Here is a 56,614-nt window from a genome sequence, read left to right on the forward strand (position 1 = left end):
GGTGTCTACAATACTAGGGGCTTGCCATTTAGCCATCCCAAATGAGTTATCTAGGGAAGGTCAAATAGCTGTATCTCGTCAAATCGCGAAGCACATTTCTGATCAAATTGGGGTGGCTTGCGACATCAATATTCATGATGAAAATGACGAAACAGAAACAGCCAATATTCATTGTCATTTGATGATGATTACACGAGTTGTTGAAGATGATGGACTTGGTGCCAAAACTCGCTTTCTAGATAATAAAAACACATCTAAAGAATACGTTTCTAATTGGCGAAATGAATGGAAACAAATGGTGAATAGTCAGTTTGCTTATGAAGGCATTGACGACTCAATTTGTATGGATTCCTAACAAAAACAAGGTATTAGTAAGCTACCTTTGAATAATATAGATGTTGAAACTTACTACACAAAAAAGGAAGAAATTCTTGCATTGCATGACGCAACAGCAAGTAGGAATGCTAAAGCCGAGGCATTCGAAAACCATCTCATAAACGAGATAAATTTAACTAATAAACAAATCGAGGAGCTAAAGAAAAATATGGCTAGAACAGATAATGAAAACAAACAAAAGAAATATGATGAAGACAAAGTACCCGCCCAAACTGGATACGTTTCTAAATCTAAAAAACCACAAACAAATAAGAAGAAGTCTTCAAAATATAGTGATGAAGAAAAGCAAAATTGGAAAGCTAATCTAGTATCTGATTATTTCGATACTGACATGCAACATCATGCTTCACATATCAAGCAATTCAGAGCAGATAAACCAGTAGCTAGATTACAGCTACAGGACAATTCTTGGTTAAAAGATCATACAGACAAGGATAAAATTGCACTGCATGGAAATGTATCTGATCAATCAATGAATATGCTTGCTGATATGATCCAAGCTAAAGGTTGGGAGCCAGTGACCCTTGAAGGTACAGACGAATTTAAAGCAAGGGCATGGTTAGAATTAGGGCAGCGGGATATTCAAGTAGATGACAGCTACAAGCCATCTAAAGAGATGGTTAAGGCATTAGAAGCCGTTGGAGCTATCAAGGAGTCCAAAGCGGAGGGAAACGACCCGAAGCCGGAACCCCCTTTGCCTTCCAATGACAATGATAAGGATAAAGAAGTCGAAATTCCTGCACCAGCGATGGGAATGTAAGCTATGCCCAATATCTTAAAATCTAAAACTTACAACGGAAAATCCGCCTGTATCATTAAAGACAAAGTGCCTTTGAGGATTCAATTAGATTGTTTACGTGTGATCAAAGATAAAGAGATATCAGAAGGAAGACGCAATCGCATTGCGTCTTTCAATTCTGACTTAATCGAATTCTTTGAACACAAAGTTGAAGCACAAAAGTCATTTGAAAATGCTCTAGATCATGCGTCAGAAGAAAACCCTATTGATTTATCTGATGAACCTTGGATTGACTTTGAACGTGTATCACGTTGGGGAATTGATGATAAAATCCCGCAATGGATAGCAGAGATTAGATTGATAAAAACAATCTATACCGCTTCTGATAGGGGTATTCTTCACGAACCAATCCTAACCTCTGAAAATGATCAAAATGAGTCCTCAGAGCCATCTGTAGGGCTTCATCAAGCTGATGGTTTTGGCGATATAGAACTATCTGATTTTGATGAAGATGATTTTGATTTTGGGGGTAGTAATGATGACAGCATTCATTAATTCAATAAATATCTATCACCAAGGGGAATGGATTGAGCAATCTATATATGCACATTCATTTAAAAATGTTGAATGGCAACCTTCAAATTCTGCCTATTTTCCATTTGCAGAAATGTTAAGAAATCAGATTGAAACTTTAATAGATACTATCAATCCTTCTGCGGTTGTTAGGTTTGGTCCCCGCCTAAAATTTCAGGGTCAAATAATGGGCGGTGGTTGCATCAATAGAGGGCAAATTTGTGTCTCTCTTTGCAGTTCATTTCATCCACTAGAAACACTAAGACACGAGCTATTTCATAGTGTCTTTGATTTGCTTACAGATGAAGAAAAAAGCATCTTAAATGACGATGAAGAAACCTTAGCTAAAGCCTTCGAGTCGAGGGAATCCGTAGCTTACAGCGATAATTTAGAATTCTTTTTGATGGTAGAAAGTGGTGATATTTTTAAAAGAGATAGAGACTTCTTATCATAATCTTCTTCGACACATTGCCCGTCATTTACCGTGTCTACCCCTTTCGCTACAAAAATAAATATATCCTCCGCACCACTTCGATAAATCGAACCGTGAGGAATATTGATTTTCTTCACTGCAAGGTCTTTATCAACACTATGACGGGCAACGCGACGAAGAAGATTAAAAACTGACAGCCCATATAATGCCCCTAGACGGGGCATTTTTTCTTTCTTCGGGGCTTAGCTCAAAAGAAGTCCTTTTGATAGAGAGCTATTTACTAAAATGACCTATTAGCAATTCACGCCGTTGAGGTTTGTTTGTTGTCTGCGGGCTAGGCCTTCGGGTTCTTCGTATTTCCCGTGGACTCCTACAAAGGACCCTTTGGGGTGATATTTTCCATCATTGCCAAGGAAAGAACCTTCAATATGGTACCTACCATCTGTACCTAGAAATGATCCAGCATAATGGTACTTTCCATCATTTCCTAAAAAACAACCCTTAGGGTGATATTTTCCATCATTCCCTAGGAAGGAACCTTCGGGATGATATTTACCATCATTGCCAAGAAGAGAACCCTTTGATTGATATTGTCCGTTATTACCTAAGAATGACCCTTTGGGATGGTATTTACCGTCATTACCTAGAACTGACCCTTGCTTATGGTATTTGCCATCGTTTCCTAAGAAAGAACCTTTAGGGTGATATTTTCCATCATTACCTAAGAAAGAACCTTTAGGGTGATATTTTCCATCATTACCTAAGAAGGAACCCTGAGAATGATATTTACCGTCATTACCTAAAAACTTACCAGCCATTTTAGTCCTCTATTTTACACATACTGATGATAGTATTCGTGTTTCATAATGTTGATTTATCTCATGTTTCGCATTTGTAAAGGTCAAAGCCATAATTTTTTTAAGGGTAAAGTCAGTCAAGTAAAATTGAAAAGAGAATCAATAGTTTTTGTCTTGGTAAGTAAATGTTTTCATATGCTTTGAATAAGCAATCCCCAAAATAGTAAGCATGTAACTATCAGGTGTGTTATCAGGTTTCATTAAATTATTTCTCAAGAAAAATGATCTCCATTGAATGTAGTCAAAATTAATAAATTGGGCTGGGTATATGCTTCTAGCCTCATTGTAGAAACGTAATAGATTTTGATCATTAATCCGACTGCCATTAGTGAATGAAAACATGATAGCTCTATGTTGACTGCCATATATATCTCTGTAAATTCTTTCAATATTTAGTAGGAAAGTATATTCCTGAACCGCATATTTAAGAGTCTCAATGTCGCTTTCATTCTTTAGTTTTTCGTTGGTATTTAATTCAGCTTCTACTTCATCATGTAAGATTTGACTTTTATAACCATTCTCAGCGTTCTGATTATTTTTAGGTTCAAAATCCAGTTCGATATTCCCTTGAGATGATTGAGGGTTTAAATCAACTGTTGTTTTGCCATGAGAGATTTTAGATATACTTTTTTACCAGCTCTCCAAATGGTTCTTTAAACCTCCAAAACCCAACAAGAACAACTAATGGCCATAAAGACACATCTAATATTTTTACCCAATCCATAACCATATCCCCAAAACTAAATAATTAATGGTGAATACAATATAAAATTGAGCTTATTTCTACCAGATAAATGTAATATTGAAATGTGGAAAAGCTGCCTGACAAAACATGCAGAAGGTAATTAGATATTATTTCAATTACCTGACAAAATACCTGACACAAAAAAATCCCCATTTAAAATAAATGGAGACTGGCTTGCAACCTCTTGAATTTTAAGAGGAAAATGGTGCCCGATCCCGGACTTGAACCAGGGACACGCGGATTTTCAAGGCGATGCTCTTTGTTTATTTTCAATGACTTAAATTGTCTAACTTTTGATTTAAGCTCATAGTTGTTCATTATGGGTTCTCAAAAATGTCTAACTTTTTTCAGGATGATAAATTAAGACAAATGTATTTCTTGTCCAAAAAAAAATCCCATGAGATAGGTAGCTACTCAATGAAATGGACATTATATTGTAAATTATTTTTATGCTAAAATATGTGATGAATTGACCCTGTAAAGGGTTGTTTATAGCAAAAGCATATACGCAAACACAATTTATTTGAAATGACGCATGAATATCTTTAAATGTATTAACTCTATATATTTAATCTAAAGGTGATTCTTGAAATTTCTACTGATCCTGAGTTTTGCTATATTGCTGAGCGCATGTGCAGCTCCGCAATTTAATGCGTCTCCACTTAAGTATTCTGGTTCCCAGATTGTCGTTATAAAAGACAATGATACACGTGAGGGTTTTTTACAGTCTATGAAAAGTTGGTTGGCCCAAAATAAGTATGATTTTGCAGTCTCAGAAGATGGAAGCAAACATGATCATAAAAAAGTTACTTTAGAATATGAGGGGCATTGGGGTTGGGATTTAGCTTTATACCTAAAGGATGCTGAGATTAAAGCATACAGTGATGGTCAAAGAATTGGCGAAGCATCATACAAAGTTCCTTATACGGCCAACCCAAATAAATTTAGCGTCGCAAGTGAACGTATTGCTAGTATGATGGACCTCCTCTTCGGGAAGAAGAGTGTTCAGGAAGCAAATTCAGAAATTAGAAGTTCAAAAAAATAGTCTATCTTTAGACAAAGGGGCTAATCATTACTGCTCCTTTGTCTAGTTCTCTTAATGTTCAAGCGTTAGCTAGGGCAGCTTTGATTTCTGGGTCATCTAAAATGACCTGAAGTCGTTTTGTATATATTTCAGTAAACATATCGAAGACATTATATGTGGAGCTTAATGGAATTTCTTTATCCCATTTTGCAAAAGTTTTTCGAACTTTGATGCGCCCTTCAATATCAACAATCGCAACTTCGAAGTCATATTGATAATCTGCACTTAACCAAAATGCATATCTGGATTTTTTCATTATTACGATTATTCCAGATGATCCTTTGTCTGTAAGTGTTTGAATTGAGGCCTCGAGACTTTCCCCTTTGGGCAATTCAACAATTGTCACATTACTTCCTGCCTTGGACAATGACGTTTGGATCATAGTCGATAGATAATATGCAAAAGGGCGCCCTTCAGTTGGTCCATTTCTTTTTAATGACGCAGGGATACCGAAAGCACCATGCATAATTCCCTCAAACCAAGGTTCTTTATCGCCATTTAATATGAAATCACGATGATCAGTTACAGCAACAGACAGATCAGCAGTTAATGGGTTACTAAATTTTGGATAACGTGCTTCTTCTGGTAATTTCTGGGCGCAGGCTCCTAAATAAGCGATACATAGAATAAGGGAAAAATAACGGAAAAACTGTTTCAATTTAAACTCCTATGAGAAAGGCTATCTGCTCCTGAAGACTATGCCCTTTATCAATCGGATAAAGCAATATCAATAGTTGTAAAAAAGTAATAATTCATAATTTAAAGTGACTTGTCAGGAAAGCTCTATAAAATACCCTGACCTTCAAATGCCAGTTGGTTCATTTAAACCTGTTAAGTTCAGAAAAAGGAAAAGTTGATGACGCGTGGATGTCCAGTTCTATCAACAACAATAATTGTTATATCTATGTTGATTACAACGATTTCTTTAGCGGCAGAGCCTTTGCCTTCATATAAAGTAGACCTTAAAGAAACATCTGTATCGGGGCTATCTTCCGGTGCCTATATGGCTGATCAGTTTCATGTCGCTTTTTCAAGCACGATTAAGGGGGCTGGCATTATCGCAGGTGGCCCTTATAATTGTGCTGATGCTTCACTTATGACGGCTTTGGGTCGGTGCATGAAACCATCGTTCTTTTCAGGTTCTCCTGATGGCAAAGAATTGGCGGCCAAAGCAAATAAAATTGCTGCAAATAAGATGATTGATGATCTGTCAAACCTAAAAGGTAACAAGGTCTATATCTTCAGTGGCACCAAGGATGAAACAGTAGATCAAAAAGTTGGTGATCAAGTTAAAGAATTCTACCAAGCTGCTGGTCTGGAAAAAGATGACATTCGATATGTAAACGATATTGCAGCAGGTCATGCAATGATCACTCAAAATTATGGCAATGGTTGTTCAACCGCATCAAAGTCTCCATACATCAGCAAATGTGATCGTGATGAGGCAGGGAATTTACTCAAACATATTTATGATGGCGCTTTAAATACCCCATCTGAAAAACCGGGAGGCAAGGTGATTGGTTTTGCCCAAGGAGAATTCCTAGCAAACCCGACGAGCCATTCTCTTGCTGATGAAGGCTATGCCTTCATCCCAGAAGCTTGTGAAAAAGGAGAGATGTGTAAAGTCCATATTGTTTTTCACGGTTGCCAACAAAATGTAGCAACTATTGGCAAGGAATATATCGAAAATGCTGGATATAACCGCTGGGCTGATTCAAATAAAATAATTGTTCTCTATCCTCAAACCTCTTCAAATTTATCCGGTAATCCAAAAGGCTGCTGGGATTGGTGGGGCTATGACAGTGATCATTATTACACCAAGAAAGGCAATCAAATGGCAGCCGTCAAAGCCATGTTAAGCCGTCTGTCAGGATCAGAGTAGAAAATGTTATAAAAGCTTGTCCCAAAGGGGACCGGTCAAACCTGCTTTATGCATATCATCTATGGAGTTCAGGCTGTCAGAGACGGGGAATATTTTTGTTGGCTCAGGTGACCAAGCTTCTTTGATTTTGCCCTCCATGAGCGAGCGTTCAATCTTTGGAGAGAAATAGAATACAGGTTCTAACAGGTCATCTTTATTTTGGATGATACCTTCGTTAATTGCCCGTTTCTGGATAGGTGCGTTTGGTAAAATTCGAATGCCGCTAAAACCAAAAATAGCAGCGCCTTCCAATTTCTTTAGATTGCCTAAACCTTCTTGGAGGGTGTCTGGTGTTTCTTCAGGTCCGCCAAAAATGATAAAATGTGCTGAAGGCACATCAAAGTCTCGAACCAGTTGATGCGTTTGATATACATCTTCCATCTGGAAGGCTTTATGCATCCCTCTTAAGGTGGCATCACTGCTGGCGTCGGTGCCGAATTCCATGGCATGAAGGCCGGAACGTTTCATAATGCTCATGGCATCGATGTTTAAATGTGACGGGCGAAAATAAGCGCACCAAGGTGTTTTGTTTTCTCTTCGGATGAGTTCTTCACAAATCTCCAAATAACGTTCCTTATGATCGTTAAAAACGGAGTCTGTAAAAAATAGGTATTTGCAGCCATAGTCTTTTTTTAATCGTTCGACTTCATCGACAACTTCTTTTGGATCGCGATAGCGAAATTTATTTCCTTCAAGAGTTGGATAAGAACAATAATCACATTTAAAGGGGCAGCCCCGCTTTGTTTGAACATTAAGCATGCCACCACGCTTGCGATAATACCCTGTAATGCGTTCATCATATGAAACAGGTAACCACTTATCTGTTAAAGCTGCTGTGCCTTGAAGGATTGTCCCTTTTGCAGGTGCGCACCCTTGTTCAATCTGATTAACTAGATTACAGACCGTCTGTTCACCTTCACCAGTTATGCCGTAATCAGCATCAAGCTTTTCCATGATCAATTTTGGGAATAGTGTGAAAGCCCCGCCGCCAAGAATGATTGGGACAGCAGAGAATTGTTTTATTTCATTTATGGTTTTAATCGCTGCTTTTATGAAAAATTGAGGGTCAGCACTATCGACAGTATCTATATTCCGAATAGATATGCCGATTACGTCAGTTTTGTGTTTTTCAAAGACAGGAGGGAGGCCTTCAATGCCATCTTCAACAAGAACATCATATTGTTTTACATGGTGTCCATCTTGTTTCAGAGCTCCTGCAATATGAGCCATTCCAAGAGGGTGGACCACATAAGGCGTTTTTACTGTATTTATGGAGATTAAAAGACAGTTTAGAGCCATTTAATCAATAGTCTTTTTGAAGATCAAGGACGTGTTGATGCCCCCAAAAGCAAAGTTATTAGACATCATATATTCCATGTCCAGATTTCTGCCTTCATTAACGATGTAATCTAGTTCCGCACATTCCGGGTCAAGGTTGTCCAGATTAGCTGTATGGGTTAACCAACCTTCATGCATCATTTCAAGTCCAAGCCAGGCTTCGATAACACCGCATGCCCCTAAACTATGACCAAAATAACTTTTTAAGGAATGAATGGGTGTTTGATTACCAACAACGGCTAGGGTTGCATGACTTTCAGCAACATCACCTCTATCTGTTGCTGTGCCATGAGCATTTACATAATCAATGGCACCGGCATCAAGGTTTGCATCTTTCAAGGAAGAACGCAGTGCCAGCTCCATGGTTGCTTTTGTTGGTTGTGTGATATGCGCACCATCAGAATTTGTTCCAAAGCCAACAATCTCAGCATAAATTTTGGCTCCGCGCGCGATCGCACGGTCATAGTCTTCCAAAATTAAACTACCGGCACCTTCACCAATTACAAGGCCATCACGGTCTTTATCAAAGGGACGTGGCGATAATTCAGGGGTTTCGTTCTTAACCGATGTTGCATAAAGCGTATCAAAAACAGCTGCCATGGATGGGCAAAGCTCTTCAGCACCACCTGCAACCATCACATCCTGCATGCCATACTTGATGGCTTCATAAGCATAGCCAATACCTTGAGAGCCTGAGGTACATGCACTTGATGTTGGAATAACACGCCCTTTTAAGCCAAAAAAGACGCCGATATTTACCGCAGCTGAATGGCTCATCATTTTCACATAACTCGTGGCAGTCAAGTTACGCATAGTGCCTTCGCTCATGAGTTCTGCAAAAGCCACGACGGGTTTCGTGCTGCCAAATGAAGATCCGTAGGATACGCCCATACGGCCACTATCAAAGAGCTTCTGGTCTTCAATCAGTCCCGCATTAGTCAACGCCATTTCTGTCGCATAGACAGCCATGCGTGAGACAGGTCCCATGCTGCGTAATTTTTTTCGTGGATAGCGCTTATCGACATTAAAGTCCTGAACGGGTCCAGCTAGGCGTGTATTGAGATCAATATAACGATCCCAATCAGCCATATGTTTAATGCCCGTGCGTCCTTCTTTAAAAGCTTCACGGATGGTTGGCCAGTCATTACCAAGGGCTGTTACCCCGCTCATGCCTGTGACAACAACTCTACGCATTAGAACATTCCCCCGTTAATTGAGATCACTTGTCTGGTGATGTAGCTGGCATCATCAGAACAAAGGAATGAGACCGTTCCTGCAACTTCTTCTGGTGTTCCAACGCGACGCATAGGAATGGCCTTTTTAATTTCGTCCATGGGCAAGTCATCTAGCATCTGTGTGCCGATCAACCCTGGTGCAACGCTGTTTACAGTAATTTTTCGCTTAGCTAATTCAATGGCCAAGGATTTTGCAGCGCCGATTAATCCCGCTTTAGAGGCTGCATAATTTGTTTGGCCTCGGTTCCCCATGACACCAGAAACAGAAGACATAACAACAATACGCCCCCCCTTTCTTGCTGAGACCATAGGCATGGTGCAGGGGCGTAATACATTATAAAAACCATCCAAGTTGGTGTGAATGACCCCGTCCCAATCTTCATCTGTCATAGCTGGAAAAGCCGTGTCACTTGTCACGCCTGCATTCAGAACCACGCCATAATAAGCCCCATGTTCTTCTATATCGGCTTCTAAGGTAGATTTACATTGCTCACGATCTGAAATATCAAATGAAATGATCCGACCAGAGGCACCTAACTCATTAATTTTAGTTAGTGTTTCTTCAGCGCCATTTTGATCTCGTCCATAATGAACAAGAATATCAAAACCATCTTTAGCAAGACGTAACGCGACAGCCTGACCAATACCCTTGCTGGCCCCTGTGACTAAAACCGTTCTACCCATCGGCTTTTGTCTCCATTTTTAAATTATCGTTACTTGGTTGATATACATTTAAACGTGCTTTTGCGACTATTTTTTCGCCTTTTTTAGTTACGCAATCAAATGAGGCCATTTCCCCATCATTATAGAGTGCTTTTGCCTCTATATTAAGGTGATCCCCAATGAGAAAACCATCACCTAACAATTCAAGTCTGCGCGTCCCAAGTAGAAAACCAATACGGACGGCTTCGCCTTTTTCTCTTGCAATGATCCCGCTATAGGCCGCAATGGATTGCGCCATATATTCAACGGCGACATAGCAAGGGACTTTACCGTCAAACATGAATTGTGTGTCTTCCTTGATGGTAAGGGAGGTTTCAATCATTTCATCACTATGAGAGACAACATGGTCAATTAAGATCATCGGGTGGCCATGTGCGATTAAGTCTTCAATGGCAAAATTCATAACGGGCTCGCTTTTTTCACTGCCAGACAGATGTTGTTTCCACCAAACGCAAATGAATTGCTTAAAAGTACCTTATTGTCTGTTTCTAACTTATCATCAGGCTTTACAAATTTTAATTGGGCTAAGGCATCGTCTGATTTTCCATCCCAAATATGGGGGGGAAGTTTTTGATGAATTAGAGACAACCATAAAAAACCGAGTTCATTGGCACCTGCTGCCCCAAGCATATGTCCTGTAAGAGACTTTGTTGAGCTGCATGGGACATGATCGCCCAAAAGCTCATTTACGGCTTTTGCTTCCATGGCATCGTTTAATTGGGTGGCAGTGCCATGAAGGTTAATATAGGCAACTTCATGATCTCCTTTTGCCAATTTCATGGCTTTGATCGCTCCAAGCCCTTCAGGGGATGGAGCACTGATATGATAGGCATCAGATGTTTCACCATAACCGCAGAATTCAACAAGGCCGGGTTGGCGACTTAAGACGAATAAAGCTGCCCCTTCACCAATATTTATGCCATCACGGTTGTCACTAAAGGGTAAGCACTTCCCTTTGGAAAGTGAGTCCAGTGCGTTGAACCCGTTTAGCGTTAGGCCACATAAACTGTCTACACCTCCAACGATGGCTGCATCACAGATGCCTGCCTCAATCCACCTAGCTGCTGAGGCAACTGCCTTGGCTCCTGAGGTGCAAGCGGTTGAAACCGTCATTGCTGGGCCGCTTATATCCAGATAGTTCTGAATGAATTGGGAAAGATCCGAAGTGGCTTGACGTTGGTAATCGTAATCAGGTGGAAATGTTCCATTAATTACTTTTTCTGCAATAGCGGGTTCATTTGATCCAATTCCAGATGTGCTTGTTCCGACAACAACGGCAATGCGCTCATTACCATATTCAGAGATGAGGTTTTGAATATCAGCCTCAATCTCTTGTAAAGCCATCATGGCCAGTTGATTATTTCGACTTTTATGTAAAGAATGCTTTTCTGGGATAACTGGCAAGTCAGTATCAACTGTCCCGACATACACAGATTGGTCCGGGATATAAGTGTCGTTTTGTATCAGACCATCTTGAGATCCTGCGAACAAATTTTCAGCAACTTGATCTTTTCCACATCCAAGCGGATTCACAATCCCAAGGACGTTCAAATATAAAGTCATTTTGGCCCCTTTATTTTCTGAGATTGAACCTCAATACGATAGGACCTGTGATGGTTCTCAATAATCAAGCGCCCCTGCCATCTGTCATGTACATCCAGTCTTGAAATTGTGACACGGTTTTCTCCATCGCGTGTCACAAGGCGTTTATATTCCCCCTCAATAATAATATCTGAGGGTCTGTTTAGGGATTCAAGCGGCCAATAAGCCAGCATCAGGTCATAGAGGATATGTTCCCCTTTTAGCTGATCAGGCATCCAAGGTGCTTTTTCACCATGCACCCCATCCTTATCCCATTTCACTGTAAAAGCTCTACGTCCCATGGCATCTAATCCGATGAGGGATAGACGTTCTTCCTGCAGACTAAGGGCGACTTGAAAGACAAAATCTTTGTCCCCATGCTTGCCTTTTAAAAGCTGGACTACTTCCACCGGGGCAAAGGGCAATTGCCATTTTCCAAAATCATTACCTTCAGGTTTAAACTTGGTTGCACAGCTAGAAAGGATAATAACAGCACAACAGATGATAAGGTTTTTTATGGACATTGGGCTGCCACCATTTCTAGATATTTCTTAGGCTGGGTAACAAACGGATTTTTTTCATCCCACGCATAACCCGCCAAGATAGAAATAATCATATCCCGGATGGAATTATCTCCTTCAGGTGGATTGAAAATGATCTTTTGTAGCGATCCTTCATACCAGCTTTCCACAAATGTTTTAAAACATGTAACGCCAATTTTTAACGGGTCTGCATACTCTTTTTCCCAGTCAACTTTTTCTCCATTGAGCTGCTTGAGTAAGGGGGGGACCACCAAATCAGCAGACTTTAAGGCTATGGTTACGCCTGAAGAAAAGACTGGGTCCAGAAATTCTCCAGCATTTCCCAACAAAGCATATTTATCTGAACATAAGCTTGAGACATCACAGGAATACCCGGAGAGCTGGCCCACAGGGCGTATTTCTTCGGCACCATCAAGTAAAGCGCCAAGTTCTTTTGCTTCTCTTAATAATGTCCAGAGCTTTTCGGAATTATCACCTTTGTATTTATCTAATACTTCGGGGCGGACCACAACACCGACTGACGACGTTCCATCTGAGAACGGGATAAGCCAATACCAGATATCATGTTGTTCTGGATGAACGGTTATAAGAATTTTGTTGCGGTCAAATTCCTTAATGCAAAGCTGGTCTTCCATATGTGTAAACAAGGCATTGCGTACAGGAAAACTGGAAGGGCGTTCAAGGTCTAACAATCGAGGCAGCACCCGCCCATACCCGCTGGCATCTAAGATGAATTTACATTTTATTTCGCTCTCATTGCCTTGTGCGTCCTTGACTTTCAGGCGTGATATATCTTGTGACAGGTCAATGTCGATCACTTCATGATTATACCGGATATCAGTTCCTTTAGCCGCCGCTTCCTTTGCTAACAGGTGGTCAAAAGAAGCGCGCTGGACTTGATAAGTTGTTCCCCAACCTTCAGAGTACTTCAGGCGGAAGTCAATCAAGCTGCTTTGATCTGCACACCCAAAAGCCGCACCATTCTTAAACTGAAACCCATGTTCAATAACGCCTTTGAGTAAGTCTGCTTTTTCAAGAAATTCCATTGATTGGGGTAACAGGCTTTCCCCAATAATAAAACGAGGGAAGTCCAGTTTTTCAAGCATAAGAACTCGAACATCATGCTTTGCCAATAGGCTTGCGGCAACGCTTCCGCTTGGCCCTGCACCAATAATCACAACATCAAACATATCATTCATAACTTTTATCTTCTTGTTTTTTTATGTGAGTTAAAGGGGCAAGAGCATAGGCAATGGAAATGCCGATCAGTATGGTCATGCCAAATGCATGAATGGCATACATGTCACTTAACGCTAACAGGCCAAATGCCATGATTGTTGAGGCAGCTGATAGACCATTGGCAATCATAACGCCTGAGTATTTCTCAGAACTCGCTTCATGACTGAAAAGGGCATAATCCAATCCGATTGCCAAAACGAGAAGGAGGGCCATGGCATTGAAGAAAGTAAAGCTTTCTCCGAAAATAGACGCAATGAAGGGTGTTAGAACAACAGCACTTATGGGAACGCTCAAGATAATACTTGCGTTTTTAAAGCCATAATTTTTCACTAAAAATGCCCAGATAATTAGGCAAGAAAAACCAATGAGAAGTATGGCGCGTTCACGGTATTTACCAAGTGTTTCACTAATGTTTTTTACTTGATCCACCAGTCGAACATTTTCATGGTTTGAGGCAAGGTCTATGAGAGCCTCTGTGTTTGTCACACCACTTAGTCGAATAAGATGAACTGATGGGGCAAGTCTAAATTCGGGAAGAAAGCCTTCAGGGTCTAAATATAGGGCTTCACCATAAATATTATTCTTCCTCGTCATGCCAATATGGCTGAGATGTTTATCAAGCTTTTCACCGAGAAGGGTATTTTGGACAAGATCACGGTTTTCTTTTTGTTTTTTGATAGAAGGGATGAGCTGTGCCATAGCTTGAAAGCCAATGATGTCACCCTTGCCTTGGATATTAGATAATTTGGGCAGCAGGTTTTCTTCTAACTGCAAAACGTCTTGTTCATTTTTCCCATGAACAAGAAGAATGCGTGTGGCGTTATCCAGCCCCGTTATGTTGCGAATTTGATCTTCTTCAGCTTTTAGATCAAGCGGCAGGCTTTGCAAGCGACGCACATCGTCATCTATATGAAATAGCGTTGCCCCGGCCAGTGCCCCGAGAATAGATACACCAGCGATAATCAAGCTCCAGTTACGATCAAAACCCCACAAGCGTTTAAAATGCATAACGCCAGTGCTTTTATCAATTAGGGGATAGATACACATCACCGTCAGGTAGGCCATAATAAGACCTGCTGTTGCAAAGATTGCAATCTGCTGCAAGCCTGGAAAAGGCGCGGTTGCAAGAATGAGAAAACCTAATGAGGAACTTATGACACCAAATGTCAGCGGACGTGCAATGTTTTGTGTTCGCAAAACACTGTTAGACTTTTCTTCGCCCAGACCATCGCAGCAATAATGAAAGGTATAATCAACCGCTATGCCAATAAGGCCCGCACCGAAAATAAAGGCCATTAGATGAAGCTTGCCAAATAGAAGGAGGCAAACCCCAAGGCCACCGATGATGCCAGAAGAAATTGCCAACAGGCTTAACAGAATAGGGCGGATACTCCTTAAGAAAATAATATTTAGTAAGATAATTCCAGAGAGTGAGATAGCCCCAATCAAAGTAGCTTCGCTTTGTGCTTGTTCAATCCCTCTTTGTCCATAAAAGACAGCCCCTGTCTTTAAGATCTCAACCCCGTTTGGAGTTTTCAAACTTTCGTAGGCTGAAACAAATTCATCTTGGAAGTTTTGGTTAAACGCTTGGCCTCTTAATTTGAAAACAAGGACAATATGATCCCCAATAAGATCCCATCCATCCTTTATTTTGAAGTTCTTTTTCAGTTTTGGGCGTGAAGCTAAATAAGCAGGTAATAGAAGATAAGGGTCTTCTTTAATCAATTTCCCATCACTAAGCCCAAACGGTGACATGATTTGTGCTAAGGCGCGTTTTGAGACCTTTTCACCTTGTCCATTTCCCAGCCACTTCCGGTCCTGATCAGATAGAAGGTTTGCGCGATATTTGAACAATGTTTTTCCAAAGTCTTGAATTTGATCTTGCTGTTTATTTAAATCAGCATACGGTGCCAATTGCTTAACAATCTCATTTGCAAATGATTTGGCGGTTTCAAACTCTTTAGCTTTTACGAGAATGACAACGCGCTGGGTGACTTCCTCTTTCATAAGTGAGTTTGCTTGTCGTACCCACTCGCTTTGTTCCTCATCTGGTAACAAGGACAAGAAGTCTGTTTCAATAGGAAGCGTGTTCTGAAACCGTAGACCTATTATAAAAAGACAGAGCAAGAGAACCAGTGCCCATGTGATTGTCCCTAGCCGTCTCATTATTCCACCTGTAAGACGGTTTGGTTATTAAAGTTAATCACATCCTTGTCACCTTCCGGCTTAACAATGATCAGTTTTTTTAGATGTTTCGCGCCTTTAAGGTAAATTGATTTGAAGGGGGCATCTTTTGGCGCTTGAAATGATAAGGACCAACCTGTTTCAAGAGGTGTGAGCTTTGCCTCGAATTTTTCTTCCAGAAGACCCCATTGGCCTTGCATGGATAGGGACAGAACATCGTGTAATGTTTTCAAAGCCGGGAATTGGCTTGTTGAAACCTCTATTGTTGCCTGTCCGCCAACACTTTGGCTCATACCTGTTTTGTTAATTCGTAATTCTGTCTCAAAAGGGCTGGAGGTCTTCCAGATAAGTCCTTTGGTTTTCTCAAAATAAAACTCACCCTCAGATGTAATGGGGTGATCAAAGCCGGACAAAAATCTCTTTTGAGAAAAGGTCCCACTTAATGCTTCGTTTTCTTTCAGCTTGATGGGGCGTTCTTGAGCTTGAGTCATTGAAGACATAAAAAGAAAAGCAATGATTATGAGGAAGCGCATGTTGCCTCCTTAATCTTTTTAAAGAGGATGGCTGGGCTTTCATAAAGCATTTCTTGAGTTTCACCATCAACAGCGACCTGAATGGTAAAGCCTTTTGTTATTTTCCCACCTGTTTCAACGTCTGTGATCAGATAATTGATTTTGAGGCGGTTTTCATATTCCGCGATGGTGGCTTCCACATTGATGTTCTGTGCGAAGGTGACAGGACGTACAAATTTCACCCGCATATCAACAACAGGCCACATATAGCCACTGTCGCGCATCTGAGGATAGTTGTAGTCAATCTTATCCAATAGTGCACAGCGTGCTTGTTCAAAAAAGCGAACGTAATTGCCATGCCAGACTACTTCCATAGGGTCTAGATGGTAAAATTGTGCTTGGATTTGAACAGATGCAGAAATCATATGCTTACTCGTATAAGGACCAATGTTGGTTTGAAATACGGTTTAATAAAAGCTTTAAGACATCTTCTAAAGGTTCATCCTCATTAACAAACGGGATATCGGCTTCTAAAGATTTCTGGAAGTCAGCCACCTCATTTGTAAGTTTGTCAAAACTGAAATCACCTTGGCGCACACGAAGACGAAGGGCCTGGCAACACGCCAGCATATGCCCAACAACAGCCTGTTCTGTTAATTCGAGAACACGCAAGCAATCGCGCGCAGCAATAGTACCCATACTCACTTTATCTTGGTTGTGACATTCTGTTGAACGCGAGAACACACTGGCGGGCATTGTGTTTTTTAATGCTTCTGCAGTCCATGCTGATACACCAATTTGCAAGGCTTTCAAACCATGGTTAATCGGGGCCCGTTCACCTTCAGCACCAGATAGATTAGAAGGCAGGCCGTTATTGAATTTCACATCCACCAGCGATGCCATTTGGCGATCAACCAAATCAGCAAGATTTGCCACAAGGTTCTTTAGGCTATCCATGACAAAACCGATATGTCCGCCATAGAAATGCCCGCCATGAAGGACACGTTCATTTTCCACATCAATGATAGGATTGTCATTGGCGCTGTTGATCTCGGTCTCAATGATTTGCCTGAATGTTGGTAACATGTCTTGCAACACGCCTATCACATGTGGGGCGCAGCGAACAGAATATCTATCTTGTAGGCGATGAAGTGGCTCTTCACTCACACCGCCATCTAAATCTTCGCGCACACGTTTGGCAATTTCGGCCTGACCAGGGTGTGGTTTGGCAGAGAATAGAACTTCATCAAAATGCTCTGGATTTCCAAGCAAGCCGATTGAGGTCAAGGTTGTTAGGCGAGAACATAGTCGCGCAAGATAGTCCGCACGTTGAAAAGCAAAAACAGCCATGGCTGTCATGACTGCTGTGCCATTCATAATAGCCAAGGCTTCTTTGGGGCGCATCACTAACGGTTTGATGTTAAGTTCTTCATAAACATCTTTTGTGCTGCGGCGCTCCCCCTTATAGAAAACGTCACGCTCACCAATAAGAACAGCAGCTACATATGAGAGAGGTGTTAAATCACCACTGGCACCAACAGAACCTTCTTCCGGGATGACTGGGGCGATGTCATGTTCTAATAACAGTTCAAGCTGCCTCATGAGGTCCATGGAGACACCAGACATACCTTTTGTCAGGGATGCCAAGCGAACGGCAACGACCGCGCGCGATTGTTCAGGGCTTAGGTTTTTACCAAGTCCAACACCGTGAAAGCGAGACAGGTGAATAGGTAGTTCATGCACAAGTTCTTCTGGAACGCCACGTGTGCAACTGTCGCCATAGCCCGTTGTAATACCGTAAAGAACACCTGTTTTTTCAAGAACACCACTTAGGAAGTCTGCACCGGCTGAGATTTTATTTATAAAAGCTGGATCATCAGAAACCTGACTTTGGGCGCGCCCCATTGCTAAGGCATGGATGTCTTCAATAGAAACTGGCGTTTCGCCAAACGTAATAACAGGCATATGGAGCATTATATTCTCTTAAAAAATTATTCGCTGTTAGGTTTATTGATCTTCAGCCCAAAAGTCAAAAAAGTTGTACCACTGTAGAGGATATTCTCTACAGTTGCGTTCCAAAATATGTACATACTTGGTGATCTCTGTGGTTAATGCTTCGTCACGGGTCTTGCGGGGGAGTATGATTTGATCAGAGATTTTTTCAAAAATGATACGGAACTTATCCCTTTCTTTCATGCAATGAAGGGAAAAAACCGGACATTTCAAAAGGGATGCTAAAATCATTGGGCCTTGAGAAAAAGGGGCCTCTTTGCCAAGAAACGGGATGTATGACAGGCGTTTTTGTCCTTCAACAGGTGTTCGATCTCCTGCAATCACGACCCATTCACCCCGATCAAGGCGTTCTTGAAGCTCTATGGCGGTTGCGGGCCCCATGTCATTGACCTGAACAACATCCAAAGTGGCATCTGGATTATAGTCCGCAAGGATTTGATTGAACTTCACCGCATGTTGGGTATGGGCAAAGACTGTAATCTTAATTTTGCTGCGCCTTTTTGAAAGTGCACGACAAATTTCGACATTGCCAAGATGAGAGGTGAAAACCAATACGCCTTTGTCTGATTTAATCACCTGATCAAACTCTTTTTCATTCGGGATGATCAAATCTTTGATTTCTACCTTACCCATCCATGCTGAAAATTTATCCAAGGCCATTCGCCCAAAAGATCTGGTGTGTGACCATAATTGAAGCAACCCGGGTTTATCTTTCCTGCCTTGTAGGGCGTATATCTTCTCAAAATACCGTTTAGAGGCTTGGCGCTGTACGCCACCTGTTAGGAAGAAATATAATAAAATTGGCTGCATGATCCACCAACAAACGTTATAGCCCAAGGCCTTATAAGTGGTGGCGAGGAATTTTAGCCCCCATGTCATACCACGCTCATCTATGGTCGCCCATTTGGAGGCGATTTGAGGTTTCTTGGGGCGATTTTTCAATACGCTTGGAAGGCGATAGAGCATATTGAAAACAAGACGGGTGTGCATTTTTGTAATGCGGATATTATCGGCGACAATATCAAAGTTTGAGGTGTTGTTTTCAGGGTAGGTGACTTTCACTGGCGTCATGATGGTGGGGATGCCACGCCAAAACAGGCGCACCATGATTTCTGTATCAAAATCCATGCGCTGGCCAATGGTTTCTTCATCACTAACTGCAAGGCTTTGTTTAAGGGGATAAACACGATAACCGCACATACTGTCTTTAATCTGAAATGAAAGTGTCTCAATCCACACCCAGACATGAGTGAACCATCTGGCGATTTTGCGTGATTTCGGGATGGTTTCATCATAGATGGGTTGACCAGATATCAGTGCCTCAGGGTGGTCCTTTGCAAGGCCTAACAGTGTGGGAAGGGCTGAGGCATCATGTTGCCCGTCTGCATCCACCTGAACGGCGTGGCTGTAGCCTGCCTCAAAAGCGATACGAAACCCTTCAATGACGGCACAGCCCTTGCCTTGGTTTTCATCAAACCGTTTAACGATAATATTTTCATCAGGGTTATGCAGGGCTGCAATGGTTGATTTGGTGGGCTCAGTACTTCCATCATCAATGATAAAAACGGGTAGGCCTTTTTCGCGCAAACCGTTTGCAACATTTTCTATGACAAGATAATGATTGTGGCTAGGGATAATGGCGCAGAATTTAACACTCATTGGTCGGATAGCTTAATAATGCCGGAGGAGAAGGTCTTCTCACCAGAGGTATAGGAAAATACAACCCTGTTCTTTTCTTTCTGGAGATCGAGTTTCAAAGTGATTTGAACTTCTGGCAACATGAGATCTCGGAATTTCAGTTGAGAAATTTCAGCAATGGTTTGTGTTAGAGAAAAACGATCTGTGGCAAAGCGAACAGCCCAATCCAATTGCCCCACACCCGGTAAGATTGGTTGTTCTGGGAAATGGCCCTGGAACTGGAAAAGGTCAGATTGCGGGCATAGGTCTAGCTCAATAAGCGTGCCTTGGTGGCGCTCTGCCAGAATATCCGGTTCTTGTTTGCTTTCTTTCCACATTTGCATGAAGCCTAATATAAAGAAAGCAGGTCAGCCATCAAGCGTTTACCTTGAGAATTCACAGGTATTTTTGCAACAAACCGCCAGCGTCTGGGTAAGGCGACTTGGTCTAGGTCATTGCGCATCTCTGTTCGTAACAGACGCCCCATCCGAAACTCACCGATTTCATCCAGTTGAACTTGACCTTCAGGCGTTAGGACAATGACACAAGATAAAGACTGTCTTGCATCATCCGAAATTAAAGCAGCAGCTTCTTTAACATAGGGAGATTGTAAGGCAACGGCTTCCACCTCGGGCAAGGAAACACGTTTACCTTCGACTTTAACGATCCGGTCAATACGTCCTTTTAATAGGAATTTATCATTTTCTAGGAATTCAACCTTATCACTCATCTCATACCAATGATCATCTCCAAGGTAGGGTGAACGGATGGATAAAACACCATAATCATCGCTTCGAACATCAATGGCACTAAAGGGTGTCCATGGGGTGGCTTCATCGGTTTGTTGTCGATAAGCAATTCCACCAGTTTCCGTACTGCCGAAGACTTCCATGGGTGTTTTTGAGAGAAGGTTTTGTGTCTCAATGGCTGCATCAATGGGGAGCGGACCACCGGATGAAAAGATCATCTTTGGTGATGCTTCAATGTCTAATACAGGATAACGGGTCAGATGTGCGGGGCTAGAGATAATGAAGCTGTCTTCACAAATTTTTGGAACAAGATTTTCCCAATACTCAAACATCTCATCATAAAATGGGCGCCCTGCAGATAAGGGCCATAAGACTTTAAATAACATCCCGTAGATATGTTGGTGAGAAACTGTCGCGAGTGCGATTGAGCTCCCTAACTGCTCCCCGAAAGTATCTTCCAGCACTGTTATCTCATTCTCAATTTGTCGTAATGTTTTGCGGATACATTTGGCTTCCCCTGTTGAACCTGATGTGAAAAAATCAAGGATGCAGTTGTTTATATCAAGGGGCTGAAAGTCAAAATCAGTCTGTTGTCCTAATTCAAGAACAAGGCGATGTCCGTCCAGTTTTTCTAATGTTCCGGGCTGTGCATTTGGCGGCAGAGAAACCCTGCACCCTGCATGTAAAGCAGCCATAAGGCCCACAGCAAAGGTATAGCTGCTATCTTCGAATAAGATAACGCTCTGGCCTGAAAGCTGGGAGGCGTTATGGGCAACATCGTTCTTAAATTGTACGAAGGTGATGTCATTGGTGATCTGGTTTTCAAGATCATTGAGGAGAAGTTGAGACAGAGAAATCATGAATGTGTTCCCACATGTTTTTTCTTCACAAATTGGCGCACAACAAACTCAACTGCAAAAAGGCAGCCCATGAAGATGTAAGATAAAAACCCGTTGTAAAATGTCCATGTTTCTAAACCTGTATATAAAGCCGTCCAAAGTGAGATGCAGGCATTTAGGATAAAGAAAATGATCCAGATAATTGTGACGTTTCGGGTGTAGCGTACACCACTTTCGTTTAGGTCAGGCTCCATCATTCGGGCAAAACGCTCAATGATGGTTGGAGAATGAATAAGGGAATATCCAAAGACAGCTGCCAAGCTTAAACATAAGGCGATGGGGTAGGATTTTACAGCCAGCATGCTGTCAACAAAGGCGAGTATGCCAACAACACAAATGGTCAGGCCTAAGGAAACAAGATGTATGGTTTCTTTTTTATCATGCCATTGCAGCACAATGCGAAACCCTAGGAAAACCATTAATCCCATAGAAATGGCTAAAGGGGTAAAAACCTGAAGCCCAAAATAAACCGCAAACGGGTAGGCCACACCAATAACACTGGCGAGAACCATGAGCGGTTTAAATTTGATGGGTGGTTTCATTCGGCCTTATTCGGACACAAGACTGTGTACACGCTCAATAATATCATTAACGGTGCGAACGGTTTTGAATTCTTCCGGTGGGATTTTCTTACCTGTGAGTTCTTGAAGCTTCACTACAAGGTCAACGGCGTCGATACTATCAAGATCCAAATCTTCAAAGAGTTTTGCATCAGGGGTGATGTCTTCAGCAGGGACTTCAAAAAGATCCTGTAAATATTCATTCAACTTATCTGAAATTTCTTCACGGCTTAACATGGTTTTAGCCCTCCTTCTCAGATGAAATGAATTTTGCAAGATTTGCAACTGAGGCAAAATGCGTCTTTATATTCTCAGTCTCAGAATTGATTTTGATGCCGTATTTTTTCTGAATTTCCATGCCCAATTCAAGGGCATCAATGGAATCCAGGCCGAGGCCTTCTACGAACAGGCGTTCGCTACTTTCAATCTCTTCTGGTTCAAGGTCTTCGAGGTTTAAAGCTTCTATGATGAGCTTTTTAAGTTCGAGTTCTAATTCATCCATGAGAGACTTTTCCGCTGAAATGTTGTTCTAAATCTCGGGTCAGTTTTCTGACCACTTTTGATCTCGGTTGATGGCCTATATATGCCTGAATGTCTAGTTGTTCTTCAACCCAAAAGTTGAATTGCATTTTTTTTGGTGGGATTTCATACCATTTTTGTCCTTTAGCCAAGCTAGGGGGCAAGCAAGAGATTGTAATGGGTTGAATATCACAGGGCACAAGGGCTGCAATATTGGCAAAACCTCTCTGGAATTTCAGGTCTTTTCCGGGGACACTACGTGTTCCTTCAGGGAATATCACAATGTCATGGCCTTGTTCGATGGCTTGCTTACATTGTTCAAATAAGGCTTCGGGGTTTCCATCATTGCGAATATATCCTGCAGCTCTCATCACACCACCAAGATATTTACTATCCCATAATTCATGTTTCACAATGCATTGGGCTTTTGGCAGCATGGAAATTAAAAAAACAACGTCCAGAAGTGTCGGATGGTTTGCAACAATAAGTCGCCCCTTATCGTCTTTTAAGCGTTCTCTATCATAAACATCACAGTTAAGAATTCCTGTTATGCGCAGCATAAAGACAAAGAACCTAAAACAGAAGTGAACCATTCTTCGGGTACGATTAATACGTTTTTCTTCAGTTTTTGAAAAAATGGAAATCGCAGGGAAAACAGTTAATGTTAATAATAACCCACCAAGGCTAAATGAGGCGAAGGCAAGACCTGTGAATACTAAGCGCTGGAAATAATTGAGTTTATTTAACATGTTGAAAATTCCATTGAGTACGCCCATCACTCCAAAACCAGTTTCTCTTTTTCTTTAAGAAGCCGTCCATAAAATTTAAAGCCGCATCCTCTTTGTTTCCATTTCCATCAGCTTTAGATACGGAATATGAAATTTGTTCTGAATCGCTCTGTTGTATAACTAAAGCCATAGCCATTGGTTTGACTGTCTCATCACAGAATCCCTCATAAAAATCTGGTAGGGGTTCATCATAATGGACCAACAAGACGGGTGTTTCTGGATTAAGCTGCAACATGGTGCCAGCTTCTAATAAAGCATTGCAGAAGCTAGCGGGCCCGGCAGAAACAGCCGTATGGGGTTGTATATTTTTTGATGTAATTGAAAATAGGCCAGCTAATCCATTATGGACTGACATACTGAAGTTTGCGGGGGACAAAGGTTCTTTTTGTGATAAGGACCTAAGCATTTTTACAGTTTGCGCACTTTCTCCATAACGTGATGAAAAAACCATAGGAATGCTTTCCACGGCATCTAAATCATGTGTTACGCGCATGACCATGCGTCCAAGACGGCTCAAACGTCTGCGCAGCATCATGGGGAGGTCTTTCACATCCGGTACGTCGTCGTTTTTTTTCAGTGTTTCTGAAATATCCTGTGACGACATCCATTTTTGGCAGGTTTCAAGACTTGGCCCCCAAGCAGACCAGTTTGAAACGTTAAATGCAGCTGACATTTGTTATCGATTCATCGCAGATTTTTGCAAATTCATTTCAATGTCTTTTTCTAAATTTGCAACCCATCGATTATAATTTCGATGGATACGGCTGCCGTTATATAAGAGATCGACACTATTCAAATACTTAATTGAATAACTTGATTGGTCAAACGTAACTTCAATAACAGCTACATGTGTTTTTTTGCGGAATGTTAGCTTTAACAAGCCGGGGTATTGCTCTTCTACAAGCCATTTACGGTTCATGGCTGAAAGCTCAATGACTTCACTAATTTCTCTTAGAGACATAAATTCAGCAGAGGAAGGTACAGGATGACTAAACACTGAATAAACAGGTTGAACACGCCCAAAGCAACCACTGAGAATTAAACAGGCTACAACGACCAGCCCACTGCGTTTAATGAAATTAGCCATAATAAAGAATGTTCCCCCAATAATATCCATAGTCTTCACAATAAACCTGTTTAAGCTGTATTGGTCAAGCCAGATATCGTTTATGTTTTGGTATATTTAAGCAGCATGTTAAAAAGTCACCATGCTAAAAATGTCATACTTATCTCTCTCTGACCCGACGACCCATGAGTTTATTGAGAAATGGTGCGCACAGGAAGATTATGATTACGCATTGAAATTTAAGAAAAAGCAGCGCCAAGAACAAAGCCTTGCAGGACGGTGCCTTGTCAGGATGCTTTATTCTTGTTTTTGGGCAACGACTGAATGTGATCTAAAAATCATAGTTGGTGAAAATGGAGAGCCATTAATTCGTAGTCACCTGCAATCAATGCCATTATGGGTATCTATCAGCCATTCAAATGATTTCGTTTGTGCGGTTTTAAGTGATCATTGCCCTGTAGGTGTTGATTCAGAATATATAAAAGCCAATAGAGATATAACAACATTGGTTCATAAGCTTTATTCAAGCTTTAAAGGCAGTGAAATAAGTGCATATAAATTTTGGACTTTGAACGAGGCCTATGGAAAAGCAAAAGGGGTCGGTGTTGATTTTTCACAAGCTGATTCGATTTATCAAGCAATCTCACTGGCATATGATTCTGGTAACAGTTACAGCTTTAGGACGATCATGATTGGGGATTACGTCACTTCAGTATATTGCTTGTAAAAGATGTGAAAGAACACTTCGAACAAAGGGGCAAGATTGAAAAGGTTTATTTTGGTTCTGTGAATGAACAATGAAGAAATGTTGTAAACGTAGAGTTTTGATATCAGTATCGAACTTATTATAGCCATTTAGTGCAGGCATAATGTTAGTTTTTAAACAACACGTGATGCCGATTCAGTTGAAAGCCTAAAATTATACAAAGCATTAAAAAATAAGAAAAAAGGAAAACAAACGGTAATACCTGCGTTTGTTAGTGCCCAAGCCACACTATTGACGATTTCCTATATGTTTTATTCAAATGATCGAACAAAACACAAAACCCCAGTTGGGGTTAAATACGGAAACTTTCCATCCGTCCAAAACTAATCTGTCCACCCTGATATCCATCTTCATGACCCCGATCTTCATGCGGATCGGGTTAACGCCTTTTAAACATCACATTCTCATATAGAGCATCAAGACTGAAGAAAAAGTGATCGCAGTCATAATTAGTCATTTTGAATTATGACCGCGATTTATGAATAAGAAATCAGTCATAAATGGCAGTTTTCCTAGTGCTATAGGGAATTTGCCAAAAAAACATTTCAAACAAAAGCATAAATGAAGAAAAGGATTTAAATATGCTGAATATCGTAGAAATTGATGATGTGAAAATTGAGAATTTGATTGAAAGTATCTCCGCGCAAGAACGTTCTGCTGTGAACTGCGTGCTAACCAATTTGGGCATAGCAAGTGGTAAAAAAGGGGATGAAAGTCACTATCATGTAACAATTCCAGATGAACTGATTGTTGCAGCAAAATCTGAAGAAGAAGCCCGAGACCATTTCAAAAGCCTTGTGCCTTCCAAGTACCATAAGAACTATCCAACTTTACTGCTTAGGGTTCGTTTACAACTTATCGAAGCTACAGCAGGCATTTTGCATAGTGACCATGATATACAAACCTTTTGTGGAGGGCTCCATATCGCCATGGAACGTATTTTTGGCCAGAATTATGTTTCTAAAATGAGAGTGAGATATGGGCATACAGTATATAACTGGTTACGAGGCCTTCGTTCACCAAGAGGGACAGAAGTAAATAGAAACAAACTGTCCCAAATAGCTATGGATGCTGGCTTGCAGGCGGAAATCCTGACCAAGCACTTACCTGTACAACGTAAACTTCTAAAGAGAACTTCTGGTCGCGGTAATGCGAGCAACGAGGAGTATGGCATAACGAAATATGGTTATGCTCGGCCCTTCATTACTGAGAGCATGTTAAGTAAATATAATACTGAACGTGTACGAGTTAAAAAGGGTAAGGCACAATTATTGTCAACCCCATTGAATGCTGAGTTTGCGGACTACTATTTCTATAAAACTGCGAGACAGTCTGTTTTACGATTAAAGGACCTGAAAAGAAATTCCAGGCAGAGTTGGAAGGACCCTATTAATGACAGGGGCAATCTGGCCGGTCGGGCCAATGCCTGTTCCTATGCATTATCCAAGTATTATGGATTTCTTTTATCTGCTGGCATCCCTGTGGAAGAACTCAGGTTGTATATGATTGCTGACCCTGAATTGCTAAATGATTATTGGAACTTTACAACCCGTCGTAATAACGGGAATGAAGCGAATTCAGTAATTGAAGCGATGTTTCATATTGCATCAACATTAGTTACTGTCGCAGGTCGTGAGGCAGAAGAAGGTTACTTACGTCAAAAGCCTGCACTTGTACCTGTAAATATACCAATGAAATGGATTGAAGAGGCATACGAGAACCTATGCCAGATGAAAACAGATTGGCTAGCTGCAAAAGCTAAACTCCCTAAAGATCCGAAATTAGATCCGTTGATGCGCATTGAACCAATTCTAAGGTTGGATAATCCAATGCAGTATCTATATGACATGCTCGATAATATGATCCAACGACGTAAATCATATGCAACTGGAACAGGTCAGCGGTTGATACTTGAATATGATATCGCACTTCTTGCACTTCATATACAGAGGCCATTTCGTTGTGCCACAACAGCTCGCTTGACAGTGGATAATCTCATTCTTGATCCGGTATCAGGAAAACTACGTTTCAATACTCCTGCTAATTATTTGAAGAATGAAAGGTATTTGCCTCAAAATATTTTGTTGAGCGGTATTACGACGGAATTTTCTGAGCCTTACAATACGATTATACGCGAATGGCTAGAAGTCTGGCGACCAAAGGTACATGGAGCGCAAAAGGGGTCACACGCATTGTTTCCTATTCGTCTTGAGCACAGAGAAGGTGATGCATTAAAGCAGCCTCTTACGAACACCATACGAAATCATTTGTTTAAACTGACCCAAATATATGCACCGCAAGGAGTATTTCTTGATCAAGACGCTGCTCAGTGGCAAGGAGAATACGGTCATTGGATTAGGAAAGTACAAGCTGTTGCGATTATTAAAGCAACAGGTCGTTATGATTTAGCAGCAGCTCAGTTGTTAGATAGTGAAAAGATGGTTCGAAGGGCATATCACCGTTTCAATCCTCACGATCACGATCAGCAGATATCCAATTTAATCACTCCGTCCACACAACAGTGATTTTTTGATTAGTGAAGATTAAAGGCTCGTTATCAAACGGGCCTTTTTCTTTTTACTTCCTTCCTTTCGTTGTTCACGGGGCTAGGTCGATCTCAAACAAATGAGATCAACAGAATGAATAAAACGAATATCAATGTGTCAAAACTAATTAATGAACTTGATGGCCCATACAAGGCGCATTTGAAATTGAAAAAATGCGGTTATGACATCTCTGAAAGTGGGGTGCGAAAATGGGTTAAGAGGAATTCAATTCCTGCACATCGCCTGATTGAAGTTATCGATACTTTACAGCGGATAAAATATTCCCCTCCACCTATGTCAAAATTTATAGAGAGCACAGAAGAAAGTGAAAGTTCGTAAGTGTTTCTATTCGGTAAGAACACTCACGAACGGAAAAATAATAAAAGAAAAGACTACATAAAATATTGATTCCAAAAGTTTTTAACTTGCAAGCAAAGGAGTCAAATATGTTTGCTACAACTCAAAATGAAACTTCACCCATCCATACGTGTAAGAAGTTTCATCGATATGTACGCCCTGTGACGTCACTCGTTAATTTGATCACGATCATCAAGCTTTTTAAAGTTGAACAGGTTTTGATTGGAGAGATCGACAGAGATGAAACGACCTTTATCACAGTCGATAATGAAAGGTGCAAATCAATTTTGGGTGTCATGTCTTCAATTATTCAGAATAGGGGAGATAATGTTGACCAATATAAGAGGATGGTAGCTTCATTGAAGAAACGACACCTTTACACGACAGTTTTTATCACTGAGCAGCAAGACAATAAGGTTAACACGCTCGTTTTAGCCGTTGGGCCTGTTGAGGACAAGATCACATATGTCAGTGTTACAGAAGACCTTCTTTTAAAGGCTTCATCTAAAGTCCAGGAGCTGTAGAGAGATGGAGTTACAAATCCCAAAGACTTTGTCTGACGTAATTACTCAGCACAAAGATGAACTTACACTTAGTATTACGGATATCGGAAAATTAAAAGCAATGGTTGACCGTCGATTGGATGGTCAACTACGCGGAGAGATCAGACCATCTTATTTAATTGAGCTCATTTGGTATCCTGACTCTGAGAAAGAGAAGAAAGATATTCATGTGCTCGGAGAACACGTATCACTGAAAAGTGCTTATGCAACTTCCAGAATAGTTTCTGCTTCACTAGACTTGTCTAAAGTCCGAACTCTATCAGGTAGCATTTACAACATTTCAAACATCACGACATCTGAACCTCCCCAGAATTTACTTCTACATATGTGTGCAACACTCAATTGTTGGCGATTAGGAAGATATTTCGGTGTGCTGGATGTCTTTTACTGAATTCCCTTTAATGGCGCGCATGCATACAAAAGTATGCGTGCCATTTGTGATGGTAACAGCAGTCAAATATTATGAAGAAAAAAACAAAAAAATGTTTTCTTTGTTTTCAATGAGTTAGTTGGTTTGTGCAAAAAAAGTGGCGTGTGCGATTCCAAAAAATGGAATTACGAGCCTTTTCCTTAGAACCACACATAAGGAAAGGAAACTCCCACTATGCCCCATTCAACAAAAACGATAATTGATATGTTGAACAAAGAAAATCATGAGAAGTGTTTAGCACTTCCGCATGAACAAATCAAGCATATCGTTTACGGCGCTGAGAAACTTAGCTTCGATGAAAACCTAATTTCGGTTCGTTCTATTCGATCAGTACTGAAAGATGAAGGAATTTCAGCTGGTGAAAATAAGCAACTAGGCGTTGCGGTTAAATCACTTGTTCAGATTATTCAGAAGCTAAATGCTCAGAAGAAAATTGATGAAGAAAATCTTCTAGAAGCGGTGCTCCCTCTTCAGGTTACTGAAAAGTTTGAGCAACTCGCTGAAACATACGCTGCGTCATTGAAAGAAGTTCGGTTTGCTGCAGCTGAGGCTATTAAAGAGCAAAATACTAAAGCATTTGCTCAGATGAATCAGAGTGTTGGACTTGCAGCTGCTGAATATGAAGAACGCATCAAGCGCCTTCATATCGAAAATGACGACCTTCGCAAACAAGTTGAAGAACAATCTGAAGCGATCTCGTCAGGAAATGAAGAAAGACAGCAGCTAACAGTCACAGTTCAGAGTTTGGAAAGTGAAGTTGATATCTTGAAGGAACAAGTTTCAGGAAAAGACAAAGCAGAGAAGGAAGTTGAACGCCTTCTAGGACGTCTTGATGTCTACGAGAGCTTCCCCAAACCAACAGCACCACGACGCTCTTCATCAACAAAGAAATAACGCCGTAACAGCGTAACGGATTGTTATCGCGTTACGCAGTTACGCACAGATTTTTATTACGAATTTATTTTTAAGGAATTTTATTATGGCTCAAAAATTAGCACTAGACGAACTGCCAGATTGGCCCTTGCTTTTAAATATAGAGGAAGCGTCACGATACATTGGAATATCGTCAAATATGTTTCGTGACCTTGACCCTGTTGAAAAAATATATCTTAGCGAGAAAACGGTTCGTTATCATCGTGACGACCTAAAAGCATGGGTTGAGTTTTTAAAACAAGGTACTTCCAAAAATACGAATAGCTCGCTGATTGAAGGGATGCTTAACTAATGGTCAAATTTCACATCAAAGGCATCAAGACCTTCGTAAGTAAAGGTAAGCGTTATTATTATGACCGTAAAACCAATACGCGAATTTATGCCCCCTATGGAACTCCTGAATTTGCGATAGAAGTTCAAGATATTCGTAAAGCTGCGGGTGAGAAAGGGCCTATAATTAAAAAAGGGACGCTTGGTGCCCTGTTACAAGAATATCAAATGTCTTTGGAGTTTGGGGCATTAGCACCACGTACTCAGAAAGATTATCGCAGTTATTCAAAAGATTTGGATAAAGTCAAAGGCCTTGTCTTAGCCGAATTAACGGCGCCGCACATAACCGCAATCCGTGATCATATTGCCAAGAAACGCACAAAGGATCGTGCAAACCGCGTGAAGACTTACCTGACAACATTATTCAATTGGGGAATTCCGCACGGCCATATCACGGATAATCCAGCGATAGCTGTTCCAAAATTGAAGAAATCACGTGAAGAAAAGAAAAAGAAAGCGAACAGGCCTTGGAAGGCTGAAGAGGTACAAGCATTTCTGGATAACACTTATCCTGAAATGGGTACAGCGATAGCATTGGCAGTAGGAACATCTCTACGCGAACAAGACGTTATAAGGCTTCCTTGGACAGCAATAGAAGATGAACGCATCGTTTGGACGCACACAAAGACGGGAGTTGAGATTGATATTCCACTCTCTGAATCTTTGAAAAAGGTTTTGGAAACATGCAGAAAATCAGCTGATACGATTGTGGTTGGTCGCCGTGGCAAATCATACGCAGGTGAGGATGGTTTTCGTGCAAACTTTACAAAAGAGCGAAACAGGTTAGCTGAATTAAAATTGATCGGGAAAGACTGCACTTTCCACGGCTTACGCCACACGATCTTAACCATGATCGTGGAAGCAGGTGGTACAGCAACAGATGTGATGTCTGTGTCTGGGCATCAAACGGAAAGCCAGGTTGTACGATACACGGAAACGGCCAATCGCTCTAAAGGGGCTAACAATGCTGTTTCTCTGATGAATCAACATGAAAAAGAACAAAGAAAAAAAGCCAAAAACAATGAAAGGAATAAAAAATGACAAATGTTATGGCTACGCAGAATGTGAGAACATTCGATTTTGATTATTATGTAGCGCCTACAGGAAAGGATTCAGGATATTATCTGCAGAGATTAACTGATGATACATTCTTGACTCTAGAAGCTACGAACGATGATTGGGGTTGGGGGCAGGTTAACAATTCTAATGGTATATTCGTTATAGGTCCGAAGTTGGGCAGCGAACGAAGTGTATCGACTTTCTCTGACCAGCAACTAGCTGATAATACGAAGATGATTTCCAAAGCTGATATTATAGCAAATATGGAAAGACATGTCCGAGAGACAACAGGATTAATGCCAGAGTTTGATGGGTTTGTTGTTTAATTATCAAATAATAGATATCTGAGAAAAAAGCGTTAGCCCTAAGTATGGGCTTACGCTTTTTCATTATGTGGGTTTTCTGCTGACCTGAAAAATACTTACTTATGACGTTATTACCCCAATATCAGTCATTCTTTGTATTGCTAAAATGTCGACTTCTACCCCTTCGTGATGGATGCTACTCATTGCATGAGTGGCTATGATCTGAGAGAATTGTTTGTTGGTTGTATTAGAAGACAGCTCTCACCATTCAAATCATGGATGAAATTGGAAAATTATTCACATTAAGGTTGCACGATGAAGGGTAGAAACCGAAATGCACCTTGCTGGTGCGGCTCTGGTAAAAAGTTTAAAAAATGTCACCTTGACCGAGATGAGCAGTCGAAGGAAAATCCATGGACTGCTGTAGACAAAAATCGACAGGCATTTTCAAAGAAGAAGTGCTTCGCATTCGACATCGGTCTGGGAAGTTGCGATGGTAGCGTGATCAAAGCTCACACCGTCTCACGTGGCACTAACCTTGCCAAAATTGCCAAAGATGGTCATGTCTTGAAATACGTTACCAGCATTCAGGAAATGAAAAAGAACGGTGGCAAGTTATCCGTGAAGAAGATCGGTATTAGAGATGGGTCGGTTTTCCATGGTTTTTGCAGCAAGCATGATCGAGAACTTTTCTCATGTATCGAGAATGAAGCATTTATCGGGCGACCCGACCAATGCCTTGCTGTGGCCTATCGCACGATGAGCAGAGAACTCTATGGAAAAGATGCTTCAGCTCACTTGCGCGAGACGTTGCGAGGAGCCGACAAAGGCTTAAAACCATTCGATCAATTAATGCTTCAGAAGATGTTAAATGAAATAGACATGGGCAATGAAGCTGCGCGACGTGAACAAAAGGTTACGCATGATGTGTTGACAACAGCATTGGCGAATGCTCGTCTCGATACACTAAGGTCGGTCATATTTGAGTTTGCGGGTCCTTTACCATTCATGTTTGCAGGCGCTTGGTCACCCTTTACTGACTTTCATGGCAGAGAGCTTCAAAAAGGGTATGCAGACGAACTTCTTGAGCAGTTTTTTGTGTCTTCATTCGCTGGTGAATCCGGAGCGAAAATATGTGTTTCGTGGCTGAATACTGATGACGCGCCGGGGTTTGTCATCGCAGAGCAGCTGATGGCGCTGCCGGGTGATCAACAAGCTTCAGCATTTCTTCAATTTGTGATGAAGCATGTTGAGAACATCTTTTTCAATCCCGACTGGTTCCAAGCCCTGAATAACAAACAGAGAGAACGGCTCGACCAGCTTGCAGCCGACGGCATCGATCCGATGGGCAGTGTTCCATCAATAGCTGTTAATTTAGATGTAGACTTCCTACTGCCTACATCATCGAAATTGTTTCACGTTCAACCACGAAGCCGCATTTCGTCCTAGCAAAACGCAGTTCGTCATAATTGCAGACGTTGCTACGGACGAGGTGAATTTCCAAATTGGCTCAAAAGCAGATATTTATTCCCATTAGGTAGGACGCTGGCTAAGAGCATTTCAACAGACAAGTGAGAGAAAATATAATACATGGAAGTATTTATAGATCGATTGGAAATCTAAAAAGAATAGGTTCTCAAGAAGCATTCAGAAAAAGTGTCTAACTCGATTGTCTAACTTAGGAAAAAGCACCTATGTGCTTAGGCACACATTCCAAAAAGTCTTTTATTTTCAAGGAGGAAAATGGTGCCCGATCCCGGACTTGAACCAGGGACACGCGGATTTTCAATATCATTTTTTATCTGCTCATAGCGGAACATAAGTGAACATAGGGTATGGCTAAGTATTTGATATAAAATAACTAATTGAAGTTTTGTTTAAATTTGCATAACATAGGTGAATACGGTGAAAACACCCAAATGTGTTACCTAAGCGTTACCTATGGAGCGACATGCGGATGCCAAAAACAAAGCTTACATCTCTTTCCGTTGGCAAGTTGCCAATCCCGCCAAAAGGGCAAGTTGACTATTTTGATACCTCCATGCCTTCCTTTGGTGTTCGTCTCTCATTATCTGGTTCACGCACATATTTCGTGATGACCCGAGTTTATGGGAAAGTGGTTCGTCTTAGTATTGGTCGAGCCAAGGTTAATACGGATGATATTGGTTTCTCCTTGAAAGATGCACGAGCAAAAGCCGGAGAGCTTGTTGATATCGCGTCTAAAGGTATCGATCCCCGCCAACTCAAGAGAATTGAAAAAGAAGAAAAGGAAGCCGAAGCGAACAAGACATTCAAAGCGGTGGCTGAGAAATTCATCAAACGTTATGTCGAACCCCGCCTCGCTCCATCAACTAAACGAGAATATGATCGTGCCTTGTTTGGTAAAGAAGTGAAGGCGTGGCAGTCCCGCCCCGTCGATGTGATTACCAAAGCTGACGTTCGAAACTTGTTAGAGAAAATGGTTCGTCGTGGGAGTGCTGGGGCAGCCAATAATCGTTTGGCTTATTTGCGTAAGTTTTTCAACTGGTGTGCGGAAGAAGATTATATCGAACATCCGCCGACTGATCGAATTCGTCCTCCGGGTCCCAAAAAGATTGGGGAGCGTGTTTTAACTGAAGACGAGATCAAATTGGTTTGGGCGGCCTTTGATGCAGAGGGCGGAACGTTCGGGGACTTGTTCAAACTCCTTCTTCTAACAGGTCAAAGGCGTGCAGAAGTCGGAGGTATGAGACGGGATGAACTGAAAAATATAGATGGAGGAAATCCAACTTGGGAAATCCCAAGCCACAGGACAAAAAACAAACGTCCTCATATTATTCCGCTTTCCCCACAAGCTGTTGCGATTATAAAACATCGCCCCGTTTTCGGGGATGAAGGATTACTTTTCACAAATACAGGAGATACTCCCGTGTCAGGCTATGGGAAAATCAAGAAACGAGTTGATGATTGGGTCGCGAAAAACCGGGAAAATGCGTGTCTATCACCAATGCCTTCCTGGGTACTGCATGATTTACGTAGAACCATGGTTACTATAATGAATGAAAATTTGAAAACCCCACCCCATGTTGTGGAAGCTTGTGTGAACCATGTTTCTGGAGCGGCTAAAATGGGTGTCGCAGGTGTGTATAATAAAGCGTTATATATAGAGGAACGCAAAAAATCCCTTAATGCCTGGGGCGTATTTGTGGAGAAGTTAACCTGCTTGTGAAAATAAAGCTTACAACTGTGGTAATGCAGATCGTTAAAAATGCAATAAATATACTTCTGTAAAACTCTGTCACACTTTTATCTTCGCATGATTTCGATTACGTTGATATAATCGCACCTATGAGTACTTCACAGCACATACTTGTCGTAGACGACAACAAAGAAATTCAAGATTTGGTTTCCCGTTTCCTGACTAAGGACGGGTATCGTGTTTCTACAGCCGGCGACGGTCGGGAAATGAAAAAGATCATAGCGGATGCCCGTATCGATCTTATTCTTCTAGACCTAATGTTACCGGGTGATGATGGCTTAACGCTTTGTCGTGATATTAGGGCAGATTCCAATATTCCAATTATTATGCTGACAGCTAAAGGTGAAGAAATTGATCGTGTGATTGGGCTTGAGATGGGGGCTGATGATTACATCGCCAAACCATTCGGAACCCGTGAACTTCTTGCACGTATAAAAGCCGTATTACGACGAACGGGTGATGTGGCTAGCCCCGCAGCGGCACCGGACACACCCAGTAATTATCTGTTTGATGAATGGAAACTTGATACAGCGAAACGTGAATTAAATTCTAAAGATGATGTCATTGTTCCTCTAAGCACAGGTGAGTTTACCTTGCTTATGGCCCTGGTCGAACGGCCACAACGCGTTTTAAATAGAGACCAGCTACTGGATATTGCACGCGGGCGCGCATCAGTTGCTTTTGACCGCAGTATTGACACGCAAGTCAGTCGGTTGAGACGCAAGATAGAAAAAGATGCCAAAAACCCTGAACTCATTAAAACAATCTGGGGTGGTGGATATGTCTTCACACCTGAAGTAACAAAAGAATGAGAAAGTTTCTCCCTAAGACATTAACATCTCAAACGATTTGGGTTTTGCTTATCGGATTAAGTGTCTCTCACTTTTTGAGCATGGTGATTTATTCAGGTGATCGCACTGAATCTCTTTCCATGCTGGGTGGTCGCAATATGGCGCAACGTATCGCCAGTGTTTCCCATGTCATTATTGAAACACCATCAGAATGGAGAGGCCGAATTGTTGCAGCATTAAACGAACCAACATTCCGGGTTTCCATCAGCCCTGAAAGCACGTTGGTCAATCAACCAGATGAAGGCGAACAACTTGCATTATTAAAACGTTTTTTGCGCTTTAAAATTGGCTTGTCGACTGAAACCCCAATGTCTGTACAACTGTTTGAGAAACCACATGACGGTGGTCTTTTGAGTCAATTCAATCCCAACCAGTGGATGCACATGCGAATGATGAACCAAATGCATGGCATATCGGCACATCAATCCTTGCGGGTTTCATTCACTCTTCCTGATGGTAAATGGCTGAATTTTGCGACTGACATTCCTGAAAGTAACCCATTCTGGTCACCAACATCACTTATGTCACTTATATCAATGGCTGTTGCCGTTATCGTACTGTCCATCTGGGTTGTTCGTCGGCTGACTGTTCCTTTGCGTTCCTTTGCACATGCAGCGAGGCAATTAGGTAAGGACGTAAAGGCAGAGCCAATGTTAGAAACGGGACCATTGGAAGTACAAGAAGCGGCTAAGGCTTTTAATGAAATGCAGGGACGATTGCAGCGTCTGATTGAGAACAGAACACAAATGCTGGCTGCCATTTCACATGACTTGCGGACGCCCATTACATTAATGCGATTACGCTCTGAATTAGTCGAAGATGAGACAGACCGCCAAAAAATGCTCGAAACTTTAGATGATATGGAACATATGATCTCACTGACCTTGGAGTTTGCAAAACAAGAGTCAGAAAATGAAGAGCGTAGAAATGTTGATATCGCGGCACTTGTTGAAAGTATATGTGATGATATGGAGGACACGGGCAAAGACATCTCTTTGGAACGCGGTGAACAGATCCTCTATGAGTGTGCTCTTGTCGGCATGAAGCGCGTTGTAAACAACCTGATATCGAATGCAATTAAATATGGCGATTGCGCAAGGGTCTCAATAGGCGCGAATGACAATGAAATTGAAATTGTAATCACTGATAAAGGCCCTGGTATTCCGGAAGACCAACTTGAGAAAGTCTTACAACCTTTCTATCGGTGTGAAGCATCACGCAATAGAGATACAGGGGGTGTTGGCCTTGGTCTAAGCATTGCTCAATCAATTATTGAGGCTCATGGTGGAGAACTACTTCTGGGTAATCGAAAAGAGGGAGGCCTTGAGGCCAAAGTACTGCTCCCCCGTTAAATCATGTCATCGTGCCTCTACAGCTTTGTGTAACCACATGTTATTAAACCCCGCCCTTATGGGCTTTTAGGTTTTCTCGCATTGGTTGACAATATGGCATGCGTTCTGATCTTGGTTCGTTACAAAGACGGTGATGCCAATGTACGTTCGGTTTGGTTATGTAGCCGCAATGATGCCATTGGTAATGTCGCTGTCCTTATTGCTGCCATACTTGTTTTCTATACGGGTTCTGCATGGCCTGATTTGGCTGTTGCTGGTGTTATGGCAGGGTTGTTTTTGTTGTCAGCCTCTCAAATCGTTATGCAATCCATCAAAGAAATGAATGAAACTCCATCCTGTGAAATAGAGGCAAAAACATGTCAGAAGTAGCTGTTCCCAAAAAACAAATGAATGCTCTGATTTTGTCTTGGGTCATTGCCCTTATGGCAACATTAAGTGCTCTCTTCATTGGAGAGGTATTAGGGAAAACGCCTTGTCTTTTATGCTGGTATCAACGTATTGCGATGTTCCCATTGGCACTCATTCTTGGGGTGGCCTCTTATACAGGTGACTTGGCGGGTCGAAAATATGCACTTCCCCTAATCATCATAGGCACATTGATAGCCGCATGGCATAGTTTGGTTTTTGCAGGCATTGTACCAGCAGAAGCTCAACCCTGTTCTCAAGCAGGACCATCCTGCTCAGGTGAGGGGCAAATCTTGTTTGGCATATTGCCTTTACCTTACCTTTCCCTCTTAACCTTTCTTACTCTTCTCGGCTTACTAACCATTCCATTCAAAAAAGGATAAAAAAATGAACAGACGCGCTCTCATCGCATCAACTGCTGCCGGAGCTTTGGCTCTTTTTACAGGTGGAGTGTTCTTTTACAAGCCGTCCGGTGGTCCTGCTCAAAAAATGTCAGAAGATGGTCCTCTTCTTCGGCCCTTTGCCCCAACGTTTGGTCCTGACGATGCCCCCGTTACAATTGTCGAATTTTTTGATCCTGCCTGTGAAGCCTGTCGAGCTTTTTATCCCATTGTGAAAAGCATTATGAGAAAGCACAAAGGCAAGGTTCGCTTGGTGTTGCGTTATGTGGCTTTCCACGGCCCATCCGAAGAGGCCATCCGTTTATTAGAAGCTGCACGAATACAAGGTGCATTTACCAAAACACTTAAACGTCTTTATGAAACACAGCCTAAATGGGCACCACACGGTCGTCCCGCAGCAAATGTTTGGGCAATGGTTGAAGATTTGGGGTTTGATATGGAAAAAGCTCAGATTGATAAAAACCTGCCAGACATCCAAGCTATTCTTAATATGTCTGTTCAAGATGTGGAAGCTGCAGGCGTTCGCCAAACACCAACATTTTTCGTTAATGGGAAACCCTTAACAAAGTTTGGGCGTACTGAACTTGAAGAGCTTGTCCAAGATGAAGTCGATGCCCTGTAGATAAAAAGCTCAAGTTATTATTTAGTTTTTTCATCAATAAATTTTCATTCCCCCACCATTAATCAGTTTTAATGGTGGGACTAACAGCGGCTTATTGCCATTATCTGTTTTCGTCGAGGATTTCTTTGATACGCTTTGCCATATCTTTGCCGGAGAGGCCATGAGCGAATTTACGAATAAACTGTCCTGTAGGGCTCATAAAATAAACACCTGCAGAGTGATCGATTAGATAATGTTCATCTTTATCGTTTGTACCAGGCACTTTTGAATATTTTACTTTAAATAAATCTGCCGTTCGTTTGATGAGCTTAGCTGGTCCGGTTAAGCCGATGATCGATGGATGGAAGTTTTTAACATATTCACGCAGAACTGTCGTTGTATCGCGTTCTGGGTCAACTGAAATGAAAAGCGGTTGGAACTTTTCTTCCATGCCTTCCAGTTCGTCCATAGCCTCTGAAATGTTAGAAAGCGATGTAGGACATACATCTGGGCAGAATGTATAACCAAAAAAAATTATGCGAAATTTACCTGTAAAATGTTGATCTGTGACGAACTCGTTAAAATGATTGCTCATTATCCATTTGCCACCGATGGTCCTTTTTTCCTTGGCTTCCCAGTCTAATTGTTGAGCATGTGAGACAGTTGAGAAAAGGATAAATCCGATTATAGCAATAAAGAATTTCATGACATTATTTCCAGTAATATTTTAGTTTACACTTCTTATTGAGCAATCTTGTTTAAAGGCTTTGCACCCCTGTACTTGGCACCGATAGAAGCATAGCAATTCGCAATGGTGTCATAATTATATTGCATCATATCAACGTATAAATCTGGCCCTGCAGGCAGGCTCAAGCCGAATGATTTTAATGTTCCAACTTGAACCTGTTCTTTATTAATGGCGAGTGACATGTTCTTTTGGCTCAACCCTTCTTCAACAAAGAAACAAATCTTATCAAAATTATTTAATGCGGCTCGCATCTTAAAGATATTTGCTGTTTGTGCGTTTTCTGACGGATGCTCAGACAAAAAACCAAGGGACTTGAAGGCGTATGATTGTTCAAAATATTGATGTGTATCGTGATACATCCAAGAAATACCCGCAGCAATACCTCTGAACCCAAATTCAAACTTTCGATCTAAAGCAGTGATCTTGTATTTTAAAGTGTTTCGGTTTTTTTTGAAAATTTTCTCATTCTTGGGGTCAAGGGTAACTATTTTTTCATAAAGAGAATCAAGGAAAACCTCAGCATTTCGAACATCCAGCCACATATAGGGGTCACGCAAATTATCGATTTTCCGATCTGGTAAAACTTTGAACTCGGTATCACTGAGCATTTCATAATCTTTTATTTCAGGCGTCAAAATCTCTGCGACACTTTTCTCAAGCTCCGGTCCCATCCAGACGACCAAATCAGCACGTTTCAACAATGCCTGATCTTCCGGCGATGGTGAGTAATCGTATGGTGTTACATCTTTCATCAATAAGATCGGTTCTCCGGCTCCTTTCATCAATGCACTAAGAAAAGAGTGAATAGGCTTGATCGTTGCAACAACTTCCACAGGTTTTGCAATCGCCATTGAAGTCAGTGAAAAGATAGCTATCCAGAATGTTAAAAATAACCGCCAAAACATATTTGTTCCCCTTGATTTTGGATTTCTGATCTATTGTAGCCCGTCATTTGAAGAGCATTGACATTAGTCAGATGTAAGTAAGATATAAATCTAATTCCATTATCCATTCATTCAAAACTATCGTTACTAAGCCCATGTCAAAAGACAGGCTAAACTCCAAGATGGAAACTGTTTGAAAAAAAAGCTATGAAAGTGAAAATGGAAACGACTCTTGATACCGGATGCACGCCTATAAAGGCCGTGACTTTATTTGAAGTGACGGTTATCAAATTATGAGGATGGTCGTTTTCTTTGTGTTGAGGGCATTATAATGTGGAAAAGAGCTTTCTAGGGGAGCCTCCACATAAATTGCTTTAGGTGAGCCAGATAAAAGGTCGGCAATAGTATAAAGTTTAATTTTATCACTTGGTAATAAACTCAAGGAATGTGTTGAGTTTGCATTACCTTCAGGAGTTATGCGCTTATCACGGTGTAATTCCTTTGAAGCAATCACTGAAGTAGAATTACCACCATCAAAGAGCAGGACAGAATGTAATGAATCTTGTTGATGTTCCTGCATGGTTATTCCATGCATTGCCTTCTCAAAATAAATATCGCCATTCTGCTCAAAACAATTAGCAAAAGCTACATCCGCACCAACGCCAATTACCAGATATACTGATAGAGCAATTAATGCCGTTACCTTTTTTATTTTGGCAGATAAACTCATGCGTCATAAATCCAATTACTGATTTGGTGTTCACTAAATAAGAAATGTGGCAAAAAATTATTTTGACATCTTATTTTGAGAATACCTGCAGCATCATATTCGTTCCCCTTTATTCAAGGTCGGATTATTGCAGTCCATCATATGAAGAGCATTGACGTAGGTCAGGTTTAACTTCCAGATTTATCCTGACCTGGTTCATTGGTAGCCGTTTTCTTGTTATCCGGTTTCCCTAGATAGGCTGCAATGGCTTTCAGGTCTGCTTCAGTCATTTTGCCTGTTGTATTGGCAATCACTTTCCCCATAGAGCCGCCAAGGAAATCACCTTCTGGTGTCATGCCCATTTGTAGGCCAAAGACTGTGTCCGTATGGCTCCACTTAGAAAACTTGCTCTCGTCACTGTTTAGCAAACTTGGAATTTTCTCGCCTTCCGGACTCTTAGGTTCTCCCGCTAACAGGTTTTCCGTATCCAGTCCGCCAAGTAAATTTCTTGGCGAATGACATTCCACACAGTGACTTGGACCGTTGACCAAATAAGCCCCTCTGTTCCATTCAGCACTCTTGGATGGATCTTGCTTGAATGGGCTGTCGTCGAAGAATAATGCCTTCCAAACCATCATGCCTTCTCGCACATTAAATGGAAATGGGACATCATGTTCTGGGGCAGCTTTTGCAACAGGTGGAACAGTATCCAAATAGGCTTTTAGGTCAACCAAGTCCTGGCGTGTCATTTTCGCATATGAGGTATAAGGGAAAGCAGGGAAATAATGTGATCCATCCGGGGAGACCCCTTTCGTCATTGCTTGAATGAATTGTTCAGTATCCCAGCTACCGATGCCAAATTCTTTATCTGACGTTATATTTGGGGTGTAGAAAGTTCCAAATGGGGTGGGAAGACCTAGACCGCCGGCAAGTTCTTTCCCCTTGTACTTCTTATCTGTATGGCAAGAAACGCACCCCCCAATGTCCATGACATATTTTCCACGCTTTACAGAATCAGCTTGATCATTACCTGCATAAGCCTGGGAAGAGACAAGAAGAGTTAAAGATAAAACACTGGTCAAATATGAAGATGTACGCATTGGGGGGCTCCGTTCTTTTTATAATTAATCTTTTTTCACACGAAAATCTGTGTGGCAGGTTGAACAAACTTTTCCTGTTTTCGCAAATTGCATCATCACGGCACGCTTATCACCAGTCGTGGCGACTTCGCCAAGTTTTGTGGCTTCCGTTTCCAGATCGTTACTCAATTGTGCAAAGCGGTCCCAATCTTCCCAGATTGTTGGCAGGGCCTCTGTTGGTTTATCCATTGAGCCTTTTGGGAAAAGGGCATTGATCTTAGTGGAATGCTCAGCCATGGATTTTGCGGATGTTTCAATCACTGCGGCATCAAAAGTAGTTTCCCCTTTAACCATAGCGGCAACTGCTTTCATGTTTTTGCCAATAGCACTCATCAAATCCATGCGTTCTTTGACAATACCCATCGCACCACCATGGGCGAGTACTGCAGTTGTTGCTGATACAACGATGACAGCACTCAAGCCGGCAACTTTTGCTTTAATCGAAAGTTTCTTCATTTTATTTCCTTCATTATTTTAGAGGGGTTACATTTTATGAGCTTGATATCGGATGCCATTTTCAACCTGGACCTCACGAATAAAATTAATAACATTCTCCATGTCATATCTGGATACCTGAGGCTGTGCCGGCATATTACCAAATTTCCAATGATGGCTTGTGACACCAGAAACTGCTGCACGGTAAAAGGATTCATCACCATGATGACCAGGATTGTAGATGTTATGGATTAAAGGTGGGCCTTGTTCAGAACCTGCGCCATTTTCACCATGGCAAGCTGCACAGTTCTCGGAAAATGTTCTTTTACCCTTTACCGCTTTTGCGGACAGTTTTCCTGGCATTTCTACATCGACAACAGTAGCGTCACTAGAACCTGACATCATATTGTTTACAACAACACCGATACCGCCGATCAACAGTCCGACAATTACAATTTTAGGAATTTGTTCTGAAAAACTCATTAATAGTCTCACTCTTTCTTTTTTGAATTTCTGGTCCGCTCAACAGCCGCTTTCAATGTATTCAAATCTGCTGCACCGCGAATAATCATATTTCCAATAATGAAGCCTGGTGTTCCAGTAATATCGAGTTGTTGTGCAAGGGCATAGTTTCGTTGGACGATACTGTTGATAAGATCTTCATGCTCATTCATATCTTGTTTAAGCTGAGGAATATCAAGCCCTGCTTTTTCAGCAATCTTGAAAACCTTTTCCTTTGAGTATTTCCCCCGGCTGCGCATTAGAAGATCACTAAAAACCGTATATTTGTCCTGATAGTTTGACGCTAACGCGGCTTTTGCTGCAAAAACAGATTCAGGGCCTAAGATTGGGAATTCTTTATATACATATCGAATATTTCCATCTTCTTTAACGAGCTTTAAAACCGTGTCATGGACACGTTTACAGTAACCGCAACGATAATCAAAAAACTCAACAAGAGTGACATCCCCATTTGGATTTCCACCGACGGGATCGTCTGGGTGAAAATAGATTTCATTGGCTTTGGATACCAACACCTCATCGATACGCTGTTTTGTTGCTGTTTGTTTTTTCAGTTCCAAGAGCTGTAAGGCTTCCAAGATTATTTCTGGTTGCTGCAGTATTGTCTCTTTCACAAGCTTCCGTACTTCTGCCTTTTCTTTATCATTCAAACCCTGAGAGTGAGCGTCATTGATCGTAATTAGACTGAGCATAAAAATGACGCTCAAGAATATAATTTGGTAGGTGCTTTTCATTGTTAACGACATCATAAATCAATCCGTATGGGTGGCGCTTAACACCATCTGATGGCCTTCACCCGATATGGCGATTTCATCGACAGGTTTGAAGGTTTGAGCATCGATCACCCAGATTTTTGGAGATTTACTGCTGGAAACAAAAACCTTGCCTGTCCCAGTTAACGCTTCAAGGTGATAAGGAGAGGGCGCAAGTTGAATTTCTGTTCGTGTTTCATTTTCAATATCGATTTTTACAGCAACACCGCTCTTTTTACTGGTCGCATAAATCGACTGTCCATCTTCTGACAGGTCCAAACCATGCGCACCCTTACCGATAGAAAATGATCGTGTAACTTTTCCAGATGCAATATCTGTTTCAGAGACTGTTCCAGCTTTTGCATTTACGCTGTAAAGTTTCTTCTGGTCTTTAGATAACGCGAGATGTTCTGGCGTAGGGCCGCCATCCAAGGTTCGTACAACCTTCCATGTCACGGTATCTACCTCAGAAATTGTTCCGCTACCTGTATTAGAAATGAATGCACGTCCACTGTCTTTTGTGAAAACAGTGTAGTTGGGTCCGTTGCCCGTTTTTAGGAAAATATCATTTGGGGAGCCATCGAGGTCCGTAATGCTCACCCCACCTAATGTCGGGTGTGTCGATACAACATAACGCCCTGTAGGTTTAATCGCCTGATGATGAACCATACCCGGCAGCGAGCGCGTCGACATGATGTGGCCATGCTCAGGATGAATGACAAAGAGTGTACCTTCCATCTTACCCATCTCGTTCTTTTTTGCGGCAAGGCTAGCTGTTATCACATATTCACCATCCGGTGTGATCGCTAAGGCATGGGGGTTCCTGATACCGTCAAACTCATTTACGACCTGGTTGTTTTCACTATCAATAACCAGCACTTTATTGGCGCTTCCGGCGGCGACATAAATAAACGGTTCGGCAAAGGCTGAGATAGACATAATAGCTGTTGCAGCAACAGCAATTGAGAAAAGTGTTTTTTGCATTTTTATATTCTCCATAATTCTCATGACCCAAAGTTCTCACGTAAGTATTGAATGAGTTCACGAGATTGTTCCGTTGAGAATGGATCGGCTCCTCCAAATGCTGGCATCAAAACTGTGCCATCAGCCTCTTCCACACCTTCCATGATAATTTTTGTAAGGATGTTTTCGTCTTTTCCTAAGCGGTTCTGATCGCCTGTGAAATCAGGAATTTCGGCACTCATACCGCTTCCATCAAAGCCATGACAGGCGGCACAAAACTCAGAATATGTTGCACTAGCATCAAACTCTTGTGCTTGAGACGCCGAAGCGAAAACAGTCATTGTCATAACGGTAATGATGAGGAAAAGACGCATCACTGTTTCTTCCTCAATGCATGCAGCTCATATGTCGTGGACCCTGACACGACAAGCTGTTGAAGTTCCACAGACTTTTAATGTACGCGACAAGACTTTTTGCGTCCTCTTCACTTACATCATGTTCTTTCCAGGCAATCATACGTTCATTGCGCTCAACACCGTTCAGGATCGTTGACATAATCTGATCATCTGAATGATGCCAGGCATGCATTGTATCGTTGAGCGAAGGTGCTAATGGCAAGCCCTCTTCATCAACAGCTCTTGGGTCTGCGGGGTTTTCACCCGCGCCCTTTTCACCATGACAGGCAACACAATTATCTTCATATAGTGTTTTACCTGCTTTAATCCGGTCAATTGAAGCATATTGATTGCCTTCAAAACTTCCCCATGTTTCACCAGCATCTTTACTTATCATCATCGCACCAGTGTCTGAGACACCATAAATGTGCTTTGGGTTTCGCGGATCAATGGTTGCGTTTAGCAGGGCGCGTTTCTGAAATTCTTTAGCATGGCGTTTCCATTTTAAATCTTTTTCAGAGGCTGTGACATAACCGTAATCATAGATAAAGGCATGTATCTGCCCCTTATTTGTAACTTGCAAAGAAGCGACAGGTTTATCGACGGGGCCAATGTTTTTCCACGTCTTAGCCCCATCCTCACTTTTGAAAAGACCATTGAAAGTACCTGCATAGACCGTCTTAGGCTTTAAGGGGGAAACCGCAATTTCAAACATACGTTCCCCTTGAATAGGGCTCACAACTGTCCAGGTCTTACCGCCATCTGCACTGGCTTGTATATTTTCATCAACCCCATAAATAATACGCGGGGAAACCGCACTGATCGCCATGGCATAGAAAGAGGCTATACCGTTTGCATCGTCACCTAATTTTTGCCAGTTCCGGCCCCCATCTTTTGAGCTAACAACACCCATTTTTTCCGTTTTGCTTACATAGCCGCTTGCAAATAAGGTATTCGGATTATTGGGATGGGATATCAATTCCATGAAATAGCCTGTGTTTTTATTTAACTTTTTGACCAAGCCATTTTCTCTAACTGTGAAAACACCATGAGGTGTTGCCACGGTAAATTTTTCTTTATCTTTTGGGTTGAACACAATTCCACTGACATCTTTCAACTGGTGTAGAAAAATGTCCTGTTTTGGATCTTCTGCCTGCGCGATTGATACAGAAAGAAATCCTCCGGCTAATACTGCTGATAATTTTACAAATGCCCTCAAATTCACGAGTGCTCTCCCCCATTTTCCCCAGGTTCAATACTGTCAGCCATAACCTTGATACATTTACGAACTTGTTCAATGTCGCATCCAACCAGCTCTGCATATCCAAGTGTTTCGGTCATGGCTTCGCGTAATTCCTCTAACGATTCAATAACGATGGCACGGGCAATAAGTGGTACCTCTTGTTTCACCTTGGAAACTGAATTTAAGTTAACAATTTCACCCATTTCATCATCCTTTCATTACCCGTATTTTTGCGAATAGACGTGTCCGAAGTATGTCTAAAACACACAAGTAAATGACAAAGTGTGGCAAAAGTGGGAGTTGACAAACTTTGTCACAAAATACCCCGATAAAGGGAGCTATGCGTTTCCATGGCAAATTTGTCTGTATGTGACATGGCGTTGAATGAAAGCTGAAATACTCTCCAGAGCACGAACCTCTAATTGGCGAACTCGTTCACTGGAAATACCAAAACGTTGCCCCAATTCTTTCAGTGAAGATGGTTCTTCAGCCAAGTATCTTGCTTTCACAATTTCCCTATCCCTACCTTCAAGGCGACGCAAAGCAGCTTTTATTGCCTTTTTCTTTATCGCTGTTTCTTGACGTACCACTAAAACTTCTTCTTGATTTGGCCCTCCATCTTCCAAGAGGTCTTGATGCTGGGAATAGGTGTCATCTCCGACGGGGGCGTTTAACGACTGATCCCGACCAAATAGACGTTTATTGATTTGCTGTACATCTTCAACACTGGTATCAACTTTTGCTGCAATTCTCTGGGCTTGATCTTTGCTCAGTTCACCATTGTCGATAATTTCAAGCTCCCGTTTCACTCGTCTCAACGAGAAAAACAGTTTCTTTTGTGCATTCACTGTCCCCAAAGGAACCAGTGACCAGTTCTTTAAAATGAAATCATTTACAGATGCTTTGATCCACCACATAGCATAAGTAGAAAGCCTGACTTCCTTAGATAGATCGAATTTATGAAGTGCTTTGAGCAAACCGATATTCCCTTCTGCAATCAAATCAGCAACAGGCAATCCATAGCCTTTTGCATCCATCGCAATTTTAACAACCAGACGCAAATGACTGGTGATAAGGGTTTCTGCTGCTGATGGACATTGGGCATGAAGAAAGTCAGATAAATATTTCTTTTCCTCTTCAGCAGATAGAATGGGATAGTCCCATGCTTTTCTCAAATAAGCTTGAAGCTCATCTGTATTCTGGGGGGTATATATGCTCATCCTGCTTTCCATATTTGGTGATCAGAGGTAAAACGTCTTGATTAAAACGATCAATATCCATACTGCCCATATGTCGATAAATGACTTGGCCATTGTCATTCAAAAGGAAGATTTCCGGTAAACCGTAAACTCCCCATTTTGAAGCAACTTCCCCATTAAGGTCGGCACCGATCTTGGTAAATGGATTACCGTGACGATCCAGCCACAAACGGGCATCTTCTGGTCGGTCTTTATAATTCAGGCCGTAAACAGGAAGCCCCTGCTCAGTTGATAGTTTTAAAAGGAAATTATGATTTTCCTGACATTCTTCACACCAGGAAGCAAAAACGCTGACCAGAGAATACTGACCATGGAAGTCATTTGAGTTCAGCCCCGAAATTTCTCCTTCGACGGGAGGAAGGGAAAAGATCGGTGTGTTATTTCCAACCGATTCATCCGGGCTGTCAAAATTTAAAAAACTGTATGCACTAAATAAAATTGTTATCAGGCCTAATGCGATCAGAACGGGCGTATATGTGGAAACATAGTGAGTTTTTTTTCTTTCAGCCTGTTCTGATACATGATGAAGGTGAATGCTATGGTGGCTGCCCATGACAAACTCCTTTCCAGGTTTATGGATTGGTTTTAGGGATGCCGTGATGGTTTGCGTTCAGCTGTTTCGTCTTCTTTTTTTCTCCATCATGAGAATCATGACAACTCTTTCCTGTCATTTTCATCATGAGGAAATGAACGCCTACACAGGCAATTAACGGAGCCAAAGCGGCCAATGTACTTCCTTCTGCAATACCACTGGCAAACACGAAGTAGGCTCCAACCATTGCAAGACAACAAACCAACATCATTCCCATATGGGAACCAAAGAATGATTTGAGGTGTTTCATAATTTATCTCCGTTTTCAAAAGGGTGAACGAAAGTGGAAAGGGGAACGATGGTTTATATTGGAGGATATCATCATCGTTTTGTTTCCCACCTTCGTTCAGAGGGGCAGTTCATGAGAGAAGGGCAATCTCTCTGTTGATCAAGTGTATTAAACCGCATTCCCTTGTCTGAAGTGTGTCTATTCCTCCCTCACTTGGTGACAGATTATGTCAATCCCTGTACCTGTCACACTTTGCTACAATTTTTAGATATTTAGTTAAGCTGCGAAATAAAAAATCAGCCGTTTAAGAAAACGGCTGACGATTAAGTTGTTATTTAAAGGGTAATTTAAGGGAGGCTATCGTTGATCAGTTAGTTCTTGATATATACATCCTTTCCATCATCGTAAGAATGATCTAAAGCCCATTCTTTTTGTTCATGGGGCGTTTTGCGAACCAGCTTGGTACCGTATTTAGGGTTCGGGACTTGGACAACTTTATAATAGGAACCATTGTCATCCGGTGTGTACCCAGGCTTAAGAGTGTTAGAAGTTTTTGTGACCGTCATCATTTTGCTGTCAGGATAATACCCGGTATCTTCTTCAACATATTTCATACGTGTGTATTGGTTAGTTCCATCATCATAAGAGAAACCCGGTTTCCAAGTATCAGAATACTCAATGACTGAGCCGGCTTGTGCACCGAAAGACATAGCAGTAGTAGCGGCAATAGCGATTGCAAAAAGTGAAGAGCGTTTCATAAGTTTTCCTTTTGTTAGGTTAGTGTGTTTCGCTAAAAAGGAATATGATGGATAGGCTTGTCAGTTGTTTGTCATAAATGTTTCTTTTTGCGACAAAAACATCTTAATTTGAAACAAAATATTTCATCCTAATACACTGTTATAAAACAAAAAAAGAGGCGCTATTAAAGCGCCTCTTTGAAATCATTATGATGAGTGTATTAATGAGCCATTTTGATGCCCATAATTTCATACATGCCGCCTTTACCTTTACCCAAAGTAAATTCGACATCTTGGCCTGGTTTAACTTTGCTGACGTCAACGCCTTCAGCAACAGCAAAGTCCATTTTCATTGGAGGCCAGCCGAGCTCTTTGATTTTACCGTGAGAAATATTGACCTTGCCGTCTTTAACAGCATTTACCTTACCAGTCGCATTGATGCCAGCCATGTTCATTTCATGACCTTTCATGTTTTTCATATCACTGTGACCAGAACCGGCAAGTGCCGCTGTGCTCATAAAGCCGATTGTAAGGGCAGCCATAGCAATTGAGAGTGTCTTTTTCATTTTAGTCTTTCCTTTAATGGAGTTGTAAATAAGAGTTTAGGATCAGGAATCTGCTTCTTGAGCTTCCAGTTTTTTCAGTTTCTTTTCCGCTTTTTTCATCTGTGCTCGTTTCCAAATAACAAACACAGCGGGAATAATCAGAAGAGCAAGTGCGGTCGCACTGATCATGCCGCCAACCATTGGCGCAGCGATACGGCGCATCACTTCAGAACCGGTACCGGTACCAAACATGATCGGCAACAGCCCGGCAACAACAACTGAGAAGGTCATCATAATCGGTCGAACACGCATCAAAGCCCCTTCAATGATTGACTTATTCAAATCTTCATAAGTGATGCGACGGTCTGGAATAGCATCCATACATTTATCAAGGGCCTGATTAAGATAAACCAACATCAATACACCGATCTCTACAGCCACACCGGCCAAAGCGATGAAGCCGACACCTACGGCTACAGAGAAGTTGTACCCCAAGAGATAGAGTAACCAAACGCCACCTACGAGAGCGAATGGCAAAGTTCCCATGATGATGCCAACTTCGATCAGGTTTTTAAAGTTTAGGAAGAGAAGAACAACGATAATGGCAATCGTGACTGGAACCACAACAGACAATTTCTGCTTAGCCCGTTCCATAAACTCATACTGTCCAGACCATGCAATCGAGTAACCTGCTGGTAACTTGATCTGATCGGCAACAGCTTTCTTTGCATCAACAACATAAGAACCGAGATCACGATCTGCTATATCAACATAAATCCAACCATTTAGGCGTGCGTTTTCTGACCGGATCATACCGGGACCACCTACAACTTTAACATTGGCAACCTCAGCAAGAGGAATTTGTGCCCCATTAGGCGTCACAATTGGTAAAGTCTTCACTTGTTCAACAGAATCACGAACATCACGAGGATACCTCAAATTAACAGGGTAGCGTTCACGCCCTTCAACAGTTCGTGTGACAGTCATCCCGCCAATTGCTGTTTTAACAACATCCTGAACATCTTTAATATTCAAGCCGTAACGCGCAGCTGCTGCACGATCAATATCAACATTAACGTAGCGCCCACCAGTTACACGTTCCGCATATACAGATGCTGTACCTGGAACATTTTTAACGACCTTTTCGATTTCTTCACCAACTTTGGCAATAACGTCAAGATCAGGTCCCGCGACTTTGATACCGACAGGTGTTTTAATACCTGTTGCTAACATATCAATACGGTTTTTAATCGGCATGATCCATGTGTTGGTCAAGCTGGGTACATTAACGATTTGATTAAGTTCTTTTTTCAAACCGTCAATGGTCATGCCTTCACGCCACTGATCCTTCGGCTTCAATTTAATCGTTGTTTCGATCATGGTTAGTGGTGCTGGATCAGTCGCACTGTCTGCACGTCCCGCTTTACCATACACAGTTTCCACCTCCGGAATGGTGCGGATCAGCTTGTTTGTTTGTTGAACAACTTCCGCAACCTTGCCAACTGAAATAGCTGGAAACGCACTAGGCATATAAAGTAAATCACCTTCATCCAACTCAGGCATAAATTCACTACCCAAGTTTTTAAGTGGCCAAACAGCTGTCATTGCCAATGCCAAACAGACAATAATAAGTGTTTTTGGGAAACGCAAAGCCACATTGATAAAGGGACGATACATTGCAATAAGTGCGCGGTTTACTGGGTTTTTGTGTTCATGAACAACATGACCACGAATAAAATAACCCATTAGAACTGGTACAAGCGTAATTGATAATATCGCCGCAGCACCCATCGCATATGTTTTCGTGAAGGCAAGTGGTGAGAACAGTCGCCCTTCTTGAGCCTCCAAAGTGAAAACTGGCACAAAGCTTAGAGTAATGATGACAAGAGAGAAGAATAATGGTGCACCAACTTCACTTGCCGCGTCTGCAATAACCCGCCAACGGTTTTCGTCAGTGATTTTGATTCTCTCCATATGCTTATGTACATTCTCGATCATTACAATGGCCGCGTCGACCATCGCACCAATTGCAATTGCAATACCACCAAGTGACATGATATTTGCGTTAATACCTTGTTGTCCCATGATGACAAAGGCTGCAATAATACCAACTGGCAGACTGGCTACGATTACAAGGGCTGAACGCACATGAAAGAGGAAAATTGCGCAAACAAGTGCAACAACGATAAATTCTTCTAAGAGCTTTTCTTTTAGTGTTTCAACTGCACGCTCGATCAAACCCGAACGGTCATATGTTTCAACAATTTCCACACCTTCAGGCAAACCCTTTTTAAGTTCTTCTATTTTTGCTTTAGCAGCCTCAATCGTTGTTAGGGCGTTCTCACCCCAACGCATGATAATTACGCCACCAACAGCTTCACCTTCTCCATTTAATTCACCAATCCCACGACGTAGTTGTGGCCCTACGCGAATGTCGGCTATATCGCCCATTACAATCGGTGTGCCCGTTGATGTTGCCCCAAGTGGTATGGAACGTAGGTCTTCTTCAGATTGAATATAACCGGTTGCACGAACCATATATTCAGCTTCGGCCATTTCGATGACAGAACCACCAACTTCTTGGTTGCCGTTTTTAATGGCCATACGCACTTTTGATAATGGAATACCAAAGGCACGCAAACGATCAGGATCGACAATCACTTGATATTGTTTGACCATTCCACCAATTGTGGCGACCTCAGAGACACCAGGCACAGTCTGGAGCTCATATTTTAAAAACCAATCTTGGATGGAACGTAATTGAGATAAATCGTGTTTTCCAGATTTATCGGTTAATGCATATTGATAGACCCAGCCCACACCTGTTGCATCAGGGCCTAAAGCAGCTCGAGCTTCTGGTGGCAGATTTGGAGCAACCTGGCTGAGATATTCTAAAACTCGAGACCTTGCCCAATAGAGATCAGTTCCATCTTCAAAAATGATGTAAACATAAGAATCACCAAAGAAAGAATACCCACGGACATTGGTTGCACCAGGCACCGATAACATTGCAGTTGTTAACGGATATGTTACTTGGTCTTCTACAACTTGGGGCGCTTGTCCGGGATAACTTGTTTTAATAATAACCTGAACATCAGAAAGGTCAGGGATCGCATCCAGTGGGGTTTTCATCACCGAATAGGAGCCCCATCCGACGAACAACACAGTCATAAGAATAACAATCAACCTGTTATTAATTGACCAATGAATAATATTGGAGATCATTGGCCGCTACCCTCTTCCAAAACTTCAACACTGCCAAGGCCATACATACCTTCTGCATCTTTACTCAAACCAAAACGAATTTGATCACCGGCTTTTAAGGCTGCAATATCAAAATCACCGAGTTTGACAAAATCCATTTCCATTTCAGGCCAACCAATCTCAGGAATAGGGGCATGTTTCATATTGATGATACCGTTTTCAACGGAAACATTATTGATGACACCTTCACCATAAGCTTCGATCTTTGGCCCTGCCATCGCCATAATTTTGGAAATGCCCCACATGCCCTCTTCATCTTGGGCAAGTGTGATATGAACAGAGCCATTTTCTTTAAGGCCCTCTAGGGATGCATCATGCAGGAGTTTGAAATCCATGGTCATGGCGGGCCAGCCAATTTCCGGAATGGGCTCATGGGTCAAGTTGACCATGCCATGATCAGCCATAAGTGTATTTACCTTGGCCATTGTAGATGGTGCTGGCTTTGATTCTTCGCCCTCAGTAGATTCATCCGTATCTGAAAGTCGTTGAATGCTGGCAGACAGACTTGCTTCTGAATCAATAAGGAACTGACCAGACGTCACTACAGTATCGTTTTCAGAAATGCCTTTTTTAATTTCAATACGCTGATTGGCTTCGATACCACTGATAACTTCAACAGATTTGAAACGGCCTTCCCCCAGAGACAGGATCAGGCGGTCTCTTTTTCCTGAACGAATGACAGCTTCACGCGGAACCGTTAGAACGTCATCTTTCCCAACGCCAGAAATACTGACTTTGGCATACATATTCGGTTTGAGTTCTTCATTCGGATTGTCAAACTTCAGACGCACTTTGAGCGTGCGTGCCTTGGCATCAAGGGTCGGATAGATGTATTCGACTTTACCTTCCCAATGCTTACCTGGTGCATAAGACAAGTTCATTCTTGCCTCTTGGCCGACTTCTACAGCTTGAGCCTGGTCTTCAAAAACATCTGCAAGCAACCATACCGATGAAAGGTCGGCTAATGTAAAAGTGCTTTTCTTTTGGGTAATGTACATGCCATCACGTACATTCATAGAAGACACCACACCATCCTGTGGAGCGCGAACTTTAACCAGACGCTGGATTTTACGATCTTTGCGAAGCGCATTAATCTGAGGGCGACCAAAATCTAAGGCACGTAACCTTTCTGCTGAAGCCGCAATGAGTCCTTTGCGTCCCGTCTGTAGAGCTTGAAGATATTCGGCTTGGGCATTGGCCAAATCAGGTGAGTAATATTCAAAAAGCAACTGTCCCCGTTTGACACGTTCACCAACTGATTTTACAGCCAGTTTTTCGATCCAACCATCCGAGCGAACATGGACTTGTTGAATTTTACTTTCATCATAATCAAGATAGCCAACCGTTTCGATGTTACGTGACAAATCCAACCGTTCTACGGATGCAGTGCGCACACCGATGTTATTTACAACAGACGGTTTGATTTTTATGGCACCGGAATCGTCATCATTATTTTCCTGGCCTTCATAAACAGGGATCAAATCCATCCCCATTGGGGATTTCCCCGGATTATCGCTGCGAAAATTGGGGTCCATCGGCGCCACCCAATAAAGAACTTTTTTCTCAGTACTTTCGCTTGATGACATGGAGCTGGCTGAACCACCGAGCATTCCTGATTGCTGGGCACCATACATGCCGATTGCGCCCAATAATCCAGCGGATAGGGCGATGATCACTGTTTTAGAACTCACAGTGTTTCTCCTTGAAGATATTGAAGGCGGACGAGGTATTTTGAACTATCGATTTCGAGGCGAAGTCGTTTCAATTGTGCCTCCAGTTCAGAAACACGAGCACGCACCAGAGCGTCAAAATCAGAAGCCTCATATTGATATGCTGTGATTGCAGCTGAGACGTTATCTTTGGCACGTTTTAAAACTTGCTCATCGAAATTTAGTAAACGTTGTTGTGTGCGTTCATATGCCGCTGTTTCAATATGGTATTGACGGGTTAATTCACGTAATTGCTCTTCTGCACGAAGGCGAGCGGCGGCAGCCTGATGTTTACGTGCACTCAGTTTGCGGTCCTGGCGAGGTCCGGTAAAAAATGGCAAACTCATAGAAAACTTCAGACTGACTAAATCAGATCGCGTATCTCCCATAGGCGTATCTTGTCGATAACCATAAGAAGCACCGACACCAAATTTTGGCCCATAATCAGCTTCGGCCAGTTTTACCTTCCGCTCCGACACAGCCTCTTTCTCATTAAACACCTTTAAAGTTGGGTGATTTTTTACAGCTTGTAGAAAGTCATCTTCTTTAAAAGGTTTTGCAAAAACGGGAGTGTTCTCAGGAAGTGTTCGCGCTGCACTATTTTCGCCTGTCCATTTACTCAGATTTGCTTTTGCAATATCCAAATTTTTGATTGCGCCAAGAGACCGGTCATCTAGCAAACTGGACGCAAGTTCTGCGGCGATTACACGTTGTGCACTTATTCGTCCCGAACTGTAAATTGCCTGGACTGAACGGATATCGTCTTCTACGAGGTCTTTGTAATCCTCTAGAATGAGCAGAGCTTTCTTCCAATAAATCGCATCCAGCCAAGACAAACGCACAGCTTTCAGTGAAAGAAGCTTCCGGGCTTCTTCATTTGCTCTATCAACACGTGAAAGTGCTGTTGCAATTTCGGTCTTGGCATCCAGAACATCAAAATTCGGGATTTGTTGGGTGATACCGACCTGAAACTGGGTCATTGCTTCTTGATCAGTATTGAATGTATCAGTCGGTAAATTCAGCGCCCCTAAACTGATTTTGGGGTCAGGTAATTGCCCAGCTGAAACTGCAAGGTCTTCTTGTGCCAATGCACTGCTTTGGAATTTTCGTGAAAGAGGATCAGTTTCCAAGGTCAGCTTTTCAGCTTCTGACAATGTCAACTCCTGTGCGAAAGCACCAGACGACATAAGGCTTAACGCAAGGGCGCTAACGGCTAAGGCCCGAATTTTATTCATTGACCTACACCCCATTGAGAAACACCAGTTTTCAACATTCTTCTTCCTTTCATTCACCAAAAGCCTTTTGCAGCGCAAAAAACTACGATGGGGAATGTGCCTAAAGAATGTGGCTGACGTATTTCAAAAGTGGGTCAAGTTGTGCCAAAGTGTAACAAAGTGTGTCAAAGTGGATAAAGCTGACAAATTAAAAGGTTATAAGAAACCTTAAAACGATTTTATCTACAAAACTTGAAGAAGACTGACGACCATCACATAACGTGCCGTCTTAGCAACTGCGACGATTAAGAAGAAGCTTTTCAAAGGTTCGCGTAAAACACCTGCGGCAAAGGTTAATGGGTCACCAATGATCGGCACCCAACTGAGCAACAAGCTCCATCGACCATATCTGTGATACCAGCTACAGGCTTTGTCCAGTTGATGTGGTTTTATGGGAAACCATCGACGGCCCCGGAATTTCTCAACTCGTTGTCCCAACCACCAATTCACCACAGCCCCAATGGTGTTGCCAGCACTGGCAAACAACACCAAAAGAACGATTGAATATTCACTTGAAAGGATTAAAGCGGACAAGCCCAATTCAGATTGGGCAGGAAGGATTGTTGCAGCCAGAAACGAAACTGAAAACAATCCTGCATAAACGCCGATGTCAGTCATGAGGGTTTATGTATTAGCTGATGGTCTATTTCTTCCCGACCAGCACATAATTGCCTTCGGTAAATAACGACACTGTCACCGGCTTAT

General features: G+C 41.9%; 65 protein-coding genes (1 of these 65 cut by a window edge). 22 read left to right on the forward strand and 43 right to left on the reverse strand.

What is annotated here, in order from left to right; all coding sequences use genetic code 11:
* The 4 genes from MTBPR1_RS09180 to MTBPR1_RS09195 form a co-directional block, all read left to right on the forward strand.
* Positions 1–355 (forward strand): MobA/MobL family protein (locus tag MTBPR1_RS09180; RefSeq protein WP_165602649.1); only part of this gene is annotated, 355 nt, incomplete at its 5' end.
* Positions 356–382: 27 nt separating this feature from the next.
* On the forward strand, positions 383–1,156 hold the full coding sequence (locus tag MTBPR1_RS09185) for an LPD7 domain-containing protein (protein WP_069188726.1): 774 nt from the start codon (positions 383–385) through the stop codon (positions 1,154–1,156).
* Between the two features lie 3 nt (positions 1,157–1,159).
* Positions 1,160–1,690, forward strand: a complete 531-nt coding sequence (locus MTBPR1_RS09190; RefSeq protein ID WP_069188727.1) for a hypothetical protein — start codon at positions 1,160–1,162, stop codon at positions 1,688–1,690.
* Positions 1,671–2,162: a hypothetical protein gene (locus tag MTBPR1_RS09195; protein WP_126465133.1), complete on the forward strand. Its 492-nt coding sequence runs from the start codon at positions 1,671–1,673 to the stop codon at positions 2,160–2,162. The genes MTBPR1_RS09190 and MTBPR1_RS09195 overlap by 20 nt, the downstream gene beginning before the upstream one ends.
* Before the next feature lie 272 nt (positions 2,163–2,434).
* On the opposite strand, the gene MTBPR1_RS09200 is transcribed toward MTBPR1_RS09195, so the two are convergent.
* Positions 2,435–2,959, reverse strand: a complete 525-nt coding sequence (locus MTBPR1_RS09200; protein ID WP_069188729.1) for a hypothetical protein — start codon at positions 2,957–2,959, stop codon at positions 2,435–2,437.
* A gap of 1,370 nt (positions 2,960–4,329) precedes the next feature.
* Between MTBPR1_RS09200 and MTBPR1_RS09205 the strand changes: the two genes are divergently transcribed.
* Entirely contained in the window at positions 4,330–4,788 is a 459-nt protein-coding gene (locus tag MTBPR1_RS09205) for an Sbal_3080 family lipoprotein (protein WP_069188730.1), read from the forward strand.
* Positions 4,789–4,846: 58 nt separating this feature from the next.
* Here MTBPR1_RS09205 and MTBPR1_RS09210 read toward each other — a convergent pair whose 3' ends face one another.
* Positions 4,847–5,485, reverse strand: coding sequence for a hypothetical protein (locus tag MTBPR1_RS09210; protein WP_069188731.1), 639 nt, complete (start codon positions 5,483–5,485; stop codon positions 4,847–4,849).
* 198 nt (positions 5,486–5,683) lie between these two features.
* Here MTBPR1_RS09210 and MTBPR1_RS09215 point away from each other — a divergent pair, with 198 nt between their 5' ends.
* The gene (locus tag MTBPR1_RS09215; protein WP_069188732.1) at positions 5,684–6,709 is read left to right on the forward strand and encodes an extracellular catalytic domain type 2 short-chain-length polyhydroxyalkanoate depolymerase; all 1,026 of its coding nucleotides are present in this window, start codon (positions 5,684–5,686) and stop codon (positions 6,707–6,709) included.
* A gap of 6 nt (positions 6,710–6,715) precedes the next feature.
* Here MTBPR1_RS09215 and MTBPR1_RS09220 read toward each other — a convergent pair whose 3' ends face one another.
* The 20 genes from MTBPR1_RS09220 to MTBPR1_RS09315 all read right to left on the reverse strand — a co-directional run bounded on the left by MTBPR1_RS09220 (position 6,716) and on the right by MTBPR1_RS09315 (position 24,424).
* Complete coding sequence (locus MTBPR1_RS09220; RefSeq protein ID WP_069188733.1) at positions 6,716–8,047, reverse strand: lipid biosynthesis B12-binding/radical SAM protein; 1,332 nt, start codon at positions 8,045–8,047, stop codon at positions 6,716–6,718.
* Positions 8,048–9,280: a beta-ketoacyl-ACP synthase gene (locus MTBPR1_RS09225; protein ID WP_069188734.1), complete on the reverse strand. Its 1,233-nt coding sequence runs from the start codon at positions 9,278–9,280 to the stop codon at positions 8,048–8,050.
* A complete protein-coding gene (gene fabG / locus MTBPR1_RS09230; RefSeq protein ID WP_069188735.1) occupies positions 9,280–10,005 on the reverse strand; it encodes a 3-oxoacyl-ACP reductase FabG in 726 nt (241 codons plus the stop codon). The genes MTBPR1_RS09225 and fabG overlap by 1 nt, the downstream gene beginning before the upstream one ends.
* Positions 9,998–10,447, reverse strand: coding sequence for a hotdog family protein (locus tag MTBPR1_RS09235; RefSeq protein WP_069188736.1), 450 nt, complete (start codon positions 10,445–10,447; stop codon positions 9,998–10,000). Before MTBPR1_RS09235 ends, fabG begins: the two co-directional genes overlap by 8 nt.
* A complete protein-coding gene (locus MTBPR1_RS09240) occupies positions 10,444–11,607 on the reverse strand; it encodes a beta-ketoacyl-[acyl-carrier-protein] synthase family protein (protein ID WP_069188737.1) in 1,164 nt (387 codons plus the stop codon). The genes MTBPR1_RS09235 and MTBPR1_RS09240 overlap by 4 nt, the downstream gene beginning before the upstream one ends.
* Positions 11,604–12,149 carry a DUF3261 domain-containing protein gene (locus MTBPR1_RS09245; protein ID WP_069188738.1) on the reverse strand — a complete coding sequence of 182 codons (546 nt, stop codon included), beginning with the start codon at positions 12,147–12,149 and terminating at the stop codon, positions 11,604–11,606. The genes MTBPR1_RS09240 and MTBPR1_RS09245 overlap by 4 nt, the downstream gene beginning before the upstream one ends.
* Entirely contained in the window at positions 12,140–13,366 is a 1,227-nt protein-coding gene (locus MTBPR1_RS09250) for an NAD(P)/FAD-dependent oxidoreductase (RefSeq protein ID WP_069188739.1), read from the reverse strand. Before MTBPR1_RS09250 ends, MTBPR1_RS09245 begins: the two co-directional genes overlap by 10 nt.
* The gene (locus MTBPR1_RS09255; RefSeq protein ID WP_069188740.1) at positions 13,359–15,413 is read right to left on the reverse strand and encodes an MMPL family transporter; all 2,055 of its coding nucleotides are present in this window, start codon (positions 15,411–15,413) and stop codon (positions 13,359–13,361) included. Before MTBPR1_RS09255 ends, MTBPR1_RS09250 begins: the two co-directional genes overlap by 8 nt.
* Before the next feature lie 158 nt (positions 15,414–15,571).
* Positions 15,572–16,123: a LolA family protein gene (locus MTBPR1_RS09260; protein WP_069188741.1), complete on the reverse strand. Its 552-nt coding sequence runs from the start codon at positions 16,121–16,123 to the stop codon at positions 15,572–15,574.
* Positions 16,108–16,527: an acyl-CoA thioesterase gene (locus MTBPR1_RS09265; protein ID WP_069188742.1), complete on the reverse strand. Its 420-nt coding sequence runs from the start codon at positions 16,525–16,527 to the stop codon at positions 16,108–16,110. The genes MTBPR1_RS09260 and MTBPR1_RS09265 overlap by 16 nt, the downstream gene beginning before the upstream one ends.
* A gap of 4 nt (positions 16,528–16,531) precedes the next feature.
* Positions 16,532–18,076 (reverse strand): HAL/PAL/TAL family ammonia-lyase, encoded by a 1,545-nt coding sequence (locus tag MTBPR1_RS09270; RefSeq protein WP_069188743.1) that lies wholly within the window; start codon positions 18,074–18,076, stop codon positions 16,532–16,534.
* 33 nt (positions 18,077–18,109) lie between these two features.
* The gene (locus MTBPR1_RS09275) at positions 18,110–19,774 is read right to left on the reverse strand and encodes a glycosyltransferase family 2 protein (RefSeq protein WP_069188744.1); all 1,665 of its coding nucleotides are present in this window, start codon (positions 19,772–19,774) and stop codon (positions 18,110–18,112) included.
* A complete protein-coding gene (locus MTBPR1_RS09280) occupies positions 19,771–20,130 on the reverse strand; it encodes an ApeI family dehydratase (protein ID WP_069188745.1) in 360 nt (119 codons plus the stop codon). Before MTBPR1_RS09280 ends, MTBPR1_RS09275 begins: the two co-directional genes overlap by 4 nt.
* 11 nt (positions 20,131–20,141) lie before the next feature.
* Positions 20,142–21,401 (reverse strand): AMP-binding protein, encoded by a 1,260-nt coding sequence (locus MTBPR1_RS09285; protein WP_083223001.1) that lies wholly within the window; start codon positions 21,399–21,401, stop codon positions 20,142–20,144.
* A complete protein-coding gene (locus tag MTBPR1_RS09290; RefSeq protein WP_069188746.1) occupies positions 21,398–21,982 on the reverse strand; it encodes a COG4648 family protein in 585 nt (194 codons plus the stop codon). Before MTBPR1_RS09290 ends, MTBPR1_RS09285 begins: the two co-directional genes overlap by 4 nt.
* Positions 21,983–21,988: 6 nt before the next feature.
* Entirely contained in the window at positions 21,989–22,237 is a 249-nt protein-coding gene (locus MTBPR1_RS09295) for an acyl carrier protein (RefSeq protein ID WP_069188747.1), read from the reverse strand.
* 4 nt (positions 22,238–22,241) lie between these two features.
* Positions 22,242–22,502: a phosphopantetheine-binding protein gene (locus MTBPR1_RS09300; protein WP_069188748.1), complete on the reverse strand. Its 261-nt coding sequence runs from the start codon at positions 22,500–22,502 to the stop codon at positions 22,242–22,244.
* Positions 22,495–23,268, reverse strand: a complete 774-nt coding sequence (locus MTBPR1_RS09305; RefSeq protein ID WP_069188749.1) for a lysophospholipid acyltransferase family protein — start codon at positions 23,266–23,268, stop codon at positions 22,495–22,497. Before MTBPR1_RS09305 ends, MTBPR1_RS09300 begins: the two co-directional genes overlap by 8 nt.
* Positions 23,258–23,980, reverse strand: a complete 723-nt coding sequence (locus MTBPR1_RS09310) for a beta-ketoacyl synthase chain length factor (protein ID WP_069188750.1) — start codon at positions 23,978–23,980, stop codon at positions 23,258–23,260. Before MTBPR1_RS09310 ends, MTBPR1_RS09305 begins: the two co-directional genes overlap by 11 nt.
* Positions 23,981–23,983: 3 nt before the next feature.
* A complete protein-coding gene (locus MTBPR1_RS09315; protein ID WP_083223003.1) occupies positions 23,984–24,424 on the reverse strand; it encodes a hypothetical protein in 441 nt (146 codons plus the stop codon).
* 91 nt (positions 24,425–24,515) lie between these two features.
* On the opposite strand from MTBPR1_RS09315, the gene MTBPR1_RS09320 reads away from it, so the two are divergent.
* From MTBPR1_RS09320 to MTBPR1_RS09395, 16 genes are all read left to right on the forward strand, one after another.
* Entirely contained in the window at positions 24,516–25,100 is a 585-nt protein-coding gene (locus MTBPR1_RS09320; protein WP_126465137.1) for a 4'-phosphopantetheinyl transferase family protein, read from the forward strand.
* Between the two features lie 620 nt (positions 25,101–25,720).
* Positions 25,721–27,664, forward strand: a complete 1,944-nt coding sequence (locus MTBPR1_RS09325; protein WP_069188752.1) for a hypothetical protein — start codon at positions 25,721–25,723, stop codon at positions 27,662–27,664.
* Between the two features lie 114 nt (positions 27,665–27,778).
* Positions 27,779–28,024 (forward strand): hypothetical protein, encoded by a 246-nt coding sequence (locus MTBPR1_RS09330; protein WP_069188753.1) that lies wholly within the window; start codon positions 27,779–27,781, stop codon positions 28,022–28,024.
* A gap of 107 nt (positions 28,025–28,131) precedes the next feature.
* Entirely contained in the window at positions 28,132–28,566 is a 435-nt protein-coding gene (locus MTBPR1_RS09335) for a hypothetical protein (protein ID WP_069188754.1), read from the forward strand.
* A 4-nt stretch (positions 28,567–28,570) separates the two neighbouring features.
* Positions 28,571–28,996 (forward strand): hypothetical protein, encoded by a 426-nt coding sequence (locus MTBPR1_RS09340; protein ID WP_069188755.1) that lies wholly within the window; start codon positions 28,571–28,573, stop codon positions 28,994–28,996.
* A gap of 213 nt (positions 28,997–29,209) precedes the next feature.
* Positions 29,210–29,929 carry a hypothetical protein gene (locus MTBPR1_RS09345; protein ID WP_069188756.1) on the forward strand — a complete coding sequence of 240 codons (720 nt, stop codon included), beginning with the start codon at positions 29,210–29,212 and terminating at the stop codon, positions 29,927–29,929.
* 85 nt (positions 29,930–30,014) lie between these two features.
* Positions 30,015–30,260, forward strand: a complete 246-nt coding sequence (locus tag MTBPR1_RS09350) for a hypothetical protein (RefSeq protein ID WP_069188757.1) — start codon at positions 30,015–30,017, stop codon at positions 30,258–30,260.
* A complete protein-coding gene (locus MTBPR1_RS09355) occupies positions 30,260–31,339 on the forward strand; it encodes a site-specific integrase (RefSeq protein WP_069188758.1) in 1,080 nt (359 codons plus the stop codon). Before MTBPR1_RS09350 ends, MTBPR1_RS09355 begins: the two co-directional genes overlap by 1 nt.
* Complete coding sequence (locus tag MTBPR1_RS09360; RefSeq protein WP_069188759.1) at positions 31,336–31,683, forward strand: hypothetical protein; 348 nt, start codon at positions 31,336–31,338, stop codon at positions 31,681–31,683. The genes MTBPR1_RS09355 and MTBPR1_RS09360 overlap by 4 nt, the downstream gene beginning before the upstream one ends.
* A gap of 294 nt (positions 31,684–31,977) precedes the next feature.
* The gene (locus MTBPR1_RS09365; protein WP_069188760.1) at positions 31,978–33,111 is read left to right on the forward strand and encodes an SEC-C domain-containing protein; all 1,134 of its coding nucleotides are present in this window, start codon (positions 31,978–31,980) and stop codon (positions 33,109–33,111) included.
* 508 nt (positions 33,112–33,619) lie between these two features.
* Positions 33,620–34,870 carry a tyrosine-type recombinase/integrase gene (locus MTBPR1_RS09370; protein WP_069188761.1) on the forward strand — a complete coding sequence of 417 codons (1,251 nt, stop codon included), beginning with the start codon at positions 33,620–33,622 and terminating at the stop codon, positions 34,868–34,870.
* A gap of 119 nt (positions 34,871–34,989) precedes the next feature.
* Entirely contained in the window at positions 34,990–35,712 is a 723-nt protein-coding gene (locus MTBPR1_RS09375) for a response regulator (protein WP_069188762.1), read from the forward strand.
* Complete coding sequence (locus MTBPR1_RS09380) at positions 35,709–37,103, forward strand: ATP-binding protein (RefSeq protein ID WP_069188763.1); 1,395 nt, start codon at positions 35,709–35,711, stop codon at positions 37,101–37,103. The genes MTBPR1_RS09375 and MTBPR1_RS09380 overlap by 4 nt, the downstream gene beginning before the upstream one ends.
* 42 nt (positions 37,104–37,145) lie before the next feature.
* Positions 37,146–37,472: a cation efflux transmembrane domain-containing protein gene (locus MTBPR1_RS09385; RefSeq protein ID WP_276204546.1), complete on the forward strand. Its 327-nt coding sequence runs from the start codon at positions 37,146–37,148 to the stop codon at positions 37,470–37,472.
* Entirely contained in the window at positions 37,460–37,891 is a 432-nt protein-coding gene (locus MTBPR1_RS09390; RefSeq protein ID WP_205631230.1) for a disulfide bond formation protein B, read from the forward strand. The genes MTBPR1_RS09385 and MTBPR1_RS09390 overlap by 13 nt, the downstream gene beginning before the upstream one ends.
* A 4-nt stretch (positions 37,892–37,895) precedes the next feature.
* Positions 37,896–38,531, forward strand: coding sequence for a DsbA family protein (locus MTBPR1_RS09395; RefSeq protein ID WP_069188764.1), 636 nt, complete (start codon positions 37,896–37,898; stop codon positions 38,529–38,531).
* A gap of 100 nt (positions 38,532–38,631) precedes the next feature.
* Here the strand turns inward: MTBPR1_RS09395 and MTBPR1_RS09400 are convergent, their stop codons facing one another.
* The 21 genes from MTBPR1_RS09400 to MTBPR1_RS09500 form a co-directional block, all read right to left on the reverse strand.
* Complete coding sequence (locus MTBPR1_RS09400) at positions 38,632–39,216, reverse strand: SCO family protein (RefSeq protein WP_069188765.1); 585 nt, start codon at positions 39,214–39,216, stop codon at positions 38,632–38,634.
* A gap of 35 nt (positions 39,217–39,251) precedes the next feature.
* Complete coding sequence (locus MTBPR1_RS09405) at positions 39,252–40,163, reverse strand: metal ABC transporter substrate-binding protein (RefSeq protein ID WP_069188766.1); 912 nt, start codon at positions 40,161–40,163, stop codon at positions 39,252–39,254.
* A 265-nt stretch (positions 40,164–40,428) separates the two neighbouring features.
* Entirely contained in the window at positions 40,429–40,872 is a 444-nt protein-coding gene (locus MTBPR1_RS09410; RefSeq protein ID WP_069188767.1) for a hypothetical protein, read from the reverse strand.
* 167 nt (positions 40,873–41,039) lie between these two features.
* Positions 41,040–41,951: a c-type cytochrome gene (locus tag MTBPR1_RS09415; protein ID WP_069188768.1), complete on the reverse strand. Its 912-nt coding sequence runs from the start codon at positions 41,949–41,951 to the stop codon at positions 41,040–41,042.
* Between the two features lie 24 nt (positions 41,952–41,975).
* The gene (locus MTBPR1_RS09420; RefSeq protein WP_051610267.1) at positions 41,976–42,446 is read right to left on the reverse strand and encodes a c-type cytochrome; all 471 of its coding nucleotides are present in this window, start codon (positions 42,444–42,446) and stop codon (positions 41,976–41,978) included.
* A 27-nt stretch (positions 42,447–42,473) separates the two neighbouring features.
* Positions 42,474–42,908 (reverse strand): c-type cytochrome, encoded by a 435-nt coding sequence (locus MTBPR1_RS09425; RefSeq protein WP_069188769.1) that lies wholly within the window; start codon positions 42,906–42,908, stop codon positions 42,474–42,476.
* An 8-nt stretch (positions 42,909–42,916) separates the two neighbouring features.
* Complete coding sequence (locus MTBPR1_RS09430) at positions 42,917–43,696, reverse strand: DsbA family protein (RefSeq protein ID WP_126465139.1); 780 nt, start codon at positions 43,694–43,696, stop codon at positions 42,917–42,919.
* A 3-nt stretch (positions 43,697–43,699) separates the two neighbouring features.
* Positions 43,700–44,683 carry a YncE family protein gene (locus MTBPR1_RS09435; RefSeq protein ID WP_069188770.1) on the reverse strand — a complete coding sequence of 328 codons (984 nt, stop codon included), beginning with the start codon at positions 44,681–44,683 and terminating at the stop codon, positions 43,700–43,702.
* Positions 44,684–44,703: 20 nt separating this feature from the next.
* Positions 44,704–45,036, reverse strand: coding sequence for a c-type cytochrome (locus tag MTBPR1_RS09440; protein WP_069188771.1), 333 nt, complete (start codon positions 45,034–45,036; stop codon positions 44,704–44,706).
* A gap of 13 nt (positions 45,037–45,049) precedes the next feature.
* The gene (locus MTBPR1_RS09445; protein ID WP_126465145.1) at positions 45,050–46,153 is read right to left on the reverse strand and encodes a c-type cytochrome; all 1,104 of its coding nucleotides are present in this window, start codon (positions 46,151–46,153) and stop codon (positions 45,050–45,052) included.
* 125 nt (positions 46,154–46,278) lie between these two features.
* Entirely contained in the window at positions 46,279–46,503 is a 225-nt protein-coding gene (locus tag MTBPR1_RS09450) for a hypothetical protein (RefSeq protein WP_069188773.1), read from the reverse strand.
* A gap of 135 nt (positions 46,504–46,638) precedes the next feature.
* Positions 46,639–47,520, reverse strand: coding sequence for an RNA polymerase factor sigma-32 (locus MTBPR1_RS09455; RefSeq protein WP_069188774.1), 882 nt, complete (start codon positions 47,518–47,520; stop codon positions 46,639–46,641).
* Positions 47,489–48,112: a redoxin family protein gene (locus tag MTBPR1_RS09460; protein ID WP_069188775.1), complete on the reverse strand. Its 624-nt coding sequence runs from the start codon at positions 48,110–48,112 to the stop codon at positions 47,489–47,491. Before MTBPR1_RS09460 ends, MTBPR1_RS09455 begins: the two co-directional genes overlap by 32 nt.
* 19 nt (positions 48,113–48,131) lie before the next feature.
* Complete coding sequence (locus tag MTBPR1_RS09465) at positions 48,132–48,401, reverse strand: DUF2933 domain-containing protein (RefSeq protein ID WP_069188776.1); 270 nt, start codon at positions 48,399–48,401, stop codon at positions 48,132–48,134.
* Positions 48,402–48,751: 350 nt separating this feature from the next.
* Positions 48,752–49,138, reverse strand: a complete 387-nt coding sequence (locus tag MTBPR1_RS09470) for a hypothetical protein (protein WP_069188777.1) — start codon at positions 49,136–49,138, stop codon at positions 48,752–48,754.
* A gap of 200 nt (positions 49,139–49,338) precedes the next feature.
* Entirely contained in the window at positions 49,339–49,683 is a 345-nt protein-coding gene (locus tag MTBPR1_RS09475; protein WP_069188778.1) for a copper-binding protein, read from the reverse strand.
* Positions 49,684–49,725: 42 nt separating this feature from the next.
* On the reverse strand, positions 49,726–52,887 hold the full coding sequence (locus tag MTBPR1_RS09480) for an efflux RND transporter permease subunit (protein ID WP_069188779.1): 3,162 nt from the start codon (positions 52,885–52,887) through the stop codon (positions 49,726–49,728).
* Positions 52,884–54,617, reverse strand: a complete 1,734-nt coding sequence (locus MTBPR1_RS09485) for an efflux RND transporter periplasmic adaptor subunit (RefSeq protein ID WP_083223007.1) — start codon at positions 54,615–54,617, stop codon at positions 52,884–52,886. The genes MTBPR1_RS09480 and MTBPR1_RS09485 overlap by 4 nt, the downstream gene beginning before the upstream one ends.
* Positions 54,614–55,870, reverse strand: a complete 1,257-nt coding sequence (locus MTBPR1_RS09490) for a TolC family protein (RefSeq protein WP_069188780.1) — start codon at positions 55,868–55,870, stop codon at positions 54,614–54,616. The genes MTBPR1_RS09485 and MTBPR1_RS09490 overlap by 4 nt, the downstream gene beginning before the upstream one ends.
* Before the next feature lie 222 nt (positions 55,871–56,092).
* Positions 56,093–56,527, reverse strand: coding sequence for a YqaA family protein (locus tag MTBPR1_RS09495; RefSeq protein ID WP_069188781.1), 435 nt, complete (start codon positions 56,525–56,527; stop codon positions 56,093–56,095).
* A 25-nt stretch (positions 56,528–56,552) separates the two neighbouring features.
* A protein-coding gene (locus tag MTBPR1_RS09500) for a hypothetical protein (RefSeq protein WP_205631231.1) crosses the window boundary here: on the reverse strand, positions 56,553–56,614 show its 3' portion. It continues 514 nt past the right edge of the window; 62 of the gene's 576 nt are visible here — the last part of the coding sequence; its start codon lies off the right edge, out of view; it ends in the stop codon at positions 56,553–56,555.

This window comes from Candidatus Terasakiella magnetica, from assembly GCF_900093605.1.
Lineage (GTDB): Bacteria > Pseudomonadota > Alphaproteobacteria > Rhodospirillales > Terasakiellaceae > Terasakiella > Terasakiella magnetica.

Bases quoted from the DNA above. Each gene is read 5' to 3' on its own strand.
- MTBPR1_RS09190 (WP_069188727.1), top strand. From the start codon at position 1,160: ATGCCCAATATCTTAAAATCTAAAACTTACAACGGAAAATCCGCCTGT.
- MTBPR1_RS09195 (WP_126465133.1), top strand. From the start codon at position 1,671: ATGATGACAGCATTCATTAATTCAATAAATATCTATCACCAAGGGGAA.
- MTBPR1_RS09200 (WP_069188729.1), bottom strand. From the start codon at position 2,959: ATGGCTGGTAAGTTTTTAGGTAATGACGGTAAATATCATTCTCAGGGT.
- MTBPR1_RS09215 (WP_069188732.1), top strand. From the start codon at position 5,684: ATGACGCGTGGATGTCCAGTTCTATCAACAACAATAATTGTTATATCT.
- MTBPR1_RS09220 (WP_069188733.1), bottom strand. From the start codon at position 8,047: ATGGCTCTAAACTGTCTTTTAATCTCCATAAATACAGTAAAAACGCCT.
- MTBPR1_RS09225 (WP_069188734.1), bottom strand. From the start codon at position 9,280: ATGCGTAGAGTTGTTGTCACAGGCATGAGCGGGGTAACAGCCCTTGGT.
- fabG (WP_069188735.1), bottom strand. From the start codon at position 10,005: ATGGGTAGAACGGTTTTAGTCACAGGGGCCAGCAAGGGTATTGGTCAG.
- MTBPR1_RS09235 (WP_069188736.1), bottom strand. From the start codon at position 10,447: ATGAATTTTGCCATTGAAGACTTAATCGCACATGGCCACCCGATGATC.
- MTBPR1_RS09240 (WP_069188737.1), bottom strand. From the start codon at position 11,607: ATGACTTTATATTTGAACGTCCTTGGGATTGTGAATCCGCTTGGATGT.
- MTBPR1_RS09245 (WP_069188738.1), bottom strand. From the start codon at position 12,149: ATGTCCATAAAAAACCTTATCATCTGTTGTGCTGTTATTATCCTTTCT.
- MTBPR1_RS09250 (WP_069188739.1), bottom strand. From the start codon at position 13,366: ATGAATGATATGTTTGATGTTGTGATTATTGGTGCAGGGCCAAGCGGA.
- MTBPR1_RS09255 (WP_069188740.1), bottom strand. From the start codon at position 15,413: ATGAAAGAGGAAGTCACCCAGCGCGTTGTCATTCTCGTAAAAGCTAAA.
- MTBPR1_RS09260 (WP_069188741.1), bottom strand. From the start codon at position 16,123: ATGCGCTTCCTCATAATCATTGCTTTTCTTTTTATGTCTTCAATGACT.
- MTBPR1_RS09265 (WP_069188742.1), bottom strand. From the start codon at position 16,527: ATGATTTCTGCATCTGTTCAAATCCAAGCACAATTTTACCATCTAGAC.
- MTBPR1_RS09270 (WP_069188743.1), bottom strand. From the start codon at position 18,076: ATGCTCCATATGCCTGTTATTACGTTTGGCGAAACGCCAGTTTCTATT.
- MTBPR1_RS09275 (WP_069188744.1), bottom strand. From the start codon at position 19,774: ATGAGTGTTAAATTCTGCGCCATTATCCCTAGCCACAATCATTATCTT.
- MTBPR1_RS09280 (WP_069188745.1), bottom strand. From the start codon at position 20,130: ATGTGGAAAGAAAGCAAACAAGAACCGGATATTCTGGCAGAGCGCCAC.
- MTBPR1_RS09285 (WP_083223001.1), bottom strand. From the start codon at position 21,401: ATGATTTCTCTGTCTCAACTTCTCCTCAATGATCTTGAAAACCAGATC.
- MTBPR1_RS09290 (WP_069188746.1), bottom strand. From the start codon at position 21,982: ATGAAACCACCCATCAAATTTAAACCGCTCATGGTTCTCGCCAGTGTT.
- MTBPR1_RS09295 (WP_069188747.1), bottom strand. From the start codon at position 22,237: ATGTTAAGCCGTGAAGAAATTTCAGATAAGTTGAATGAATATTTACAG.
- MTBPR1_RS09300 (WP_069188748.1), bottom strand. From the start codon at position 22,502: ATGGATGAATTAGAACTCGAACTTAAAAAGCTCATCATAGAAGCTTTA.
- MTBPR1_RS09305 (WP_069188749.1), bottom strand. From the start codon at position 23,268: ATGTTAAATAAACTCAATTATTTCCAGCGCTTAGTATTCACAGGTCTT.
- MTBPR1_RS09310 (WP_069188750.1), bottom strand. From the start codon at position 23,980: ATGTCAGCTGCATTTAACGTTTCAAACTGGTCTGCTTGGGGGCCAAGT.
- MTBPR1_RS09315 (WP_083223003.1), bottom strand. From the start codon at position 24,424: ATGGATATTATTGGGGGAACATTCTTTATTATGGCTAATTTCATTAAA.
- MTBPR1_RS09320 (WP_126465137.1), top strand. From the start codon at position 24,516: ATGCTAAAAATGTCATACTTATCTCTCTCTGACCCGACGACCCATGAG.
- MTBPR1_RS09325 (WP_069188752.1), top strand. From the start codon at position 25,721: ATGCTGAATATCGTAGAAATTGATGATGTGAAAATTGAGAATTTGATT.
- MTBPR1_RS09330 (WP_069188753.1), top strand. From the start codon at position 27,779: ATGAATAAAACGAATATCAATGTGTCAAAACTAATTAATGAACTTGAT.
- MTBPR1_RS09335 (WP_069188754.1), top strand. From the start codon at position 28,132: ATGTTTGCTACAACTCAAAATGAAACTTCACCCATCCATACGTGTAAG.
- MTBPR1_RS09340 (WP_069188755.1), top strand. From the start codon at position 28,571: ATGGAGTTACAAATCCCAAAGACTTTGTCTGACGTAATTACTCAGCAC.
- MTBPR1_RS09345 (WP_069188756.1), top strand. From the start codon at position 29,210: ATGCCCCATTCAACAAAAACGATAATTGATATGTTGAACAAAGAAAAT.
- MTBPR1_RS09350 (WP_069188757.1), top strand. From the start codon at position 30,015: ATGGCTCAAAAATTAGCACTAGACGAACTGCCAGATTGGCCCTTGCTT.
- MTBPR1_RS09355 (WP_069188758.1), top strand. From the start codon at position 30,260: ATGGTCAAATTTCACATCAAAGGCATCAAGACCTTCGTAAGTAAAGGT.
- MTBPR1_RS09360 (WP_069188759.1), top strand. From the start codon at position 31,336: ATGACAAATGTTATGGCTACGCAGAATGTGAGAACATTCGATTTTGAT.
- MTBPR1_RS09365 (WP_069188760.1), top strand. From the start codon at position 31,978: ATGAAGGGTAGAAACCGAAATGCACCTTGCTGGTGCGGCTCTGGTAAA.
- MTBPR1_RS09370 (WP_069188761.1), top strand. From the start codon at position 33,620: ATGCCAAAAACAAAGCTTACATCTCTTTCCGTTGGCAAGTTGCCAATC.
- MTBPR1_RS09375 (WP_069188762.1), top strand. From the start codon at position 34,990: ATGAGTACTTCACAGCACATACTTGTCGTAGACGACAACAAAGAAATT.
- MTBPR1_RS09380 (WP_069188763.1), top strand. From the start codon at position 35,709: ATGAGAAAGTTTCTCCCTAAGACATTAACATCTCAAACGATTTGGGTT.
- MTBPR1_RS09390 (WP_205631230.1), top strand. From the start codon at position 37,460: ATGTCAGAAGTAGCTGTTCCCAAAAAACAAATGAATGCTCTGATTTTG.
- MTBPR1_RS09395 (WP_069188764.1), top strand. From the start codon at position 37,896: ATGAACAGACGCGCTCTCATCGCATCAACTGCTGCCGGAGCTTTGGCT.
- MTBPR1_RS09400 (WP_069188765.1), bottom strand. From the start codon at position 39,216: ATGAAATTCTTTATTGCTATAATCGGATTTATCCTTTTCTCAACTGTC.
- MTBPR1_RS09405 (WP_069188766.1), bottom strand. From the start codon at position 40,163: ATGTTTTGGCGGTTATTTTTAACATTCTGGATAGCTATCTTTTCACTG.
- MTBPR1_RS09410 (WP_069188767.1), bottom strand. From the start codon at position 40,872: ATGAGTTTATCTGCCAAAATAAAAAAGGTAACGGCATTAATTGCTCTA.
- MTBPR1_RS09415 (WP_069188768.1), bottom strand. From the start codon at position 41,951: ATGCGTACATCTTCATATTTGACCAGTGTTTTATCTTTAACTCTTCTT.
- MTBPR1_RS09420 (WP_051610267.1), bottom strand. From the start codon at position 42,446: ATGAAGAAACTTTCGATTAAAGCAAAAGTTGCCGGCTTGAGTGCTGTC.
- MTBPR1_RS09425 (WP_069188769.1), bottom strand. From the start codon at position 42,908: ATGAGTTTTTCAGAACAAATTCCTAAAATTGTAATTGTCGGACTGTTG.
- MTBPR1_RS09430 (WP_126465139.1), bottom strand. From the start codon at position 43,696: ATGATGTCGTTAACAATGAAAAGCACCTACCAAATTATATTCTTGAGC.
- MTBPR1_RS09435 (WP_069188770.1), bottom strand. From the start codon at position 44,683: ATGCAAAAAACACTTTTCTCAATTGCTGTTGCTGCAACAGCTATTATG.
- MTBPR1_RS09440 (WP_069188771.1), bottom strand. From the start codon at position 45,036: ATGCGTCTTTTCCTCATCATTACCGTTATGACAATGACTGTTTTCGCT.
- MTBPR1_RS09450 (WP_069188773.1), bottom strand. From the start codon at position 46,503: ATGGGTGAAATTGTTAACTTAAATTCAGTTTCCAAGGTGAAACAAGAG.
- MTBPR1_RS09455 (WP_069188774.1), bottom strand. From the start codon at position 47,520: ATGAGCATATATACCCCCCAGAATACAGATGAGCTTCAAGCTTATTTG.
- MTBPR1_RS09460 (WP_069188775.1), bottom strand. From the start codon at position 48,112: ATGGGCAGCCACCATAGCATTCACCTTCATCATGTATCAGAACAGGCT.
- MTBPR1_RS09465 (WP_069188776.1), bottom strand. From the start codon at position 48,401: ATGAAACACCTCAAATCATTCTTTGGTTCCCATATGGGAATGATGTTG.
- MTBPR1_RS09470 (WP_069188777.1), bottom strand. From the start codon at position 49,138: ATGAAACGCTCTTCACTTTTTGCAATCGCTATTGCCGCTACTACTGCT.
- MTBPR1_RS09475 (WP_069188778.1), bottom strand. From the start codon at position 49,683: ATGAAAAAGACACTCTCAATTGCTATGGCTGCCCTTACAATCGGCTTT.
- MTBPR1_RS09480 (WP_069188779.1), bottom strand. From the start codon at position 52,887: ATGATCTCCAATATTATTCATTGGTCAATTAATAACAGGTTGATTGTT.
- MTBPR1_RS09490 (WP_069188780.1), bottom strand. From the start codon at position 55,870: ATGAATAAAATTCGGGCCTTAGCCGTTAGCGCCCTTGCGTTAAGCCTT.
- MTBPR1_RS09495 (WP_069188781.1), bottom strand. From the start codon at position 56,527: ATGACTGACATCGGCGTTTATGCAGGATTGTTTTCAGTTTCGTTTCTG.